Source organism: Pantoea wallisii (assembly GCF_002095485.1).
In the GTDB taxonomy this organism is placed as follows: domain Bacteria; phylum Pseudomonadota; class Gammaproteobacteria; order Enterobacterales; family Enterobacteriaceae; genus Pantoea; species Pantoea wallisii.
The window spans coordinates 1-57,671 of sequence record NZ_MLFS01000012.1 but is presented as its reverse complement, the minus strand read 5'-3'; the positions used below and the strand labels follow the sequence as shown (position 1 = coordinate 57,671).

49 protein-coding genes, 1 other RNA gene, 6 pseudogenes and 1 other annotated feature (1 of these 57 running past the window's edge) are annotated in these 57,671 nt (G+C 56.5%); of the genes and pseudogenes, 18 read left to right on the top strand and 38 right to left on the bottom strand.

Annotated features, from left to right (window positions below; all coding sequences use genetic code 11):
• Together pykF and HA48_RS06490 are read left to right on the top strand one after the other, a co-directional pair.
• Positions 1–91: the 3' end of a pyruvate kinase PykF gene (gene pykF, locus HA48_RS06495; protein WP_128600298.1), read on the top strand. Its footprint begins 1,322 nt before the window's first position; the window shows 91 of its 1,413 coding nt (coding positions 1,323–1,413); its start codon lies beyond the left edge, outside the window; its stop codon occupies positions 89–91.
• A 304-nt stretch (positions 92–395) separates the two neighbouring features.
• A complete protein-coding gene (locus tag HA48_RS06490) occupies positions 396–632 on the top strand; it encodes a major outer membrane lipoprotein (RefSeq protein WP_007374746.1) in 237 nt (78 codons plus the stop codon).
• A gap of 77 nt (positions 633–709) precedes the next feature.
• On the opposite strand, the gene HA48_RS06485 is transcribed toward HA48_RS06490, so the two are convergent.
• From HA48_RS06485 to sufA, 7 genes are all read right to left on the bottom strand, one after another.
• Entirely contained in the window at positions 710–1,735 is a 1,026-nt protein-coding gene (locus HA48_RS06485) for a L,D-transpeptidase family protein (protein ID WP_128600297.1), read from the bottom strand.
• 61 nt (positions 1,736–1,796) lie between these two features.
• Positions 1,797–2,213 carry a cysteine desulfuration protein SufE gene (sufE, locus tag HA48_RS06480; RefSeq protein WP_128600296.1) on the bottom strand — a complete coding sequence of 139 codons (417 nt, stop codon included), beginning with the start codon at positions 2,211–2,213 and terminating at the stop codon, positions 1,797–1,799.
• Positions 2,214–2,233: 20 nt separating this feature from the next.
• Entirely contained in the window at positions 2,234–3,457 is a 1,224-nt protein-coding gene (gene sufS / locus HA48_RS06475; protein WP_128600295.1) for a cysteine desulfurase SufS, read from the bottom strand.
• Positions 3,454–4,731 (bottom strand): Fe-S cluster assembly protein SufD, encoded by a 1,278-nt coding sequence (sufD, locus tag HA48_RS06470; protein ID WP_128600294.1) that lies wholly within the window; start codon positions 4,729–4,731, stop codon positions 3,454–3,456. Before sufD ends, sufS begins: the two co-directional genes overlap by 4 nt.
• Complete coding sequence (sufC, locus tag HA48_RS06465) at positions 4,706–5,452, bottom strand: Fe-S cluster assembly ATPase SufC (protein ID WP_128600293.1); 747 nt, start codon at positions 5,450–5,452, stop codon at positions 4,706–4,708. The genes sufD and sufC overlap by 26 nt, the downstream gene beginning before the upstream one ends.
• A gap of 39 nt (positions 5,453–5,491) precedes the next feature.
• Positions 5,492–6,985, bottom strand: a complete 1,494-nt coding sequence (gene sufB / locus HA48_RS06460; RefSeq protein WP_128600292.1) for a Fe-S cluster assembly protein SufB — start codon at positions 6,983–6,985, stop codon at positions 5,492–5,494.
• Between the two features lie 7 nt (positions 6,986–6,992).
• Complete coding sequence (gene sufA / locus HA48_RS06455; protein ID WP_128600291.1) at positions 6,993–7,367, bottom strand: Fe-S cluster assembly scaffold SufA; 375 nt, start codon at positions 7,365–7,367, stop codon at positions 6,993–6,995.
• Positions 7,368–7,756: 389 nt separating this feature from the next.
• Here sufA and HA48_RS06450 point away from each other — a divergent pair, with 389 nt between their 5' ends.
• Positions 7,757–8,161: a hypothetical protein gene (locus tag HA48_RS06450; protein ID WP_128600290.1), complete on the top strand. Its 405-nt coding sequence runs from the start codon at positions 7,757–7,759 to the stop codon at positions 8,159–8,161.
• A gap of 30 nt (positions 8,162–8,191) precedes the next feature.
• Here the strand turns inward: HA48_RS06450 and ydiJ are convergent, their stop codons facing one another.
• Positions 8,192–11,245, bottom strand: a complete 3,054-nt coding sequence (ydiJ, locus tag HA48_RS06445) for a D-2-hydroxyglutarate dehydrogenase YdiJ (RefSeq protein ID WP_128600289.1) — start codon at positions 11,243–11,245, stop codon at positions 8,192–8,194.
• Between the two features lie 205 nt (positions 11,246–11,450).
• Between ydiJ and ydiK the strand changes: the two are divergent.
• Together ydiK and rprA are read left to right on the top strand one after the other, a co-directional pair.
• Positions 11,451–12,562: pseudogene (gene ydiK, locus HA48_RS06440) on the top strand (AI-2E family transporter YdiK).
• Positions 12,563–12,983: 421 nt separating this feature from the next.
• Positions 12,984–13,091, top strand: an RNA gene (gene rprA / locus HA48_RS06435) — antisense sRNA RprA.
• 99 nt (positions 13,092–13,190) lie between these two features.
• On the opposite strand, the gene ppsA is transcribed toward rprA, so the two are convergent.
• Entirely contained in the window at positions 13,191–15,578 is a 2,388-nt protein-coding gene (gene ppsA, locus HA48_RS06430; RefSeq protein ID WP_128600288.1) for a phosphoenolpyruvate synthase, read from the bottom strand.
• Between the two features lie 447 nt (positions 15,579–16,025).
• Here ppsA and ppsR point away from each other — a divergent pair, with 447 nt between their 5' ends.
• Together ppsR and HA48_RS06420 are read left to right on the top strand one after the other, a co-directional pair.
• Entirely contained in the window at positions 16,026–16,853 is an 828-nt protein-coding gene (ppsR, locus tag HA48_RS06425; protein ID WP_128600287.1) for a posphoenolpyruvate synthetase regulatory kinase/phosphorylase PpsR, read from the top strand.
• 161 nt (positions 16,854–17,014) lie between these two features.
• Entirely contained in the window at positions 17,015–18,061 is a 1,047-nt protein-coding gene (locus HA48_RS06420; RefSeq protein WP_128600286.1) for a 3-deoxy-7-phosphoheptulonate synthase, read from the top strand.
• Between the two features lie 6 nt (positions 18,062–18,067).
• On the opposite strand, the gene HA48_RS06415 is transcribed toward HA48_RS06420, so the two are convergent.
• The 15 genes and pseudogenes from HA48_RS06415 to HA48_RS06345 all read right to left on the bottom strand — a co-directional run bounded on the left by HA48_RS06415 (position 18,068) and on the right by HA48_RS06345 (position 31,856).
• Positions 18,068–19,507 (bottom strand): protein adenylyltransferase SelO, encoded by a 1,440-nt coding sequence (locus tag HA48_RS06415; RefSeq protein WP_128600285.1) that lies wholly within the window; start codon positions 19,505–19,507, stop codon positions 18,068–18,070.
• A gap of 98 nt (positions 19,508–19,605) precedes the next feature.
• Positions 19,606–20,348, bottom strand: a pseudogene (locus HA48_RS06410) (EAL domain-containing protein).
• Positions 20,349–20,661: 313 nt separating this feature from the next.
• Positions 20,662–21,120, bottom strand: a complete 459-nt coding sequence (locus HA48_RS06405) for an NlpC/P60 family protein (protein ID WP_128600284.1) — start codon at positions 21,118–21,120, stop codon at positions 20,662–20,664.
• 65 nt (positions 21,121–21,185) lie between these two features.
• Positions 21,186–21,931: pseudogene (gene btuD / locus HA48_RS06400) on the bottom strand (vitamin B12 ABC transporter ATP-binding protein BtuD).
• Entirely contained in the window at positions 21,932–22,477 is a 546-nt protein-coding gene (locus HA48_RS06395) for a glutathione peroxidase (RefSeq protein ID WP_128600283.1), read from the bottom strand.
• A 39-nt stretch (positions 22,478–22,516) separates the two neighbouring features.
• On the bottom strand, positions 22,517–23,500 hold the full coding sequence (gene btuC, locus HA48_RS06390) for a vitamin B12 ABC transporter permease BtuC (protein WP_128600282.1): 984 nt from the start codon (positions 23,498–23,500) through the stop codon (positions 22,517–22,519).
• A gap of 117 nt (positions 23,501–23,617) precedes the next feature.
• Positions 23,618–23,920: an integration host factor subunit alpha gene (gene ihfA / locus HA48_RS06385; protein WP_021506246.1), complete on the bottom strand. Its 303-nt coding sequence runs from the start codon at positions 23,918–23,920 to the stop codon at positions 23,618–23,620.
• 4 nt (positions 23,921–23,924) lie between these two features.
• Positions 23,925–26,312 carry a phenylalanine--tRNA ligase subunit beta gene (gene pheT / locus HA48_RS06380; RefSeq protein ID WP_128600281.1) on the bottom strand — a complete coding sequence of 796 codons (2,388 nt, stop codon included), beginning with the start codon at positions 26,310–26,312 and terminating at the stop codon, positions 23,925–23,927.
• A gap of 14 nt (positions 26,313–26,326) precedes the next feature.
• The gene (gene pheS / locus HA48_RS06375; protein ID WP_128600280.1) at positions 26,327–27,310 is read right to left on the bottom strand and encodes a phenylalanine--tRNA ligase subunit alpha; all 984 of its coding nucleotides are present in this window, start codon (positions 27,308–27,310) and stop codon (positions 26,327–26,329) included.
• Positions 27,311–27,381: 71 nt separating this feature from the next.
• Positions 27,382–27,507 (bottom strand) — a sequence feature (Phe leader region).
• Positions 27,458–27,502: a pheST operon leader peptide PheM gene (gene pheM / locus HA48_RS06370; RefSeq protein WP_121626058.1), complete on the bottom strand. Its 45-nt coding sequence runs from the start codon at positions 27,500–27,502 to the stop codon at positions 27,458–27,460. Its footprint overlaps the feature before it by 45 nt.
• A gap of 115 nt (positions 27,508–27,622) precedes the next feature.
• Entirely contained in the window at positions 27,623–27,979 is a 357-nt protein-coding gene (gene rplT / locus HA48_RS06365; RefSeq protein WP_007892678.1) for a 50S ribosomal protein L20, read from the bottom strand.
• Between the two features lie 90 nt (positions 27,980–28,069).
• The gene (rpmI, locus tag HA48_RS06360; protein ID WP_006118955.1) at positions 28,070–28,267 is read right to left on the bottom strand and encodes a 50S ribosomal protein L35; all 198 of its coding nucleotides are present in this window, start codon (positions 28,265–28,267) and stop codon (positions 28,070–28,072) included.
• A gap of 98 nt (positions 28,268–28,365) precedes the next feature.
• The gene (gene infC / locus HA48_RS06355; protein WP_128600279.1) at positions 28,366–28,917 is read right to left on the bottom strand and encodes a translation initiation factor IF-3; all 552 of its coding nucleotides are present in this window, start codon (positions 28,915–28,917) and stop codon (positions 28,366–28,368) included.
• 4 nt (positions 28,918–28,921) lie between these two features.
• On the bottom strand, positions 28,922–30,850 hold the full coding sequence (gene thrS, locus HA48_RS06350; RefSeq protein WP_128600278.1) for a threonine--tRNA ligase: 1,929 nt from the start codon (positions 30,848–30,850) through the stop codon (positions 28,922–28,924).
• Positions 30,851–31,094: 244 nt separating this feature from the next.
• The gene (locus HA48_RS06345; RefSeq protein WP_128600277.1) at positions 31,095–31,856 is read right to left on the bottom strand and encodes a DUF481 domain-containing protein; all 762 of its coding nucleotides are present in this window, start codon (positions 31,854–31,856) and stop codon (positions 31,095–31,097) included.
• Between the two features lie 331 nt (positions 31,857–32,187).
• Between HA48_RS06345 and ghoS the strand changes: the two genes are divergently transcribed.
• Both ghoS and HA48_RS06335 read left to right on the top strand, forming a co-directional pair.
• Positions 32,188–32,478, top strand: coding sequence for a type V toxin-antitoxin system endoribonuclease antitoxin GhoS (gene ghoS / locus HA48_RS06340; RefSeq protein ID WP_128600276.1), 291 nt, complete (start codon positions 32,188–32,190; stop codon positions 32,476–32,478).
• 89 nt (positions 32,479–32,567) lie between these two features.
• Entirely contained in the window at positions 32,568–33,461 is an 894-nt protein-coding gene (locus HA48_RS06335; RefSeq protein ID WP_128600275.1) for a fructosamine kinase family protein, read from the top strand.
• A gap of 4 nt (positions 33,462–33,465) precedes the next feature.
• Here HA48_RS06335 and HA48_RS06330 read toward each other — a convergent pair whose 3' ends face one another.
• A complete protein-coding gene (locus HA48_RS06330) occupies positions 33,466–34,002 on the bottom strand; it encodes a YniB family protein (protein WP_128600274.1) in 537 nt (178 codons plus the stop codon).
• Positions 34,003–34,146: 144 nt separating this feature from the next.
• Between HA48_RS06330 and hxpB the strand changes: the two genes are divergently transcribed.
• The 6 genes and pseudogenes from hxpB to HA48_RS06300 all read left to right on the top strand — a co-directional run bounded on the left by hxpB (position 34,147) and on the right by HA48_RS06300 (position 39,528).
• On the top strand, positions 34,147–34,815 hold the full coding sequence (gene hxpB / locus HA48_RS06325; RefSeq protein ID WP_128600273.1) for a hexitol phosphatase HxpB: 669 nt from the start codon (positions 34,147–34,149) through the stop codon (positions 34,813–34,815).
• A 227-nt stretch (positions 34,816–35,042) separates the two neighbouring features.
• Positions 35,043–35,879, top strand: coding sequence for a 5-dehydro-4-deoxy-D-glucuronate isomerase (gene kduI, locus HA48_RS06320; RefSeq protein WP_128600272.1), 837 nt, complete (start codon positions 35,043–35,045; stop codon positions 35,877–35,879).
• Between the two features lie 12 nt (positions 35,880–35,891).
• Positions 35,892–36,653 (top strand): 2-dehydro-3-deoxy-D-gluconate 5-dehydrogenase KduD, encoded by a 762-nt coding sequence (kduD, locus tag HA48_RS06315; RefSeq protein ID WP_128600271.1) that lies wholly within the window; start codon positions 35,892–35,894, stop codon positions 36,651–36,653.
• Between the two features lie 143 nt (positions 36,654–36,796).
• Entirely contained in the window at positions 36,797–37,384 is a 588-nt protein-coding gene (locus HA48_RS06310; RefSeq protein WP_128600270.1) for a metal-dependent hydrolase, read from the top strand.
• Between the two features lie 157 nt (positions 37,385–37,541).
• Positions 37,542–38,933 (top strand): L-cystine transporter, encoded by a 1,392-nt coding sequence (locus tag HA48_RS06305; RefSeq protein WP_128600269.1) that lies wholly within the window; start codon positions 37,542–37,544, stop codon positions 38,931–38,933.
• A 209-nt stretch (positions 38,934–39,142) separates the two neighbouring features.
• Positions 39,143–39,528: pseudogene (locus tag HA48_RS06300) on the top strand (DUF6515 family protein).
• A gap of 54 nt (positions 39,529–39,582) precedes the next feature.
• Here HA48_RS06300 and osmE read toward each other — a convergent pair.
• Entirely contained in the window at positions 39,583–39,918 is a 336-nt protein-coding gene (osmE, locus tag HA48_RS06295) for an osmotically-inducible lipoprotein OsmE (protein ID WP_128600268.1), read from the bottom strand.
• A 191-nt stretch (positions 39,919–40,109) separates the two neighbouring features.
• Here osmE and HA48_RS06290 point away from each other — a divergent pair, with 191 nt between their 5' ends.
• The 3 genes and pseudogenes from HA48_RS06290 (at position 40,110) to cho (ending at position 43,205) form a co-directional block, all read left to right on the top strand.
• Entirely contained in the window at positions 40,110–41,300 is a 1,191-nt protein-coding gene (locus tag HA48_RS06290) for a multidrug effflux MFS transporter (RefSeq protein WP_128600267.1), read from the top strand.
• A 117-nt stretch (positions 41,301–41,417) separates the two neighbouring features.
• Positions 41,418–42,245 carry an ammonia-dependent NAD(+) synthetase gene (gene nadE / locus HA48_RS06285; protein ID WP_128600266.1) on the top strand — a complete coding sequence of 276 codons (828 nt, stop codon included), beginning with the start codon at positions 41,418–41,420 and terminating at the stop codon, positions 42,243–42,245.
• A gap of 100 nt (positions 42,246–42,345) precedes the next feature.
• Positions 42,346–43,205, top strand: a pseudogene (cho, locus tag HA48_RS06280) (excinuclease Cho).
• Positions 43,206–43,285: 80 nt separating this feature from the next.
• Here cho and spy read toward each other — a convergent pair.
• The 12 genes and pseudogenes from spy to HA48_RS06220 all read right to left on the bottom strand — a co-directional run bounded on the left by spy (position 43,286) and on the right by HA48_RS06220 (position 57,289).
• The gene (spy, locus tag HA48_RS06275; RefSeq protein ID WP_128600265.1) at positions 43,286–43,780 is read right to left on the bottom strand and encodes an ATP-independent periplasmic protein-refolding chaperone Spy; all 495 of its coding nucleotides are present in this window, start codon (positions 43,778–43,780) and stop codon (positions 43,286–43,288) included.
• Positions 43,781–44,181: 401 nt separating this feature from the next.
• Entirely contained in the window at positions 44,182–45,177 is a 996-nt protein-coding gene (astE, locus tag HA48_RS06270; protein ID WP_128600264.1) for a succinylglutamate desuccinylase, read from the bottom strand.
• Positions 45,178–45,219: 42 nt separating this feature from the next.
• Complete coding sequence (gene astB / locus HA48_RS06265; RefSeq protein ID WP_128600263.1) at positions 45,220–46,548, bottom strand: N-succinylarginine dihydrolase; 1,329 nt, start codon at positions 46,546–46,548, stop codon at positions 45,220–45,222.
• Positions 46,545–48,014 carry a succinylglutamate-semialdehyde dehydrogenase gene (gene astD, locus HA48_RS06260; protein ID WP_128600262.1) on the bottom strand — a complete coding sequence of 490 codons (1,470 nt, stop codon included), beginning with the start codon at positions 48,012–48,014 and terminating at the stop codon, positions 46,545–46,547. Before astD ends, astB begins: the two co-directional genes overlap by 4 nt.
• Before the next feature lie 2 nt (positions 48,015–48,016).
• A complete protein-coding gene (astA, locus tag HA48_RS06255) occupies positions 48,017–49,042 on the bottom strand; it encodes an arginine N-succinyltransferase (protein WP_128600261.1) in 1,026 nt (341 codons plus the stop codon).
• Positions 49,039–50,259 carry an aspartate aminotransferase family protein gene (locus tag HA48_RS06250; protein ID WP_128600260.1) on the bottom strand — a complete coding sequence of 407 codons (1,221 nt, stop codon included), beginning with the start codon at positions 50,257–50,259 and terminating at the stop codon, positions 49,039–49,041. Before HA48_RS06250 ends, astA begins: the two co-directional genes overlap by 4 nt.
• A gap of 471 nt (positions 50,260–50,730) precedes the next feature.
• Positions 50,731–52,166, bottom strand: a pseudogene (locus tag HA48_RS06245) (YchO/YchP family invasin).
• 337 nt (positions 52,167–52,503) lie between these two features.
• Positions 52,504–53,145 carry a protein phosphatase CheZ gene (gene cheZ, locus HA48_RS06240; RefSeq protein ID WP_128600259.1) on the bottom strand — a complete coding sequence of 214 codons (642 nt, stop codon included), beginning with the start codon at positions 53,143–53,145 and terminating at the stop codon, positions 52,504–52,506.
• A gap of 9 nt (positions 53,146–53,154) precedes the next feature.
• Positions 53,155–53,544, bottom strand: a complete 390-nt coding sequence (gene cheY / locus HA48_RS06235) for a chemotaxis response regulator CheY (protein ID WP_034915469.1) — start codon at positions 53,542–53,544, stop codon at positions 53,155–53,157.
• A gap of 39 nt (positions 53,545–53,583) precedes the next feature.
• A complete protein-coding gene (locus HA48_RS06230) occupies positions 53,584–54,633 on the bottom strand; it encodes a protein-glutamate methylesterase/protein-glutamine glutaminase (RefSeq protein ID WP_128600258.1) in 1,050 nt (349 codons plus the stop codon).
• Positions 54,630–55,505, bottom strand: coding sequence for a protein-glutamate O-methyltransferase CheR (gene cheR / locus HA48_RS06225; protein ID WP_128600257.1), 876 nt, complete (start codon positions 55,503–55,505; stop codon positions 54,630–54,632). The genes HA48_RS06230 and cheR overlap by 4 nt, the downstream gene beginning before the upstream one ends.
• A 104-nt stretch (positions 55,506–55,609) precedes the next feature.
• The gene (locus tag HA48_RS06220; RefSeq protein WP_128600256.1) at positions 55,610–57,289 is read right to left on the bottom strand and encodes a methyl-accepting chemotaxis protein; all 1,680 of its coding nucleotides are present in this window, start codon (positions 57,287–57,289) and stop codon (positions 55,610–55,612) included.
• Positions 57,290–57,671 lie beyond the last annotated feature (382 nt).

Here is a 57,671-nt window from a genome sequence, read left to right as displayed (position 1 = left end):
CTATGCCCAAAAAGGCGATGTTGTGGTTATGGTTTCCGGTGCCCTGGTACCAAGCGGAACGACCAATACGGCCTCCGTTCACGTACTTTGATTCGTGACACGATAATTATTTAAAAAGCGCCCTTCGGGGCGCTTTTTTTATTCCACACTTAATACATAAAGCGGAAATTTCCAATCGATAATAACTATTCAATATCCCGCAGGATTAAGGTTAATCCGATTAAATCTCTCTGTTTTAGCTAAATATTTTCATCATGTTCTGCGAAACGCTGCTTCTTTGAGCGAACGATCAAATTTAAGCATGTTCTCATCAAAAATTTATTCTCAACTCAAAAAGCTTTGTGTAATACTTGTAACGCTACATGGAGATTAACTCAATCTAGAGGGTATAAATAATGAATCGTACTAAACTGGTACTGGGCGCGGTAATCCTGGGTTCAACTCTGCTGGCTGGTTGCTCAAGCAACGCTAAAATCGACCAGCTGTCTTCAGACGTTCAGACTCTGAACGCTAAAGTTGATCAGCTGAGCAACGACGTGAACGCAATCCGTTCTGACGTTCAGGCTGCTAAAGATGACGCAGCTCGTGCTAACCAGCGTCTGGACAACCAGGCTCACTCTTACCGTAAGTAAGAGTTCTGGTTTGAAAAATGGTGCCCATGTGGCACCATTTTTTTTGTCCTGATTCTGCGCTTTTTGCTGGCCCTGAATCAGGGCGCCTGCTCTGATGCTCCCATCGCCTGTGAAATCGTTGCCTGACCGCCCTGCGCCTCCTGTAATACGGCAGGTAGTACCGTATCATCACCGACCGGTTCACCACTGCTTACCAGCACCGGCATGCCTGCACGGCGCGCTATCGCCGCCTTGATCAACGCCGTATCGCTTTCAGGGCTCTGCATGAAGCGTTTGAGTGGCCCGCTCAGCGTAATCGACATGGTTTGCGGGTCATCCTGCTCCGTATGCGAGAGCGGCTGATGTACCTCGATATAGCGCTTCCCGTCCGGTTCGATGGCATATTTGATCGGCTGGTTGATGATCTGCACCCGTGTTCCCTGCGGCACACTGTTAAACAGCGCTTCGATATCCTCCGGGCGCAGGCGAATACAGCCTGAGCTGACGCGCATGCCAATCCCAAAGTCAGCATTGGTCCCGTGGATCAAATACTGCCCGGTTCCGCGTGCCAGACGCAGTGCAAACTGCCCCATCGGGTTATCCGGCCCGGCCGGCACCACGCCTGGCAGCGTAATGCCCTCTTTGGCATAGCGTTTACGAATATTGGCGGTCGGTGTCCAGGTAGGATTGGGGATCTTCTGACTGATGCGGGTGACCATGTTCGGCGTGGCGGCGCCCAGCTGGCCAATACCAATCGGGTAGACTACCACACGATTCTCCCCTTTCGGATAGTAGTAGAGGCGTAGCTCCGCCAGATTCACCACAATGCCTTCACGCGGCGCATCCGGCAGCAGCATCTGCAGCGGCACGGTCAGTTGGGTACCGGCTTTAGGCAGCCAGGGATCCACGCCGGGATTCGCCTCCAGCATGCCAAGCATGCCTGTCTTGTAGCGTGCCGCTATGTACTCCAGCGGCCGTTTGTCGTCCGCTACGGTGGTCAGGGTATTTTCGCCAATTAAACGGCTGTTATCAGCTGGCAGAGGGTATTCCGTGGCAAACACAGGTGCAGACAGTCCGAAGCAGGACAACAGCAATGCACCGGCTAAACGTAACGCTGGTTTCATGCAATATTCTCTTTGTCGGAGGGAACAAACCCCGGTCGAGCCGGGGTCTGGAGAGTGTAACTTAGCTGAGGGACTGTGCGTTATGACGGATTGCGCGAATCATCGCTTCAAGCCCCTGCGAACGCGAGGGGGTGAGGTGCTGGGTCAGCGCCAGTTCACCGAACCAGTGGCCAACATCGAGCGCAAGAATTTCGGCGGGCTTGAGCCCCTGATACAGGCTAAAAACTACTGCAATCAAGCCTTTAACAATGGCAGCATCGCTGTCACCCTCAAAGGCGATGGTGCTGTCTGACTGCGGGGTCATCCGGATCCAGACCTGGCTCTGACAACCGGAAATCACATATTCCGGCTGGTGCAAGCTTTCAGAGGATTCTGGCAATTTTGCCCCAAGTTCAATGATGTAGAGGTACTTCTCTTCCCAGTTGGCGCAACGGTTAAAGTTGCGCACCAGTTTCTCTTTGTCTGGCAAATTTGCCATCGATAACTCCTGAAATCTGCTTAACCGCCGAGCAGACGATGAATACGCGTCAGGCCGGCAGCCAGACGGTCGGCCTCTTCTTCGGTGTTATAGAGCGCGAAAGAGGCACGGCACATCGCCGGTACCGCATAGTGGCGCATCAGCGGCATGGCACAGTGGTGCCCGGTACGAATCGCGATACCGTACTGGTCGAGGAAGCTGCCCACGTCAAATGCGTGGTGTTTCCCCAGGTTAAAGGCGATCACACCGCTGCGTGCGGCCGGGCCATAAATTTCAATATCCGGTACGGAAGCCAGTTTATCCAGCGCATAGCGCATCAGCTGACTTTCGCGCTGATGAATAGCGTCCAGACCGAGTTCGCTGATCCACGTCAGTGCCGCGCCCAGACCGATAATGCCGCCGGTGTTTGGCGTACCCGCCTCAAAGCGCCACGGTGTGGTGTTCCAGGTGGTGCCGGTGGGCAGGAGGACCTGCGCAATCATCGAACCGCCACCTTCCCACGGTGGCATGATCTCCTGCAGCGCTTTACGCGCATACAGCACGCCAGTGCCGTTGGGTCCATAGATCTTATGGCCCGAGAAGACATAGAAATCGCAGTCGATATCCTGCACGTCAACGGCGTGATGCATGACCGCCTGCGCGCCATCAATCAGCGTTAACACGCCTGCCGCTTTGGCCTGCGCCACAATCGCTTTGACCGGATTGACCGTGCCCAGCACGTTTGAGACGTGGGTAACGGCCAGCAGGCGCGTCCGGCTATCGATCAGGCCGGCCAGCTGCTCAAGCGCCAGCTCACCGTTGTCGTTTAGCGGCAGTACGCGGATTTCCGCGCCCGTACGCTCCGCCACCATCTGCCACGGCACGATGTTGGCGTGGTGCTCCATCTCGGTGATGATCAGGTTATCGCCCGGCTGCAGCTGACTGCCGCCCCAGCTATTCGCCACCAGGTTGATGCCTTCCGTCGTGCCTTTAACGAAGATAATCTCTTCTGCTGAAGGGGCATTCAGGAAACGTGCCGCCTGCGCGCGCACGTTCTCCATGTCGGTAGTAGCCTGCGCACTTAGCGAGTGGATGCCACGGTGTACGGCTGCATAGCCGTACTGATAAAAGTGACTCTCCGCATTGATCACGGCGAGCGGACGCTGCGCGCTGGCCGCGCTATCCAGGTAGGCCAGCGGGTGTCCGTTGACCTCACGACTCAGAATCGGAAAATCCGCTCTGACTCGTTCGGGATCGAAACTCATGACTCAACTCCAGGGAAACGGTCAGTGATGCGTTGCAGCACGGTCTGACGCAGCGTTTCATCATCCAGCGCTTCGGTCAGTTCAGCCGCAAACGCATGGATGATCATCTGCTGCGCGGCATCTTCGGCAATACCGCGTGAGCGCAGGTAGAACATCTGCTCGTCGTCGATACGGCCAATGGTCGCACCGTGGCTGCACTTCACGTCATCCGCGTAGATCTCCAGCTGCGGCTTAGTGTCCACTTCCGCCAGGCGACCCAGCAACAGATTGTTGTTGGTCATCTGTCCGTCGGTTTTCAGCGCATGCTGGGCCACTTTAATGTGGCCATTGAACACGGAACGCCCTTTGTCGCGAGAGATGGTTTTATGCAGCTGACGGCTCAGGCAGTAGCCCTTGTTGTGCTCCAGATAGCTGCGGGTATCCGCCACCTCTGAGCCCACCGGCAGGACCAGGCTGTTCAGTGAAAGCTGCGTATTCTCACCGTTGAGCTGCACGCTGGTATTGTGGCGTGACAAACCGGCGCCCAGCAGGAAGCTGGTGCTGCTGACCTGCGCATCACGGCCAATAACGATATCGTTATGGGCGAAGTGGTAGCTGCTGCTCTCTTCAAACGCCAGCTTGATGTGCTTCAGCTGCGCGTTGTCAGCCACGGCAAACGTAAAGCGTGCGCCGGTAAAGTGCGCCGCGCCGTTCAGCGTGACGTAGTGCTCAATCACTTCAGCTTCAGCGCTCTGCTCCAGCTCCAGATGATGGCGATGGTGCACGGTGTTCAACGCATCCGCCTGGCCGCTGGTGATGTGCAGCAAATAGAGCGGACGTGCCGCCGATTTACCGCGCGCCAGGCGCAGCGTGGTGACCTCTTCTGCCAGGCTCTCGGTCAGATGCAGAAACACTTCCGGCTGAACCGGTGACGGCAGTGGACGGCGTTCGGCGGCACGGCTGTGCTGAACCTCAAACAGTTCAGTGTCGCGCGTGCTCAACGCCGGCTGAAAGCGGCCATCAACAAACACCAGGCGAATGGCATCCAGCGGCAGCGCCAGCGCGTCAACCTGCTCAGCCGTTACGCTGCTCTCCGTCGGCAGGACAAACTGCTTCGCCAGCAGCGTATCCAGCGAGGTGTATTTCCAGTTCTCATGCTTGCGGGTAGGCAAGCCGAGGCGCATCAGCTGCTGCCAGTGCTGCTGTGCCTGCAGAGAGCGCGCTTCACCGCGCGACTCAAACAGGTGGTGCCACTGTTGCAGCGCATTATCACTCCTGGTCGGTAAGCCAGCCATAGCCTTGCTCCTCCAGCTGTTTCACCAGCGTAAAGTCGCCAGACTTCACGATTTTGCCCTGATACAGCACGTGGACGTGATCCGGCTTGATGTAATCCAGGATGCGCTGGTAGTGCGTAACAATAATGAACGAACGCTTGCCGTCGCGCAGGCTGTTAACGCCCTCGGCAACGATCTTCAGCGCATCGATATCCAGACCCGAATCGGTCTCATCCAGAATGCACAGCTCTGGCTCCAGCGCGGCCATCTGCAGGATGTCGTTACGCTTCTTCTCACCACCGGAGAAGCCAACGTTGACCGAACGAGTCAGCAAGTCTTCTGGCATCTTCAGCAGCTTAATTTTGTCTTCGATGAAGTCCTGGAAGTCAAAACGGTCCAGCTCCTCCTGCGCACGGTATTTACGTACCGCGTTCACAGAGGTTTGCAGGAAGAACTGATTGCTGACGCCCGGAATCTCCACCGGATACTGGAACGCCATGAAGATGCCTTCACCGGCACGCTCTTCCGGCTCCAGCTCCAGCAGATCTTTGCCTTTGAAAGATACAGAACCGCCGGTGATCTCATAATCTTCACGGCCGGCCAGCGTGGCAGACAGCGTACTTTTGCCAGAACCGTTCGGTCCCATAATGGCATGCACTTCGCCCGGCTTCACTTCGAGGTTCAGACCGCGCAAAATCTCTTTGTCTTCAACGCTAACCTGTAAATCTTTAATGCTTAACATACTCTTTCCTTCACATTGCTTCCGGCAACGCGTGTGGCATCAGCCGACACTGTGCTCAAGGCTGATAGCTAACAGTTTTTGCGCTTCCACGGCGAATTCCAGTGGCAGCTCGGAGAAAACGTCTTTACAGAAGCCGTTCACGATCATTGAGATCGCATCTTCTTCGCTAATGCCGCGCTGCAGGCAGTAGAACATCTGATCTTCGCCAATACGTGAGGTGGTGGCTTCGTGCTCCAGCTGTGCGCTGTTATTACGCGTTTCCACATACGGGAACGTGTGCGCACCGCAATCCGGGCCAATCAGCATCGAGTCACACTGGGTGAAGTTACGCGCGTTGGTCGCCGTCGGCATGATCTTCACCAGACCACGATAGGTGTTCTGGCTCTTACCGGCTGAAATACCTTTAGAGATGATGGTCGACTTGGTGTTTTTACCAATGTGGATCATCTTGGTGCCGGTATCAGCCTGCTGGCGTCCGCTGGTAAGTGCCACCGAGTAGAATTCACCTACTGAGTAGTCACCGCGCAGGATACAGCTCGGGTATTTCCAGGTGATCGCTGAACCGGTCTCAGACTGGGTCCACGACATTTTACTGTGGTCGCCTTCGCACAGGGCACGCTTGGTTACGAAGTTGAGGATACCGCCCTCGCCTTCGCCACCCGGGAACCAGTTCTGTACGGTGGAGTATTTCACTTCGGCGTTTTTGTGAATAATGACTTCCACCACCGCCGCGTGCAGCTGATAGGTGTCGCGCACAGGCGCTGAGCAACCTTCGATATAGCTTACGTAGCTGTCTTCATCGGCGATCAGGATGGTGCGTTCGAACTGGCCGGTTTTTGCCGCGTTGATGCGGAAATATGTGGACAGCTCCATAGGGCAGTGCACCCCTTTCGGGATGTAAACGAAGGTGCCATCAGAAGCCACCGCTGAGTTGAGCGCAGCGAAGAAGTTGTCGTTGTGCGGCACAACCGTACCGAGATACTTCTGCACCAGCTCCGGGTGATCGTGAATCGCCTCACCAAAGGAGCAGAAGATGATGCCCTGCTCGGCCAGCTTGTCACGATAGGTTGTGGAGACTGAAACGGAGTCAAAGATAGCATCAACGGCAACTTCCCGGCCTTCACGTACCGGTACACCCAACTGATTGAAGGCGTCTTCCACTTCTTTGGTCAGATAGTCGCTGGAGGCCACGCTGCCTGAGGTTTGTGTAGCACCTGGCTCGGAAGCGCAGCTGTCATCACAGTTGCCGCAGGAGGGCGCGGAGTAGTAGCTGTAATCCTGATAGTCCAGCTTGTCATAGTGCGCTTTCAGCCAGTGCGGCTCTTCCATCTCTAACCAGGCCCGGAAAGCCTTGAGACGGAACTCCAGCATCCACTCAGGTTCGTTACGTTTGGCCGAGATCGCGCGCACCACATCTTCATTGATGCCATGCGCCAGTTCGTCGGTTTGCAACTGGGTAAAGAAGCCCTCTTTGTAGTTCAGGCTGCCTTCCCACGTTTGTACATCATCAGATGCTTCGCTGTGTCGTGACATATTTCACTTACTCGACGCCAAAGCTTTCACCGCACCCGCAGGCGTGCTGAGCTTTAGGGTTGTTGAATTTAAAAATCTGGTTCAGGCCTTCGCGGACATAATCCAGCTCGGTACCGTCAACAAACGGCATGGCCTGAAGCGGCACAAAGAGTTTTGCGCCAAACTGCTCGAACTGCAGGTCGTCATCGGCAGGCTCTTTCACCAGGTCCATGACGTAGCCAAAACCGGCACAGCCGGACTGCTTCACACCCAGTTTCAGCCCCTTTACTTCCGGGTCCTGCTCAACCAGGCTAAGAATCTGTTTCGCCGCTGACTCGGTCAGCGTGAGCCCTTTCCAGACGAAATCATCGGGTGAAAAAGACGCTGCATTTACTGATGACATAGTGTTACCTCGTAAGTCTGGGCCTTTTCAGGCTATCCCCCTATGGTAGTGATATCAGATATCACTTCAACCTCTTGTTTTGCAGGGATAATCATCGCGTGCTATTTTTTACTGCTGCTTTCTTAAGCATAGTCCCTTATCTTCTCTCTGCGCGGGCGATTCCCTGCCGCATCTGCCCTGCGTAACCTGTTCAAAAACAGTAAAATTTTATAAATTCATTTTACGTTTTCATCCTGATTGATAGGTTACGCCTTTTCAGGATGTAAAGAGATTGTTATTGCCGATTTTAGTAACAGGTGAAGAAAATCAATAAAATTTCACCGCGGGAATTGCATTCCTGACGCGGTTTAATATGATAATGATTATCATTAACCTATTAAGGTGGCGATATGACGCTTACCGTCTCAGCCTGGTTACAACATAAAATCGATGAATATAAGTTTTCGGTGCGCGATATCACCGTTGACTTCTATATGGCTCAGGCAAAGCTCAACCGCACCGATTGTACCCTCGAACAGCTGCGCCGCTTTAACGACACCTGCCTCGATATGGCAGAAATCTGCGAACTGAACGGAGACGATCAGAGCTACCTGCACGCCATGGGCAAGCTCCATCACCGCCTCGTGCAGGAGATGGGTAATGCCGATCGCGATCGTCTGTTTCGCATTCAGGCCTACCAGCTGGCGCGCCTGTCGCTGACCCGTTTATGTCATCAACTGGCGCTCAGCGGCGACTGGGACCAGGCAACCCGCCTGCAAAGTGATTTCGTCCGCCACGCAGGCTGGATATTCTAATCCAGCTTTGTGACGGCTCCTACAATTTGTTTACATCAATTCAAGTAACGCCTGCAGCGGATGGCGCATGCCATTGCCCTCTGCGCGTTTCACCTGGCTGCGACAGGAGAAACCGGTCGCCAGACAGCGTTGACGCGGCAACTTCTGCAGCTGTGGATGCCACGACAGCGCGTAAATTCCCAGCGAGTTCTCCAGGTTTTTACTCTCGTGCCCGTAGGTTCCGGCCATACCACAGCAGCCCACGTTAATGTTCTCCAGCTTCGCCCCGAAGCGTGCAAAGATCGCCCGCCACTGATCGGGCGTCGACGGCAGCGCCGTCACTTCGGTACAGTGCGCAAACAGATACCAGGCTTCACCGCCGGGGGTCTGTTCACTTCTGTCAGCCAGCACGCTCTGAAGCCACTCATGCACCAGCTGTACGTTAAACTCGCCGCGCTGCTCGCCCAACACCTGCTGGTATTCGTCGCGATAACAGAGCACGGTGGCCGGATCGATCCCTACCAGCGGCATGCCCAGTTTCGCCACGCGGTTCAGCATCTCTGCAGTTTTACTGGCGGTGCGGGCAAAGCGCTGCAGGAAACCTTTTACATGCTGAGCCTTGCCATTGGGTGAGAACGGCAGCAGCACGGGCCGATAGCCAAGTTTTTCAATCAATCTGACGAAGTCGGTCACCAGTTGCGCTTCGTAATAGCTGGTAAACGGATCCTGTACCACCAGCACACACTGCTGACGCTGCGTACTCTCCATGGCTTCCAGCTGCTCCAGTGTCAGGCTCATGGCCGGATGCCCGCTGAGCTGCTGCTTCAGACCTGGCGAGGAGAGCAGCGGCAGATCGACCATGCCAATGTACTTTTTACTGAGATCGCGCATCCACGGCTGCTTCAGGAAGAAGTTGAAAACTTTCGGCGCTTTTGCCATCAGCGGCGCATAGCTCTCCACCGTTGCCACCAGGTGATCGCTCACCGGGCGCAGATAGCGCGTGTGGTACAGCTGCAGAAAGCGCGAACGGAAGTTAGGCACATCAATCTTGATCGGACACTGCGTTGAGCAGGCCTTGCACGCCAGGCAGCCGGACATCGCCTCTTTAACTTCATGCGAGAAGTCATATTCGCCCTGTCTGGCGTGCCAGGAGTTACGCGTACGCTGGATCAGCGCACGCAGGCTGGTGCCCTGCGCGGGAAGCGCCTGCTCCAGCTGCACCGGATCAACGCCCTGCTCCGACAGCAAACGCAGCCATTCACGCGTCAGCGTCGCGCGCCCTTTTGGTGAGTGGATACGGTCGCCGGTAATCTTCATCGAGGGGCACATCGGACTGCGCACATCAAAGTTAAAGCACAGACCGTTGCCGTTACACTCCATTGCGCCACGCCAGGCGTTGCGCACCGTGAGCGGAATCTGGCGATCCCAGGTGCCGCGTTTCACCGCATCAACCTGCATCATCGGCTCATTGCTGCCTGATGGCGTACAGATTTTGCCCGGGTTCAGGCGGTTATCCGGATCGAAAGCCGCTTTAATACGACGCAGCTCATTGAACAGCGTTTCGCCAAAGAATGCCGGGCTGTACTGCGCGCGGAAGCCTTTGCCATGCTCGCCCCACAGCAATCCGCCATAGCGGGCCGTCAGCGCCACCACTTCGTCGGAGATCTGCTTCATCAGCAGCTCCTGCTGCGGATCGCACATATCCAGCGCCGGCCGTACATGCAGCACGCCCGCATCAACGTGGCCAAACATGCCGTAGCTCAGGCCGTGACTGTCGAGCAGCGCGCGAAAATCGACGATGTAGTCCGCCAGCTGCTCGGGCGGCACGGCGGTATCTTCCACAAAGGGGATTGGTTTGGCGCGCCCTTTGGCGTTGCCGAGTAGCCCCACCGCTTTCTTACGCATGTTGTAGATGCGCTCAATGCCGGCCAGATCGTTACACAGCTGGTAGCCGATGACGCCACCGGCGTGCTGCGCCATTAACTCATCAAGACGCGCGCACAGGCTGCTGACCTGCTGTTCAATAAGCGCAGCATCATCGCCGGCAAATTCAACAATATTCAGGCCGAGCATCTCTTTGTCCGGTACGTCCGTTATCAGCGCCTTAACCGAGTGCCAGACAATATCTTCGCGTGCCAGGTTAAGGACTTTGGAATCCACGGTCTCCACCGACAGCGCCCGCGCTTCCACCATAAAGGGTGCATTGCGCAGCGCGGAGTCAAAAGAGTCATATTTAATGTTAACCAGACGGCGCACTTTAGGGATCGGCGTAATATCCAGCCGCGCCTCCGTGATAAAGGCCAGCGTCCCTTCAGCGCCACACAACAGGCGCGTCAGATCGAAGGTTTGCAGATCGTCGCTGAACACATGTCGCAGGTCATAACCCGTCAGGAAGCGGTTAAGTTTGGGAAACTTCTCCAGAATCAGCGCGCGCCGGTCGCGGCAGCAATTAAGCACCGTTTTATAGATGCGGCCCTCAGGCGTTGGCGTGCCGGCCAGCTGTTCGGCCAGCGCGGTCGGCATCGCGCGGGTATCCAGAATATCACCGCCCAGCAGAACCGCGCGCAACCCTTCGACGTGATCGGAGGTTTTGCCGTAAACCAGCGAGCCCTGCCCGGAGGCGTCCGTATTAATCATACCGCCCAGCGTGGCGCGGTTGCTGGTGGAGAGCTCCGGTGAAAAGAAGAAGCCATACGGCTTGAGCCAGGCGTTCAGCTGATCTTTTACCACGCCCGCTTCAACCCGCACCCAGCCCTGCTCGGTATTGATCTCCAGGATACGGTTCATGTAACGCGACATATCCACCACGATACCCTGGTTGAGCGACTGCCCGTTGGTGCCCGTACCGCCGCCGCGCGGGGTAAACACCAGGCTATTAAAGCGCGCTTCTCCGGCCAGTCGGGCAATCAGCGCCACATCGGCCGTGGAGCGTGGAAACAGGGCAGCATCCGGCAGCAGCTGATAGATACTGTTATCGGTGGAGAGCGAAAGACGATCGGCATAGCTGGTGGCGGTATCGCCGGTAAAACCTTGTGCTTTCAATGACTGCAGGAATGTCAGCACCAGCTGAACGAGGCCGGGTGCCTGGGAAATCTGTGGGATCATTATTTCGTGACCGGGATGTTGTAAACGTTTGCGTCGTTAATTTTTTCAGCCTCTGGTTTTATCATATTTTTCTTTCACACGCTGTTTTTTCCAGGAAAGCCATCGGCTGCGCTGCTTTTTCTGTTTAATCGTCAGGAAATAGATCATCATTGTGACGGCGTTTCGCGCCGCTTCATGAAGGATTACTCGAGGTTACTACGCCGTTATGAAAAGCCTGCATCGTGGTATGGATTTACCGCAAATGTTGTTCTCGCTGATGTTCATCCTGCTGATGATTATCGCCTGCCTGTGGGTTGTGCAGCCCTTTATCCTGGGCTTTGCCTGGGCCAGCATGGTGGTGATCGCAACCTGGCCACTGATGATTCGTTTGCAGCACCTGTTGTGGGGACGACGCTCGCTGGCGGTTATCGCCATGACCTTTTTACTGCTGCTGCTGTTTATTATTCCGATTGCGCTGCTGGTAAGCAGTTTGATCGATAACAGCGCCCCGGTGATCGCTTGGGCTACTCAGCGCCATCTGATTCTGCCAGACCTGCTCTGGCTGCGTGAGATTCCGTTTGCCGGTCACAAGCTCTATAGCAGTTATCACAAGCTGGTTGACGGTGGCGGTTCAGCATTATGCGTCAGGTGCAGCCCTACATCGGGCGCACGACCGGCTTCTTTGTCGCGCAGGCCGGCCACTTTGGCCGCTTTATGCTGCATCTCGGTTTGATGCTGCTGTTTAGCGTGCTGCTCTACTGGCGCGGTGAGCAGGTGGGCCACGGCATTCGACACTTCGCCTACCGCATGGGTGGTCGGCGTGGTGATGCCGCAGTACTGCTGGCCGGCCAGGCTATTCGTGCCGTGGCGCTTGGCGTGGTGGTGACCGCGCTGGTTCAGGGTGTGCTGGGGGGGATTGGGCTGGCGATCTCCGGTATTCCCTATGCAACCCTGTTAACCGTGTTGATGATTCTGACCTGCCTGGTACAGCTGGGGCCGCTGGTGGTGCTGGTACCGGCCATTATCTGGCTCTACTGGAGCGGCGACACCACCTGGGGAACGGTGTTGCTCGTCTGGAGCTGCGTAGTCGGTACGCTGGACAATGTGCTGCGCCCGATGCTGATCCGCATGGGCGCGGATTTACCGATGATTCTGATTCTTTCCGGTGTTATCGGCGGATTGATTGCGTTTGGCATGATTGGCCTGTTTATTGGCCCGGTGGTCCTCGCTGTCTCCTATCGCCTGGTTTCCGTGTGGATGCATGAAGCACCGGCACCGGATGACGATCCGGAGATCGCGATTGAAGCATTAGCCGAGCACGAAGAGGAGTTGCCCTAAGCCGCGCGGAGCGCCACGACGGCACCGCTTCTTACGCATAAGCATCACTGTTGTCTCTGTAGTGGCGGCCCGCAGGGCCGCCAGAAAACCGCCGGGCACAACAAACAGAGCAGATTTCTGGCAACGGCACTTCTGCCACCGACCTCAACACCCTCTCTGAACCGCCTGTTTTTTAACCATCCGTTCAGGCCGGTTAACCAGCGCCACTTAATTCCACAGGCAAACAGTTTTTTTTCATTAGTGATTTTTAAGAAAAAACGCACTTTTTCCCGCTTCCGGCCCGTTCCATGGTTCTAATGATTATTTTTCATACTGAATTGTCGGGTGGAGCGGTAAAAAAAGCCTGGAAAAGATTATCAGCTTTAAACTAATAAGAGGATTCTTAAAGACGCCAGCGGCGGCGGTGAATAACATGTTCCCTATGTTTGAGATCAAGCTACTGATTTTTAAACAACCTTTTTCCCCTGAGTAAAGTGAAGAATTGCTGTGTGTAGTCTTTGCCCATCCCCTGTGATGGGCTTTTTTTTGCCTGAAATTCAGATAAAACAAAGGCCAGCAGCGCTGGCCTTGATGATTTTGCCCGGTCACGCGACCGATCTTCACCGAACGCGTTATTACCGTTGCTTACTTATGCTTTTGCACTATTCAGCTCAGCCAGACTTAACCAGGTCTCAACAACCGTATCCGGGTTAAGAGAGAGGCTATCAATACCCTGCTCCATCAGCCAGGCAGCGAAGTCCTGATGGTCCGACGGACCCTGACCGCAGATACCGACATATTTACCCTGCTTTTTCGCCGCCTGAATTGACATCGACAGCAGCGCTTTCACGGCTTCGTTGCGCTCATCAAACAGTGCAGAAACAACGCCGGAGTCGCGGTCCAGACCTAACGCCAGCTGCGTCATGTCATTAGAGCCGATAGAGAAGCCGTCGAAGTGCTCCAGGAACTGCTCGGCCAGCAGGGCATTAGAAGGGATCTCGCACATCATGATCACCTTCAGCCCATTTTCACCACGCTTCAGTCCATGCTTCGCCAGCTCAGCGACCACTGCCTGCGCCTGGTCAACCGTCCGGACGAAAGGAATCATGATCTCAACGTTGGTCAGGCCCATCTCATTACGGACACGCTTCACCGCCTCACACTCCAGAGCGAAGCAGTCACGGAAGCTATCCGCAACATAACGACCGGCGCCACGGAATCCCAGCATCGGGTTCTCCTCTTCTGGCTCATACCGCTCGCCGCCAACCAGGTTGGCGTACTCATTGGATTTAAAGTCAGATAAACGCACAATCACCCGTTTCGGCGCAAAGGCTGCGCCAAGAGTGGCAATCCCTTCCGTCAGACGTGCGATATAGAACTCAACCGGGTCATCAAACCCTTTCATCATCTGACGAATCTGCGCCTGCAGCTCAGGCGTCTGCTGATCAAACTCCAGCAGCGCTTTCGGGTGTACGCCAATCATGCGGTTGATGATGAACTCAAGGCGCGCCAGGCCCACGCCCTCATTGGGCAGGCAGGCAAAATCAAAAGCGCGGTCCGGATTCCCGACGTTCATCATAATCTTCAGCGGCAGGTCCGGCATGGTATCCACCTGCGAACTGGTCACTTCAAAGTCCAGCAGGTCGTCGTACACGTAACCGGTATCGCCTTCAGAGCAAGAGACCGTAACCTTATGACCATCTTTCAGGTGATCGGTAGCGTCACCACAGCCGACAACCGCCGGAATACCCAGCTCACGCGCGATAATCGCCGCGTGGCAGGTACGGCCGCCGCGGTTGGTCACGATGGCAGAGGCCTTCTTCATGATCGGTTCCCAGTCCGGGTCGGTCATGTCAGTTACCAGCACATCGCCCTTTTCAATGCGGTGCATTTCGCTGATGTCGTGAATAACTTTCACTTCACCTGCGCCGATACGGTGGCCAATCGCGCGCCCCTCGACCAGTACTTTGCCTTTGCCCTGCAGGTTATAGCGCTCCATCACCTGACCGTTTGAGCGCACTGTTTCCGGACGCGCCTGCACAATAAACAGTTTGCCGGTATGACCATCTTTGGCCCACTCGATATCCATCGGACGCTTATAGTGCTGCTCAATCAGTACCGCCTGGCGCGCCAGATCCTGCACTTCCTCGTCGGTCAGGCTGAAGCGGTCACGCTCTGCCTGGTCAACATCTTCAATGCGTACCTGCTCGCCGTGCTCCTGCGAATCGGCGTAAACCATGCGGATTTTCTTCGAGCCCATGGTCCGGCGAACAATCGCCGGGCGGTTAGCCGCCAGCGTCGGTTTGTGCACGTAAAACTCATCAGGGTTAACGGCACCCTGAACCACCATCTCACCCAGACCGAACGCCGAGGTGATAAAGACCACCTGGTCGAAACCGGACTCGGTATCAATGGTAAACATCACGCCTGATGAAGCGAGATCCGATCGCACCATGCGCTGAATCCCGGCAGACAGGGCAACACCGCGGTGATCGTAGCCCTGATGCACGCGGTAGGAGATGGCGCGATCGTTAAATAAGGAAGCGTAAACGTGCTTAACGGCAACCAGTACCGCATCGAAGCCCTGCACGTTCAGGAAGGTTTCCTGCTGACCGGCAAAGGAGGCATCGGGCATGTCCTCGGCGGTAGCCGATGAACGCACCGCGAAAGAGGCCTCGGCGTCATCAGAAGAGAGCTGCTCATAAGCAGTGCGAATCGCCTCTTCCAGCTCCGGCTGGAATGGCGTGTCCACGACCCATTGACGAATTTGTTTACCGGCCTGCGCCAGCTCAGCAACATCATCAATATCCGTTTTGTCCAGCAAATCATAAATACGCTGGTTCAGTCCGCTTTGATCGAGAAACAGATTAAAGGCGTAAGATGTCGTGGCATAGCCGTTAGGCACGGAAACGCCCAGCGACGACAAATTCGTAATCATTTCTCCCAGGGAAGCATTCTTGCCCCCTACCCGATCAACATCATGCATGCCAAGCTGGTTGTACCAGAGCACTAAGGACTGTTGGTCTTGATTGGACATTGAGATAATCCTTTTAAATGATTAAAGCACATGGAACATTTTGCTATTCGCCAAAACAGCCTGGCACAATCGATTAATAAACACTAAGTGTTGAATCGTTAAAGCAAAAAAACAGCGACAAAATAGGACTACTCCGCGAAATAAAACGTGTTGCGCAACGATGCTATTTACCGCTAACAGATTGCTATAGTGATATTTTTCCCCTTTTCAGAGAGTTAGCTCTTGTATTTTGTTGCGCAACGCCCTTAGGCGCTATTTTGTGCGCGGCATGGAAAAAGCGAAAAATTAGCGATTTTCAAAACACTATTTCATCTAATATGAATAAATTGCACTGCAGATAAAGGGCGCAGGACAGGAGCCTCATGGATAATTAATTTTATAATGAATTAAAATGAAATACTGGCAATGGTAATGTTACACAAAAGTAAAAAAGAGGATGTGTCATTTATGAGTTCAGAACGTAGCGTGTTCTACATCTCAGATGGGACCGCCATCACCGCCGAAGTGCTGGGCCATGCGGTGCTGTCCCAATTTCCGGTGAACACCAATAGCGTTACGCTGCCCTTTGTAGAAAATGTCCAACGTGCGCAGGCCGTGAAGGCGCAGATCAACGCACTCTTTCAGCAGAGTGGCGTGCGTCCTCTGGTGTTTTTCTCGATTGTGACGCCCGATGTGCGCGAAATCATTCTGGAGAGCGAGGGTTTTTGTCAGGATATTGTGCAGGCACTGGTTGCTCCTCTGCAGAGTGAGCTGGGCGTCTCCTCCATGCCGGTGGCGCACCGCACGCACGGTTTGACGGCCAGTAACCTGGGCAAATATGACGCCCGTATTGCCGCGATTGATTATACGCTGGCGCACGATGATGGCATCTCCCTGCGCGGGCTTGAGGATGCTCAGGTCATTCTGCTGGGCGTCTCCCGCTGCGGTAAAACGCCCACCAGCCTCTATCTGGCTATGCAGTTTGGCGTGCGCGCCGCGAACTACCCTTTTATTGCTGATGATATGGATAACCTTAAGCTGCCGCCCGCGCTGCGTGAACATCAGCACAAGCTGTTTGGCCTGACGATTGATCCGGAGCGTCTGGCCGCGATTCGCCAGGAGCGCGCCGAAAATACCCGTTATGCCTCAATGCGCCAGTGCCGCCTGGAGGTGGGCGAAGTGGAAGCGCTGTTCCGTCAGCATCAGATTCGCTATTTGAACAGCACCAACTACTCGGTTGAGGAGATTGCGACGAAAATTCTCGACATTATGGGTCTGCGTCGCAGCATGTACTAATGCAGATCGGCAGACGCGAAGCGGGTAAAAAAACCTGGCTTCCGTCTGTTTTTGCATACCCTTTTGATTTGGCTGGTTGAATTCACGAGCTAATGGTTTATTGTGACCATCATCACTTCCCGGTATTTCACCGTTGCGAAGAAAAGATTTTGAGAATCCCAATGAACAAAACTGATGAACTGCGTACCGCGCGCATCGGCAGCCTGCTGACGCCGGCGAGCCTCGCGCAACAATACCCTCTCTCAGCGGATATCGCCGCCAGCGTAACGGCGGCGCGCCAGCGGATCGCCCGCATTCTCACCGGTGAGGATCCGCGCCTGCTGGTGATTATCGGCCCCTGCTCACTGCACGATCCTAAAGCGGCGCTCGACTACGCTGAACGACTCAATGTACTGCGTGAGCAGTATCAAGATCGCCTCGAAATTGTTATGCGCGCCTATTTTGAAAAACCGCGTACGGTGGTGGGCTGGAAAGGCTTGATCTCCGATCCGGATCTCGACGGCAGTTTTGATGTCAACCGTGGGATTGCTATTGCCCGTAAGCTGCTGCTGGATATCAACGCAATCGGCATGCCGACCGCTACCGAGTTCCTGGATATGGTGATCGGCCAGTTTATCGCTGACCTGATTAGCTGGGGCGCTATTGGTGCACGCACTACCGAAAGCCAGATCCATCGCGAAATGGCATCTGCCCTCTCTTGCCCGGTGGGCTTCAAAAACGGCACGGACGGTAACGTGCAGATCGCCGTGGACGCGATCCGCGCCTCACGCGTCAGTCATATGTTTCTCTCGCCGGACAAAAATGGCCAGATGACAATCTACCAGACCAGCGGTAATCCGCATGGCCATGTGATTTTGCGCGGTGGACGCCAGCCCAACTATCATGCCGAAGATGTGGCAGCCGCTGCCGCTAACCTGCGTGAGTTCAATTTACCGCAGCAGCTGGTGATTGATTTCAGCCACGGCAACTGCCTGAAGCAGCATCGCCGCCAGCGTGATGTCGCCGATGACGTTGCCGCCCAGATTCGTGCCGGCTCACGTGCGGTTGCCGGCGTGATGATTGAGAGTTTCCTGCAGGAGGGCAATCAGAAAGTGGTGAGCGGAGAAGCGCTAACTTACGGCCAGTCCATTACCGATCCGTGCCTCGGATGGGAAGAGAGCGCCGACGTGCTGGCAAAACTGGCTGCCGCAGTGGACAGCCGTTTCTGATCGTTATTAGCTGGAACAGCTCACTTCCAGCGTTTTGCCCCATTCAGGTGGCCGCTGGCGCAGCTCTGCGCTGATGGTCGCCTCATTAAAGGGCTGCTGCAGCGCCAGATGCAACGTCGTCAACGCCGCCTTCTCGCCCTTTTCAACTTCATCAATCACCTGCTGCGCCAGATAGTTGCGTAAAACCAGCGCCGGATTCGCCGCTTTCATAACGGCCTGACGCGCGTCGTCACTGACACTCTCCTGCAGCAGACGCTGTCGGTAATCCGCATACCAGCGATCAAAAGCGTCGCGATCGATAAATTCGTCACGCAGCGGCGACCGGGTCTCCTGCTGCTGCGTGTCGCTCAGCTGGCGGAAGGTAAACGTATAATCGCTGCGCTCCTGCGTCATCAGTCCCAGTAAGCGGGTCAGGAGCGCATTGTCATGTTCATCAGCGGTCAGCAAGCCCAGTTTAGCCCGCATCTTCTCGCCCCAGACGCGCATTAGCTCGCCTTCATACAGGCTCAATGCCTGTTTCAGCTGTTCCGTGCTCAGCAAACCAGATAGCGCATGGGCCAGTCGGTTGAGGTTCCACAAGCCGACGGCTGGCTGGTTTTGAAACGCGTAGCGCCCCTGATAGTCGCTATGGTTGCAGATAAAATCAGGCTGATAGTCATCAAGGAACCCGTACGGTCCGTAATCCAGCGTCAGGCCAAGAATCGACATATTATCGGTGTTCATGACGCCATGCGCGAACCCCACGCTCTGCCACAGAGCGATAAGACGCGCGGTGCGAAGCACTACGTCGCTGAACCACAGCAGATAGCGATCTGCCTCATCCTGCAGATGCGGCCAGTGGTGGCGAATGGCGTAATCGGCCAGCTGGCGCACCTTCTCCTGCTCGCCGCCATAATAGAAGTGTTCAAAATGGCCGAAGCGCAGATGGCTCTCCGCGATGCGCATCAGCATCGCACCGCGCTCGCGGGTCTCACGCAGCACCGGTTCATCACCAATTGCCAGTGCCAGCGCGCGCGTGGTGGGAATGCCCAGATGGTGCAGCGCCTCGGAAGCGAGGAACTCACGCACGCTGGAGCGGATCACCGCGCGGCCGTCGCCCATACGTGAATAGGGCGTCAGGCCAGCGCCTTTAAGATGCCAGTCCAGTTTGCGTCCGTCCGGCAGCTGCTGCTCGCCCAGAAGAATACCGCGTCCGTCACCAAGCTGGCCCGCCCAGACGCCAAACTGATGGCCGCTATACACCTGCGCCAGCGGCGACATGCCGGACAGCAGGTCACGTCCGCTCCATACGCCGTGTCCTTCATCCGCAAACAGCGCCTCATCAACGCCCATCTCTGCTGCCAGCGGCACATTAGAGTAAAACAGCCGGCCACCGGCGAGCGGTGTTGGTTTCAGCGCCGTATAAAATCCTGGCAACTCTTGCTGCCAGCTATTAACAAATTGCATTACGACTCCCGAAGGTGCGCCCGGGGCGGCACCTGCATTGCGTGTCAAACGTTAAGGGTAGTCTACCGCCGTGATGGCGCAGAGAACAGGTGGAGGGTTTACTGCTGCGAAGGCGTAGTGAGCGTGACGTGAGGATAGATGAGATCGCCTAACCGATCGGCTTTAACTACCGGGAACAGCGCGCCCTGCATCTGCGCACCGTTCAGCGTAGTGACTTTTTCCAGCAGCGCATTATCGTCCACGCCACAAATTATTATTTGCGGCGTGCTGGTGGAAAGTTATCGATAACAGCCTGAATGAAGGGCGTAAAAGAGGCACGTTTTGCCAGCCCCTGAATAAATGTTTTATCCAGCTTTAACACGCTAAACAGATTATCGTAAACAGCAGTTGCTGGTGCTTTTCCTGCCCCAAATTGTGAAAGCGATAAGCGAAATTCCTGATGCAGGCGCGCTAATAGCGGCTGATTTTTTCCCTCTGACAATGCGCGAAACGTTTCGCTAATATCCAGCACAATAAAAGGGAGCTGTTTAAATTTTCTTAACAGAAACTCACTCGCTAATAGCGTCATCGCCATTGATTCATCAATACGAACCAGCGCGATAATTTGATGCAACTCAAAAAAGTCCCGGTATTTTTCCAGCAGTGATAACTGGCTCTGCAGTAAACGTAATTGTTGTGCATCATCTAACTGCGGCAAGAGCAGATCCTGCGGCAGCGTAATGGGCGCGCTGTCGTGCACAAATTGTGTGACCAGCTCAACGGCCGTCAGCTGGCCTGTCAGAGTATAGGCTGGATAAAACCAGGTTTCCGACTGATAGTCGGCAGATAAATGGACTTTCATTTCTACAGCCAGAAGAAGTGGCAATTGGCGCATCGTATATCAATGAAAACGGTCAGGCAATAGGACCAAACGTGAGAAGAGACGCCGTTTTTTGTCTAATTGCCCCGTTTCAGGCATTTAATAACACATAAGCCAAATGACCGGGGTTGATGTCCTTACTGCTTAAATGTATTGCGTACTCTTTTTAGTATTAAATGCGCTGAGGGTAAAGTGCCATTTTAAATGAGAGTTATATTTTCCATAAAAATGGAATTAACACTGAAGTTAAAACCATTGGCTTTTTGCGTCTTTTTCCGACAATAAAGTCAGCAGATTAGATTCTGCGAGCCTGCCAGAAAACTTTCCGCCAATAGACATTATCCAGCGATGAGCGAATCACGCCCTGGCTGGTTGAGGCGTGAATGAAGCTGTTATCGGTATCATAAATACCCACGTGCAAGCCATTTTCGCCGCTCCCGGTTTTAAAGAAGAGTAAGTCTCCGGGCAGCAGATCGCGCTTATCGATGCGCGTGCCGATATCGGTTTGCGCCAGGGTCGAACGCGGCAGCTGCATGGCGAATTGATCGCGAAAAGTGAGGTAAACAAAACCGGAGCAATCCACGCCGCCCCGGCTTAAGCCGCCATAACGGTAAGGTGTGCCGTGCCAGCGGTTGAGTTGATCGTTGAGCTGGGCGATGACGGTGATGGAATCGGACAGTCGCCCGTTGGGGGGTGGCGCGTGGTGGCTACAACCGGCCAGCAGGAGTGCAATAACCAAAAGAGTCAGCCGCATCAGAGAAGTCCTTACATACCGTCGTCCGGCCAATACTGTAGCGGTAAAGCGGTACGGCCTGCAAGCTAAGGAATAATCAGCAGTGGCCCGTGCGGCGTATCAATCTGTTCGAAGCGGGTTTGGTATAGCGGTGCCAGCCGTGCCGCCGTCAAGACCTCGTCCGCCCTGCCCTGGCTGACTACCGCGCCTGATGCATTAGCCATACGCGATCGGCATGGCGCAGGCTATGGTTGAGATCGTGCCCACTGGCAATAATAGCGATGCCCGCCTGACACAGCTGCGCCAGCAATCTATCCACTGCATGCTGCTGCGCCACGTCAAGCGCCGTCATCGGTTCATCCAGCACCAGCAGGCGCCCGCGCGGATTGATTGCCGGATGAATCTGCAGTACTACCGCCGCTAAACGTACCCGCTGCCACTCGCCGCCCGAAAGCTGCCTCAGGTTGCGTGTTAGCTTATCCTGCAGGCTGAGCTGGGTCAGAATGTCAGCCAGCACGCTATCAGTGACAGGCGCGGCTTGTGTCATGTGCATACGCAGATAGTGCCACACCGGCAGCGTGCCTGGCACGGCGTGCTGCTGGGGTAGCCAGGCGCGCAGCTGTGCCAGCGTCGCACCGGGCAGGCTTGTCAGCGCTTCTCCCGCCAGTTGAATGCCTCCCCGCGCAGGCAGTAACCCTGCCAGTACGCTGAGCAGCGTGCTCTTGCCGGCACCGTTCGGGCCGACAAGGTGCACCCGTTCACCTTGGTTCAGCGTGAGGTCAGCGGGCGTCAGCCGCCCTGCAACGCTGACGCCCTGGCACTGCAATAGCACTCAGGCCGCCAGCGCCTGTTCAATGCGCTTGAGGATGATCGGATCGTCCGGCGTCATATCGGGCGAGAAGCGGGCAATCACGTTGCCCTGCTTATCGATCAGGAACTTTTCAAAATTCCACAGGATATCGCCAGGCGCTTTAGGCGCGCGCCCTTTGCTCTCCATACGTTCAAGGAAACCGCTGCCGGCCGGACGCTCGGCTTCCGGTTGCGCCGCCACCAGCTGGCGGTAGAGCGGATGACGCTGCTCACCGTTGACCTCTGTTTTATCAAACAGCGGGAAGGTCACACCGTAGGTGGTGCTGCAAAAAGTTTTGATCTCTTCATTGCTGCCAGGCTCCTGCTCCAGGAACTGGTTGCACGGGAAGCCAATCACGCTGAAATCTTTCGCCTGCCAGGCCTTCTGTAGCGCTTCCAGCTGCTCATATTGCGGCGTCAGGCCACATTTGGAGGCTACGTTTACCACCAGCAGTACTTTGCCCTGCCAGGCGGCCAGCGTCGTTTTGTCACCATCCAGCGTCACCAGTTCGGTTTCATAAATGCTCATCGTCGATTCCTGTCGTTAATTGCACACAGCCAGCCGCAGCTAGCGCGAGGACTTTACTAATAACATGATAAACAGCGGTGCGCCGAGCGTGGCCGTGACCACGCCAATCGGCAGCTCAGCGGAGGTCAGCACCAGGCGTGCGATAATATCCGCCGCCAGCAGCACGGCGGCGCCCGCCAGCGCGGCCGCCGGTAACAGATAGCGATGATCGCTGATTCCGCTCAGTCGCAGCAGATGGGGGATCACCAGCCCGACAAACCCGATCGCCCCGGCCATCGCCACGCTCACACCCACCAGCCAGCCCATCGCCAGCACCAGCAGGTTTCGCCACAGTAACAGCGGTAAACCAAGCTGGCGCGCTGAGGTCTCGCCCAGCGCCAGTAAGTTCAGGGTGCGCGCACTGCCCAGCAGGCCAAGCATGACCGGCAGCAGTGCCAGCATCATCCAGCCATAACGCCAGTCGATGCCGCTAAAGCCGCCCATCATCCAGTACATTAACTGGCGCAGATCGAGGCTGGTACTAAAGTACACGGCCCAGGTCATGATGGCGCTACAGATAATGCCCAGCGCCACGCCCGTCAGGAGTAGCCGGCTTGCGGAGAGCTGTCGGTGGGCGAAGTGCAGCAGAAGCAGCGTAATCAGCAGCGCGCCGGCCATCGCGGCCAGCGCCAGGCTCCACAGCGCACCATTGCCAAGCAGCACCCCCAGCACCAGGCCAATACCTGCCCCATTGGATACGCCCAGCAGACCCGGCTCCGCCAGCGGATTATTAAACAGCGCCTGCATCACCACACCGCATACCGCCAGCGCCGCCCCTACCAGCAGCACGGCCAGCGTGCGCGGCAGACGCAGCTGCCAGACGAACAGGTCGCCGCTTGCAGAGAACCACGCGGTTGGGGAGATCCAGCTATCACCGGCGCACAGGCTAATGACCAGCAGCAGTGCCAGTAAGGTGGCGAGCACAAGAATCCAGCGCTGGCTGCGCCGATTGGCGTGATGAGCGAGCTGATCCAGCAGAGTCATAGATAAGATTGACTGAGAAAACAGAGATTTGATTGTAGAGAGATTACAGCAAAAAGAAAGCCAGCGGATCGCGGCCAATAAAAAAGGCCGCTACGCGGCCTTTTTGTCATACTGAAATCAGTCAGCATCCTTGGGTGACGCGTTCTCAACGCGACTTTTCAACTTCTGCCCAGGACGGAATGTCACCACGCGGCGGGCGGTGATTGGAATATCTTCCCCCGTCTTAGGGTTACGGCCTGGACGCTGGTTTTTGTCACGCAGATCAAAATTACCAAATCCAGACAGTTTTACCTGTTCTCCGTTTTCCAACGCACGGCGAACCTCTTCAAAAAAAAGCTCCACCAACTCTTTGGCATCGCGTTTGCTCAACCCGAGTTTTTCAAACAGGTACTCTGACATTTCAGCTTTTGTAAGCGCCATAGGTTCAATCCCTCAAGGTTGCCTGGAATCGCTCTTTTAATGCTGCAACGCATTTGGCAACGGTCGCAGCAATCTCCTCTTCTTCGAGTGTCCGGCTGGTATCCTGCAAAATCAGGCTAATCGCGAGGCTCTTTTCACCCTCGTTTACGCCCTTACCACGGTACACGTCAAACAAGTTTACGCCAACTATCTGATTTACGCCAACTTTCTTACACTCCGCGATGATATCTGCTGCTGGCACGTTTTCCGCCACCACTACAGCAATATCACGACGGTTTGCCGGGAAGCGTGAAATCTCGCGCGCGTCAGGCAGTACGCGGTCTGCAACCTTATTCCAAAGCAGTTCAAACACTAAGGTGCGGCCGTTAAGATCCAGCTTACGTTCCAGCTCCGGATGAACCACCCCGATAAATCCGATTCGTTCATCACGCAGATAAATTGCGGCACTCTGTCCCGGGTGCAGCGCCGGATTGGCTTCAGCACGGAACGAAATTTCATCCAGCTTACCGGTTAACTCCAGCAAAGACTCTAAATCGCCTTTCAAATCATAGAAGTCAACCGTCTGGCGCGCCAGATCCCAGTGCTCTTCGAAGCGGTTACCGCTTAATACGCCCGCCAGCATAAGATCCTGGCGGATACCGAGATCGGCCTGCGTATCAGGAACAAAGCGCAAACCGCTCTCAAACAGACGCACACGACCCTGCTGACGGTTTTGGTTATAGACCACGGCGCCCAGCAGACCGGTCCACAGTGACAGGCGCATGGCCGACATATCGCTGGAGATCGGGCTGGGTAAAATCAGGGCCTCTTCGCCCGGGTGCAGCAGCTGCTGAACCTTGGGATCAACAAAGCTGTAGGTGATGGCTTCCTGGTAGCCTTTATCCACCAGCAGATTTTTTGCCCGCTTCAGCGAGAGCGCAGCTTCACGGTGCTGCGTCATGATCAGGCTGGCTTTGACCGGTACGTCCGGAATGTTGTTGTAGCCGTAAACGCGCGCCACCTCTTCCACCAGATCTTCTTCAATCGCCATATCAAAACGCCAGCTCGGGGCCACCGCCTGCCACTCACCGTTGCCGGCGGTCACTTCACACCCCAGGCGCGTCAGGATATCAGTCACCTGTTCATCGGCAATAACGTGACCAATCAGGCGGTCCAGCTTTTCGCGACGCAGCGTGATTTTTGCGCGCGGCGGCAGTTTACTGGCATCGGTCCGATCAATGATCGGGCCGGCTTCGCCACCGCAGATCGCCAGCAGTAGCTGGGTTGCGCGCTCAAGGGCTTTAAACTGCAGCGCCGGATCAACACCGCGCTCGTAGCGATGGGATGCATCGGTGTGCAGGCCGTGACGACGCGCGCGGCCGGTAATGGCCAGCGGATCAAAGAAGGCGCACTCGAACAGGACATTCTGCGTCTCTTCATTCACGCCCGAGTGCTCGCCACCGAAAATGCCACCCATCGCCAGTGCTTTGTGGTGATCAGCAATCACCAGCGTATCGCTGTTGAGTTTTGCTTCGCTGCCATCCAGCAGCGTCAGGGTTTCGCCCTCTTTCGCCATGCGCACCACGATGCCGCCATCAATGCGGTCCAGATCGAAGGCGTGCATAGGCTGGCCGAGCTCCAGCAGCACATAGTTGGTGATATCAACCACCGGATCGATTGAGCGAATGCCACAGCGACGCAGCTTTTCACGCATCCACAGCGGGGTAGCGGCCTTGACGTTGATGCCTTTCACGACGCGACCGAGGTAGCGCGGACAGGCATCCGTAGCATCAACGCGAATCGGGAAGGTATCGGTGATGGTCGGCGCGACCGGCTCAATAACCGGTTCGGTCAGCGGCAGGCCGTTTACCACAGCCACGTCACGGGCCACACCAATGATACCGAGGCAGTCAGCACGGTTAGGCGTAACGCTGATTTCAATGGTGTTATCGTCCAGCTGCAGATAAGCACGGATATCGGTGCCGACCGGCGCATCGGCAGGCAGCTCGATAATACCGTCATGATCCTCGGAAATACCCAGCTCAGAGAAGGAGCACAGCATGCCTTCAGAGGGTTCGCCGCGCAGTTTCGCGGCTTTGATTTTGAAATCACCCGGCAGTACCGCGCCCACGGTTGCGACAGCCACTTTCAGGCCCTGACGGCAGTTAGGTGCGCCGCAGACGATATCCAGCAGGCGATCGCCGCCCACGTTAATTTTGGTCACGCGCAGTTTGTCGGCATTCGGGTGCTGGCCGCACTCCACCACTTCCCCTACGACCACGCCGTGGAACGCACCGGCAACAGCCTCCACGCCATCCACTTCCAGACCGGCCATGGTGATTTGCTCAGACAGCGCTGCGCTGTCCAGGGCTGGATTTACCCATTCGCGTAACCAGAGTTCACTGAATTTCATTGGATAACCTGCCCTTATTTAAATTGTTTGAGGAAACGTAAATCATTTTCGAAGAAGGCGCGCAGATCGGTCACGCCATAGCGCAGCATAGTGAGACGCTCCATGCCCATACCGAAGGCGAAGCCGGAGTAGATCTCCGGATCGATGCCGACGTTGCGCAGAACGTTCGGGTGCACCATGCCGCAGCCCAGCACTTCCAGCCACTTGCCATTTTTGCCCATCACGTCCACTTCCGCTGATGGTTCAGTAAACGGGAAGTAGGACGGACGGAAGCGAATCTGCAGATTCTCTTCGAAGAAGTTGTTCAGGAAGTCATGTAGCGTGCCCTTCAGGTTGGTAAAGCTGATGTCTTTATCAACAATCAGCCCCTCCATCTGATGGAACATCGGCGTGTGCGTCTGATCGTAGTCATTACGGTACACGCGACCCGGCGCGATGACGCGAATCGGTGGCTGCTGGGTCTTCATGGTGCGGATCTGCACGCCGGAGGTCTGCGTACGCAGCAGACGCGTAGCGTCAAACCAGAAGGTGTCGTGATCGGCACGCGCCGGGTGATGACCTGGAATATTCAGGGCATCAAAGTTGTGATAGTCGTCCTCAATTTCCGGACCGGTGGCGACGGCAAAACCCAGCTCGCCGAAGAAGGTCTCAATACGATCGATGGTGCGCGTGACCGGATGCAGACCGCCATTCTCAACGCGACGGCCCGGCAGGGAGACATCAATGGTTTCTGCTGCCAGACGGGCGTTCAGCTCTGCGCTTTCCAGCGTCTGTTTGCGCGCGTTAAGGCGATCCTGAACCTGCTGTTTCGCTTCATTGATAACGGCACCGGCGGCCGGTCGCTCCTCTGCAGGCAGTTCACGCAGAGTCGTCATCTGCAGCGTCAGGTGCCCTTTTTTACCTAAAAATTCGACGCGCACGGCGTCCAGGGCGGCGATATCCGACGCCTCGTCGATGGCGGCCGTGGCACGAGCCACCAGGTCTGCGAGTTGGGACATGATTTCCTCTTCTTCCAGCCGGGCTGGTCAGTTCTTGTTGGGATCGTGCGATCCGATTAAGTGTCGCCAGAAACAAAAAAGCCTCCACGAGGGAGGCTTTCAGCGCGATTTTTCGTTTCTTTTCTTATGCGCAAAAGCCCCTGATGTTCAGGCGCTAAAGTAAAAAAAGAAACGGAAAATAGCAGCGTGCATGCTTGCGTTACCTTGTCATGATCGAAACCGCACTATTGAAATGCCAGGCGGCTAAAATGTCAATCTTTTGCGTGAGTTGCAGGCAATAAAAAAGGGAGCAAGCTCCCTTTTCTAACTGACTTACGCCAGAGCTGATTTCGCTTTTTCAACCAGTGCAGTAAATGTCACTTTGTCGAATACAGCGATGTCGGCCAGGATTTTACGGTCAATTTCAATGGACGCTTTTTTCAGGCCATTGATGAAACGGCTGTAAGAGATGCCGTTCTGACGCGCCGCAGCGTTAATACGTGCGATCCACAGCTGACGGAACTGACGCTTACGTTGACGACGGTCACGGTAAGCATACTGACCAGCTTTGATAACAGCCTGGAAGGCAACGCGGTAAACACGTGAACGTGCACCATAGTAGCCTTTAGCTTGTTTTAAGATTTTCTTGTGACGTGCGCGAGCAATTACACCACGTTTTACGCGAGCCATGAGCTCTCCTTAATCATATTCTGTTGTGCCTTACCGTGCTGGCCAGCGGCCTTAACGCAACGTTTCAGGCAAATTAATAAAAAAATAAACTTATGCGTACGGCAGGCAGGCAACAACCAGACCCAGATCGCCTTTAGACACCATGCCTTTCGGACGCAGGTGACGTTTACGCTTAGTTGATTTCTTAGTCAGAATATGACGCAGGTTTGCGTGCTTACGCTTGAAGCCGCCAGAAGCGGTCTTCTTGAAGCGCTTGGCCGCGCCACGTACAGTTTTAATCTTTGGCATTTTTACAAATATCCACTTCGCATTGTTAATAAAATGAACCAGACAGGCGAATAAAAACCGCACAGCGCGAACGCTGCGCGGCATTATTACTTGAAGGCCTACTGCTTCTTCTTAGGAGCGAGCACCATGATCATCTGGCGGCCTTCGATCTTCGAAGGGAAGGATTCGACAATGGCCAGATCCAGATCTTCACACAGGTCTTTACGGACGCGGTTAAGCACTTCCATACCGATCTGCTGGTGCGCCATCTCACGACCACGGAAACGCAGCGTGATTTTGGCTTTATCGCCTTCTTCGAGAAAGCGAATCAGGTTGCGTAGTTTGACCTGATAGTCGCCATCATCGGTACCAGGACGGAATTTGATCTCCTTAACCTGGATAACTTTTTGCTTCTTCTTCTGTTCCTTAGAAGACTTACTCTTTTCATAAAGGAACTTGCCGTAATCCATAATACGGCAAACCGGCGGTTCGGCGTTCGGGCTGATTTCAACTAAATCTACGCCAGCTTCTTCAGCTTTCTCAATCGCTTCGCGCAGTGAGACAATGCCAAGTTGCTCGCCGTCTACGCCTGTTAAGCGCACTTCGGTAGCACGGATTTCGCCGTTAATACGGTTCGGACGCGTCGGTTGTACTCGTTTTCCGCCTTTAATAACCTTATTCCTCTAATTGGTGAAGATGTCGGCTGCGAATCTCTTGTTGCAGCTTCTCAACAAACACATCTACGTCCATGCTCCCGAGGTCTTTACCACGGCGGGTGCGCACGGCAACTTTGCCTGCTTCCACCTCTTTCTCACCGCAGACCAGCATATAAGGGACGCGACGTAATGTGTGCTCGCGGATTTTAAAGCCTATCTTCTCGTTTCTCAAGTCTGCTTTGACACGAATGCCCGCATTTTGCAATTTCTTTGTCAATTCACTGACATATTCTGCCTGACCATCGGTGATATTCATCACCACAGCCTGAACCGGTGCCAGCCAGCTCGGGAAGAAACCGGCGAACTCTTCAGTCAGAATTCCGATGAAGCGCTCCATTGAACCCAGAATCGCACGGTGAATCATCACTGGCGTCTGACGATCGTTGGTTTCACCCACGTAGGTGGCATCCAGACGTTTTGGCAGGGAGAAGTCTAGCTGAACGGTGCCACACTGCCAGGCGCGGTCGAGACAATCGTACAGGGTAAACTCAATTTTCGGGCCGTAGAACGCCCCTTCTCCCGGCTGATACTCGAACGGGATATCGTTCTCTTTCAGCGCTTCGGCCAGATCCACTTCAGCACGGTCCCACATGTCGTCGGTACCGATACGTTTTTCCGGACGGGTCGACAGCTTCACCACGATTTTTTCAAAACCGAAGGTGCTGTACATGTCGTACACCATACGGATGCAGCTGTTAACTTCATCACGCACCTGATCTTCCGTACAGAAGATGTGTGCATCATCCTGCGTGAAGCCGCGCACGCGCATCAAACCGTGCAGCGCGCCAGATGGCTCGTTACGGTGGCAGCTGCCAAACTCGGCCATACGCAGCGGCAGATCGCGGTAGGACTTCAGACCCTGATTAAAGATCTGAACGTGCCCCGGGCAGTTCATCGGCTTGATGCAATACTCACGGTTCTCAGAAGAGGTCGTGAACATCGCTTCTTTGTAGTTTTCCCAGTGGCCGGTTTTTTCCCACAGCACGCGGTCCATCATAAACGGACCTTTCACTTCCTGGTAGTCGTACTCTTTCAGCTTGGTACGCACAAACACTTCCAGCTCGCGGAAGATGGTCCAGCCGTCATTGTGCCAGAACACCATGCCCGGCGCCTCTTCCTGCATGTGGTAGAGATCAAGCTGTTTACCGATTTTACGGTGATCGCGCTTCGCGGCCTCTTCCAGACGCTGCAGGTACGCAGCCAGCTGCTTTTTGTCTCCCCAGGCGGTACCGTAAATACGCTGCAGCATCTTGTTATCGCTGTTGCCGCGCCAGTACGCCCCGGAGATCTTCTGCAGCTTGAAGTGGTGGCAGAAACGCATATTCGGTACGTGCGGACCGCGGCACATATCGATGTATTCTTCATGATGATACAAGCCAGGATGGTCGTCATGGCTGATATTTTCGTCAAGAATGGTGGTTTTATAGCTCTCACCGCGTGCTGCAAATACGTCACGCGCCTCCTGCCAGCTCACCTTCTTCTTCACGACGTCGTAATTGGTCTCTGCCAGCTGGTGCATACGCTTTTCCAGCTGCTCAAGATCTTCCTGGGTCAGCGTGTGGTCAAGATCAACGTCGTAGTAAAAACCGTTATCAATAACCGGGCCAATTGCCATTTTGGTATTCGGCCACAGCTGCTTGATCGCATGCCCTAACAGGTGCGCACAGGAGTGACGAATAATTTCCAGACCGGCTTCATCTTTGGCCGTAATGATTGCGACCTGCGCATCTTCAGTGATGGGATCAACCGCATCCACCAGCTCGCCGTTAACGCGACCGGCGATACAGGCTTTCGCCAGACCCGGGCCGATATCCAACGCAATATCCATCACGCTGACCGGACGGTCAAAGACGCGCTGGCTGCCGTCAGGAAGAGTAATTACTGGCATTTCATATCCTTAATCGCAGTGGTAAGCCACACGAAAGCCTACATGCAACATTGAGTTTTGTTTGTTTTACCCGGCGCGATGTCAGACCCACACTGTCGGAATGACGCCAGGCGCGTAAAGCGGCAACGATGATAGCAGCTTTCACCGCTGAGCAAAACCCATAGGCCAAGGCGCTAACCCAAAGAGAGATAAAAAAAAACCGCCGCACGGCGCAGGCCGGACGGCGGTTTTTTTGGTGCATCGCTTACATCGCGTAAGAGAGCTGGACCGTGGTTTTGGTATCGGTACGATCGGGTGCAGATTCTGGCGGATTGTTGTTCCAGGTTACGTTGTAGCCCAGTTTCAGTGCGAAGTGATCGTTGATCGCCACCTGCAACGCGGTCTCGGAGTTCAGCGTGGTGTCTTCACCGAAGCTGCTCAACACCGATACACCCTGAATGAATTTCGTGGTGTCGGTCAGCTGCCACTGGTAGCTCAGCGCGCCGTAACCCAGGGCCTTGGTCTCGTGGCCACCGTCATGGTAGTCGTCGTAACGCACACCCGGACCAAATTCAGCACGCAGCGAGTGCACCGGGCCGTTGAGAATCTGGCGACCGTAACCGGCGGTCAGAACATCACGGGAGTCGTAACCGTTTAAGCGATCGCTCAGCCAGCTGGCCTGACCAAACAGGTAGTCAGCGCTGTTGAGGTTATAACGGCTACGACCACCGATGTTATAGGTCTCGGAAGAGCGCTCATCGTTGGAAGAGGTGTTAGCCGCGTTGCCCCACAGGCTGTACGCCATGGACGTCTGATACCAGGTCATGCTGGTAGAGGCGGTCAGTGAAGAGCTGGTGGTGTTACCGGTCTGCGCGAGATAGCCGGCTGACGCAGTGCCTTCAAACGGTTTTTTTGCCGTAGAAGGGTCATCCATTGAGGTAAATACAGCGTTATCTGCAAATGCCTGGTGGCAAAATGCTCCGGCGGAGAGCAATAAAACAGCGGACAGCTTATTGAAGGCTTTCATTAAAAGGTAACCCGTACGGCAGTTTAAAAAACGATGAGTCTGAAGTTTTTTGCCGGGCGATCAATGCAATTTACGGTAAGTTTTGTAAAAAAATATGAAAGCACCGGAAAAGCCAGGTTTCGCGCTGGCAGCGCGCGGTGAATGGGATTTCTCCCATTTACGCGGCGCATTATAAGAGGCAATGACTGAAATAGCAGCCAGATTGCTACAAGAATTTTTTTAAACCTTCCTTGCCTTTTATCTGATACAGCCCCCGGTAAATTGCACAGAATTCGCTCTATACGGTGCGCTGGTCTACGCTGAAATCTGTTCCATAACAATGAGGTGAAAGATGAGCGATCATGGCGTTAATCGTTACGTTGTCACATTCAGCTATCAGGAAAAAGGTCTGGGCGATCTGCAATCGCTTAACAGTGCCATGGTTAACGGCGGTTACACGACCACGCTGCATGATGATGACGGCCATCCACATGAGTTAGGGTCTAATAGCTTTGGCATTGTCAGCGCACTGGAAGAGCAGGATCTGGCCGATCACGCAGCGGCTCTTGCAGAGGTTGCGCTGCATCAGCGCCCGGAAGTCTCGGTGACAACGTTGGATGCATTTTTAAAAGCACAACCCTGACACGAGGCAAAAACAGGTCACCGCGCTGGTTTTGCTTAAGTTCTGAGCGTTACAATCGTTCTTACGCAGCGAATAAAGAGGATTACCCAATGTGGTCAGCCATTAATCGACTGTTAAGCGAATACGCCGGCGAGGCAGAAATAACGGAACGCCACGCCCTGCCCGGTGGCGATGTACATCCTGCCTGGCGCATCCGCTACGGCGAGCTGGATGTGTTCGTGAAGTGTAATACGCGCGATATGATCACGCTGTTCAGCTGGGAAGCGGACCAGCTTGATCTGCTGGCGCGTACGGGCACGGTACGCGTGCCAAAGGTTTACGGCGTAGGTAACGATCGCGACACCAGCTTTCTGCTGCTGGAGTACATTCAGCCGGAACCGCTGCAACCCCATACGGCATTCCAGCTGGGACAACAACTGGCGCGTCTGCACCAGTGGAGCGAGCAGCCGCAGTTTGGCCTCGACTTCGATAACAACATTACCACCACACCGCAACCGAACAGCTGGCTACGTCGCTGGTCGGTGTTCTTTGCCGAGCAGCGTATCGGCTGGCAGTTACAGCTGGCCGCAGAAAAAGGCGTCCACTACGGCCCTATGGAGACGATTGTGGATTGCGTACAGCGCAGCCTGGCAAACCACCATCCTCAGCCCTCTTTACTCCACGGCGATTTGTGGCCTGCCAACTGCGCAGGCAGCGCCGCAGGGCCCTGGCTGTTTGATCCCGCCTGTTACTGGGGCGATCGCGAGTGCGATTTAGCCATGCTGAGCTACTACGCCGATCTGCCACGGCAGATATACGAAGGCTACCACGCCGTATGGCCACTGCCAGAGGGCTTCTCCCAGCGCCAGCCGGTCTATCAGCTCTATTACCTGCTGAACCGGGCCAATGTATTTGGTGGCAGCTGGAGTGACGAAGCGCAGTTCGCCATTGGCCAGCTACTGGCTGATGATGCGCTGAGTCAGCATCAGGCCAGACCGGCCTGATCGTTTACAGCATGCCAAGCAGACGCAGCACGAAGTAGCCTGCAAGCGCGATAACCACCGGCAGGATATAGAGCGGGAAGATTTGCAGCAGGATGGTGTGGCGCGGCACGTGGATCTTCTCCTCCAGCTGTGCGCGCGTGCGCCCTTCGCTGCCTTTCGCCTGCTCCAGAATCAGCTGGTCTTCAATGCCCTCTTTTACATGGCGCGATTGACGCCACATACGCGCGCCCGACGCCTGCAGCGCCATGCCAACAAAGATCAAAATATAGATAAGCCAGAAACCAACGTTGGCCGCGCCGTTAAACGCCGGCACGGGCGAGTTGTTCCAGAACACGTTCAGGAATGGCGTATTAAATTTAATCATATCCACCATGACATGGACAAAATCGAGCATGACAGCATCAATGCCGGGCTGCTTTTCGCTGTGCTTAAACAGGAAGCCCAGCATGGAGATGAGGGTGGACAGCAGCGCCGGAATAAAAATCACCCAGCCAGCCACTCGCTTGAGGATGGCGATGCGGCCAGCCTGTTGATACGTCATAGTGTCGTCCCTTCACGAACAGTAGTTTTGCCCTAAGTCTACCTGTACTACCGCAATTTTTCCTGAAAAATGCGTAACCTGCCGTAAGTCGGCTTTAGGCGGCGCACATGATATGGTAAGGAAAATTGCAAACGGAGCTGTTGTATGACCTATCGTCGCCCTGTGCTGGCCGCTATTTTTGATATGGATGGCTTGCTGATTGATTCGGAACCGCTGTGGGATCAGGCTGAGCTGGATATTTTTTCCAGCCTCAATGTGGACATTAGCCGCCGGCATGAGCTGCCGGATACGCTGGGGTTGCGTATCGATCAGACTGTCAGAATGTGGTACGAAGCGCTGCCGTGGCGCGGGCCGGATCAGGCAGAGGTGACGCAGCGTATCATTGCGCGGGCGCTGGCGCTGGTCGAAGCGCAGCGTCCGCTGCTGCCTGGCGTAGAGCAGGCGCTGCAGTTGTGTCAGCAGCAGGGATTGAAGATTGCGCTGGCGTCGGCTTCCCCGCTGCACATGCTGGAGCGGGTGCTGGAGATGTTCAATTTGCGTCACTACTTTTCAGCTCTTGCCTCCGCCGAATCGCTGCCGTACAGCAAACCGCATCCGCAGGTCTATCTGGATGCCGCTGCCGCACTGGGCGTGGATCCCCTGAACTGCGTGGCGCTGGAGGATTCATTCAATGGCATGATTGCCTGTAAAGCGGCACGCATGCGCTCCATTGTGGTGCCGGCGGCTGAGCATCGCGACGATGCGCGCTGGGCGCTGGCGAACGTGAAGCTGGACGATCTGACCCAGCTACGCGCGGCGCATCTGTTTAACTGATATATCACTCTTTATTGCAGCCTGCCGGCTTGCCTCCGCCGGCAGGCTGGCGCCTCTCTGCTCACCCGATCATCCACCGTCGTTCAGCGGAAGCCGCCGCACAGATTTGATCGTCCACGCAAATAAATAAAACGATGTTTCATTTTTATTGAATTCGTATCTCATCCTGCCTAAGATGCCCCAAGACCCGCATCGGGACACTTCCTTTGACTCTTGAGAGGCCTGAGATGGACATTCGTCAAAGCATTCACAGCGATCACGCCAAAACCCTGGACACCGACGCGCTGCGCCGCGAATTCCTCATCGAAAAGATTTTCGCTGCGGATACCTACACCATGACCTACAGCCACATCGACCGCATTATCGTCGGCGGCGTCATGCCCCTGCAGCAGGCGGTGACAATTGGCAGTGAGGTGGGCAAGCAGCTTGGCGTCAGCTACTTTCTCGAACGGCGTGAGCTGGGCGTGATCAATATCGGCGGGCCGGGCGTGATTGAGGTGGACGGCAAAACCTGGGAGATAGGCAATCAGGAGGCGCTGTACGTTGGCCAGGGCGCAAACAGCGTGATATTCCGCAGCAACAGCGCCAGCCAGCCGGCGAAGTTTTACTACAACAGCGCTCCGGCCCATACCCGCTACCCTGATAAAAAAATCACGCTGAATGAGGCTGTCAAAGCCACGCTGGGCGATCCGGCGACCTCTAACCGCCGCACCATCAATAAATTTATCGTGCCGGATGTGCTGCCGACCTGTCAGCTCACCATGGGCCTGACACGGCTGGATGAGGGCAATCTGTGGAATACCATGCCTTGCCACACCCATGAGCGCCGCATGGAGGTCTACTTCTATTTTGATATGGCCGACGACAGCGCCGTGTTCCATATGATGGGCCAGCCTCAGGAGACGCGCCATCTGCTGGTACACAATGAGCAGGCTGTGATCTCGCCCAGCTGGTCGATTCACGCCGGCGTGGGGACGCAGCGCTATACCTTTATCTGGGGCATGGTGGGTGAAAACCAGGTGTTCGATGATATGGATCACGTCAGCATCAGCGCACTGCGCTAACGGGAGCGAAGTATGATTCTTAATGCGTTTAATCTGGAAGGCAAAATCGCGCTGGTAACCGGCTGCAACACCGGCCTGGGTCAGGGCATGGCGCTGGGGCTGGCGGAAGCGGGCTGCGATATCATTGGCGTCAACCGGGCCGGGCCGGCGGATACGCAGGCAAAGGTGGAGGCGCTCGGGCGGCGCTTCTGGTCAATTCAGGCCGACCTCACGCAGTCGTCAGTTGTGCCGCAGGTGGTAGAACAGGCGGTCGCGCTGGCCGGACGGATCAATATCCTCGTTAATAATGCAGGCATTATCCGCCGCGAAGATGCGCTGAACTTTAGCGAGCAGGATTGGGATGATGTCATGAACATCAACAGCAAAAGCCTGTTCTTCCTGTCGCAACAGGTGGCGCGCCACTTTATTGCTCAGGGCAACGGCGGCAAGATCATCAACATCGCCTCAATGCTCTCGTTCCAGGGCGGTATTCGCGTGCCCTCTTATACGGCCTCGAAAAGCGCGGTGATGGGGTTGACCCGGCTGATGGCTAACGAGTGGGCAGCGCACGGTATTAATGTGAACGCAATTGCCCCGGGCTATATGGCCACCAACAACACGGAACAGTTGCGTAACGACGCCTCGCGTAACGAGGAGATTCTGGGCCGTATTCCTGCTGCGCGCTGGGGTAAACCGGATGACATGATGGGCCCGGTTGTCTTTCTGGCGTCAGCCGCTTCCGATTATGTGCACGGCTATACGCTGGCCGTGGATGGCGGCTGGCTGGCCCGCTAAGCCAGGTGGTGAATTTCCCGCGCGATCTCTGCGCGGGAAAGGAAAAATATTCACGCTTCGTTACAGCGTCACCATTCTCATTTACTGGATAAATCCCTATACTGGATGTATTGACAGCTTTTTCTTTGCAGCCAGGTTCTATCATGACGGCCGAAGGCCACATCATTTTTGCCATTGCCAGCGCGATTTTTGCTAAACGTGCCGAACTGACACCGGTCCTGGCCAGCGCCGACTGGTGGCATTTGGTGCCGGCTACGCTGCTGACCTGCCTGCTGCCCGACATCGATCACCCCAAATCCCTGCTGGGCCAGCGGTTAAAATGGCTTTCGCATCCGATAGCCCGGGCATTTGGCCACCGCGGTTTTACCCACAGCCTGCTGGCCGTGGCCGTAAGCCTGTGGCTCTTTAAGATCAATATCCCTGCCGACGGGTTCCTGCCGGCCGATGTGCTGCAGGGAATGACGCTGGGCTACCTGAGTCACATTGTGGCAGATATGCTGACGCCCGCTGGCGTGCCGCTGCTGTGGCCATGCCGCTGGCGTTTTCGTCTGCCTATTCTGAAAAGTCAGAAAGGTAACCAGTTGGAGCGCGCCCTCTGTCTTGCGCTGGTCGGTTATGCGCTCTGGTTCCCGGCCGGCATGCCCTCTTTTGGTGCTAATGGCTGGCCGGAACAGCTGTTCAGTACGCTACAAAATGGCGTCAGCCGGCTGGTAAATGGACAAAGTGACTAATATCCGGACAAATTCAAACGAAAAGTTATAACCAATGCTTTTTGGGTATAAGCCTGCCCTTTCATCAACTGCTAACATCCCTGACATTCCTTTAAGGAAACTGACTGTGTTACATGCCACGGCGAACCGCCGTGGCGGTCTATCTCTGGAGTTAAGCATGGATTTTCCTCTGATTATTAATATCGTGGCGTTTGTCGCGCTGCTGGTGCTGCTGAATCGTATTGGCAACCAGAGCTGGAGCCTGTCGAAGCGCGTGCTCACTGGCCTGGTGTTTGGCGTACTTTTTGGCCTGGCGCTGCAAGCTATCTACGGTGAAAACAACCCGGTGGTAAAAGATTCGATCGGTTGGTTCAACATTGTCGGCAACGGCTATGTTCAGCTGTTACAGATGATCGTTATGCCGCTGGTGTTCGCCTCAATTCTGAGCGCGGTCGCGCGTCTGCATAATGCCTCCTCGCTGGGTAAAATCAGCGTGCTGACCATTGGTGTTCTGCTGTTCACCACCGCCATCTCGGCGCTGGTGGGCGTGCTGGTTACCGGCCTGTTCCACCTGAGCGCGGAAGGTCTGGTGCAGGGTGCGCAGGAGACCGCCCGCCTGAGCGCAATTCAGAGCAACTACGCGGGGAAAGTCGCGGATCTGAGTACGCCGCAGCTGCTGCTGTCGTTTATCCCGAAAAATCCGTTTGCCGATCTGGCTGGCGCCAACCCTACTTCGATTATCAGCGTGGTCATTTTTGCCGCCTTCCTCGGCGTCGCTGCACTGCAGCTGCTGAAAGATGACACAGCAAAAGGCGAACGCGTGCTGGTGGCGATCGATACCCTGCAGTCGTGGGTGATGAAGCTGGTCCGCCTGATCATGAAGCTGACGCCCTATGGCGTGCTGGCGCTGATGACTAAAGTGGTCGCCGGTTCTAACCTGCAGGACATTATCAAGCTGGGCGGTTTTGTGGTTGCGTCTTATCTTGGTCTGGCCATCATGTTTGGCGTGCATGCGCTGCTGCTGTCGGTGAACGGCATCAACCCGATGCGTTTCTTCCGCAAAGTGTGGCCGGTGATCACCTTCGCCTTTACCAGCCGCTCCAGCGCAGCCAGTATTCCGCTGAACGTTGAGACGCAAACGCGTCGTCTGGGCGTGCCGGAATCCATTGCCAGCTTCTCCGCCTCGTTCGGGGCCACCATTGGCCAGAACGGTTGTGCCGGTCTTTATCCGACCATGCTGGCCGTAATGGTTGCGCCCACCATGGGCATCAACCCGTTTGATCCGATGTGGATTGCTACGCTGGTAGGCATCGTGACCCTCAGCTCTGCGGGTGTTGCCGGTGTCGGCGGCGGTGCGACCTTTGCCGCGCTGATTGTGCTGCCGGCCATGGGTCTGCCGGTCACGCTGGTTGCGCTGCTGATCTCCATCGAGCCGCTGATTGATATGGGCCGTACCGCACTGAACGTCAACGGTTCAATGACTGCCGGTTCCCTCACCAGCCGCTGGTTGGGGATGACCGATAAAAAAGTGCTGGAGAGCGACGAGCACGCCGAACTGGCACACCGTTAATCATCTCCCGCCTCATCCACGGCAGGCCTGATAAGCCTGCCGTTTTTTTATCTTTTTTACACCGCGCCCTCTGCACATTTTCCGCCAATTGTGGCGCCTACGTCAGGAAAGCGTTAAGCGTGGTAAACAGAGGAAAAAACGCCGGGTTTCCGCTTGTCTTTGCCTGCTGAAAGGCTAATTCTGCTGCTCATCACTGCAGGAGAACCTCTATGAAAAACGTTATCGCACCGCTGCTGGCGTTAACCTTATTAGCCCCTACCCTGAGCGTCGCCCATCCGTATGGCTGGGGTCCGGGCCCCGGTCCACACTGGGCGGGCCGGGGCCACGCTGGGGTCATCCGGGTCCGTTGCGTTTTCTGCCGGAAGCGGCGACGGCGGTCCTGATCGGGGGCCTGACCTACTATCTGCTGAACGGCAGCTATTATCAGCGCCAGGGCGAAACCTATGTCGTCGTGCAGCCTCCGGAACGCTCACCGGCTGAGGGCATGCGCGTGCTGGATTACAATGGCAAGCGCTACTATGTGCAGGAAGGTCACTACTATCAGCGCGAGATCGGCGGCGACTATATCGAAGTACCGCGGCCGTACGGTTTATAAGCGCACAACGAAAAACGGCCCGTCAGTGACGGGCCGTTTATCATTCTGCTGCCGTTACTGCGCGGCTTGCGGATCGGTATCGTAATCTTTACAGCTCTGGAAGCCGTAGTTCATTACGCGACCGGTGTCGTTATAGCTCACGAAGTAGGTCTGCTGTTTGCCGTCACGCTCGCCAATGACATAAGTCTGGCAAGTGCCACGTGCGTGTACCATGGTAATTTCCGTCGAGGCCGGTCCGGCAATCTGACGAACCTGGTCACGCGTCATCCCTTTTTTCACATCCTTCACCACCGGCTTAGTCACATAGCTTTCAGCGCGGTCGTAAGTTGTACAACCAGACAGGGCTGCCAGCGTCAGCGCGGCAGCGATACATCCCAGCACTTTTTTCATCTTGTTGTTCCTCATACTTTGTCCATGTCGCAATAAGCCTGGAACATAAATCCAGATTTATCAACTCAATGGCAGGTGTTTCGGTAATTTCTGAAGCGTCAGGTTTTCGTAAAGATGCTGTGCTAACGCCCTTCACCCCGTATAATCCGGCCGAAAATACATCTTAGAACGTGAAATGACACTGAGGATCAATGACACCTGCACACTCTAACCGGCTGGTTTATGCCATTACGCTGGGCCTGCTGGCAGCGCTCGGGCCGCTCTGTATCGATCTCTATCTGCCAGCCCTGCCTGAGCTGGCCCGCGATCTGCACACCGAAACCGCAACGGCGCAGCTCAGCCTGACCGCTGGCCTGCTCGGTCTGGGTGCCGGACAGCTACTGTTTGGACCGATGAGCGATAAATTTGGTCGCATCCGCCCGCTGCTGCTGTCGCTGGTGCTGCTGTTTATCGCCTCAATTGGCTGTGCGCTGGCAAAAGATATTCACGCGCTGCTGGTAGCGCGCCTGTTTGAAGGGTTAGCCGGAGCCGGCGGCGCGGTATTGTCGCGTGCGATTGCGCGCGACATGTACAGCGGGCATGAACTGACGCGCTTCTTCGCCCTGCTGATGCTGGTAAATGGCCTCGCGCCGATTGGTGCCCCGGTATTGGGCGGGGTTCTGATGACGATGCTCAACTGGCGGGGCATTTTTGTTGTACTGGGCGTCATCGCCATTCTGCTGATCTTCCTGGCGCGCTGGAAGCTACACGAGACGCTACCGGCCGAACGGCGCAGTCAGGGCTCGCTGTGGTCCGCCTGGGCGGCGCTCGGCCAGGTGATCGCACACCGGCCATTTATGGGCTTCTGCCTGACGCAGGGTTTTATGATGTCCGGCATGTTTGCCTACATTGGCGCGTCACCGTTTGTCTTGCAGCAGATTTACGGCCTGTCGCCGCAGGCATTCAGCTTCTGCTTCGCCGCCAACGGTTTCGGTCTGATAATTGCATCACAAACCAGCGCGCGCCTCTGCCCGCTCTGGGGCGAGTATCGGGTGCTGAAAGGCGGCCTGACGCTGGCATTTGTCGCTTCCAGCTGTCTGTTGCTGGCTGGTATTACCGGCGCATCACTGCCGATTGTGCTGGTGGCGCTGTTCTTCACTATTGCCAGTAATGGCGTGATCGCGACCACCGCATCGTCGCTGGCGATGCAGAGCCAGGGTCATCGCGCCGGCAGCGCGTCGGCGGTAATTGGGGTGACGATGTTCACGCTGGGTGCGATCAGCGTGCCAATCAGCGGCCTCGGCGGTACATCACTGCTCAGTATGACCGCGACCATCTTCGGCTGCTTCATGCTGGCGATCCTGATGTTCCTGCTGCTGGCACGGAAACCGAAAAGCGCCTGATTCGCCAGCAGCTGAACCGGACAACAAGCCGTTCGGCTTGTTGTTTTGCCGCAGAGACGTTAGCTTTAGCAACAGGTCCGCATTGTGCCGTCAGGCGACTGATTTGAGGAGAGGTTCATGTCATTGCAGCAGGAAATCATTGAAGCCCTTGGAGTTAAACCGGTTATCGACCCGCAACAGGAGATCCGCGTCAGCGTCGATTTTCTCAAGTCCTACCTGAAAGCGCATCCGTTTTTGAAGACGCTGGTGCTGGGTATCAGCGGCGGTCAGGACTCAACCCTGACCGGCAAGCTGTCGCAGATGGCCATCAGCGAGTTGCGCGAAGAGAGCGGCGATCGGGATTACGCATTTATCGCCGTGCGTCTGCCGTATGGCGTACAGGCGGATGAGCAGGATTGTCAGGATGCACTGGCCTTTATTCAGCCAGACCGCACGCTGGTGGTGAATATCAAAGAGGCGGTGCTGGCCAGCGAGCGTGCCCTCAAGGATGCCGGTATTACCCTGTCCGATTTTGTACGCGGTAATGAAAAAGCTCGCGAACGCATGAAAGCGCAGTACAGCATCGCCGGTATGAGCAAAGGTGTGGTCGTAGGTACGGATCATGCGGCCGAGGCCGTTACCGGTTTCTATACCAAGTACGGCGACGGCGGCAGCGACATTAACCCGATTTTCCGCCTGAACAAAGGCCAGGGAAAACAGCTGCTCAAGACGCTGGGCTGTCCGGAGCATCTCTACCTCAAGCACCCAACGGCAGATCTGGAAGACGATCGTCCGGGGCTGCAGGATGAGGTGGCGCTGGGCGTAACCTATCAGCAGATTGATGATTTTCTTGAAGGCAAAACCATTGATGCCGACGCAGCGAAAACCATTGAAGGCTGGTATCTGAAAACCGAGCACAAGCGTCGTCCGCCTGTGACCGTGTTTGACGACTTCTGGAAGCGATAAACCCTGCCGGTTTCCCGTGCTCTGCGGGAAACCCTCTCTCACTGGCGAGAAAATGTTCGCGCTGATATACTGTATGCACAACCAGTAAGCGGAGCGTTCTTTGGTCAGACGAGCAACCAGCCATCGCCTCGAATTCGATGCGGCGGCAATCTATCAATATCCCGAGCATTTACGTCAATGGCTGGAGGGGTTACCCAAAGTGCCTGGCGTATATACCTTCCATGGCGAGAGTGAAAATCTGCCGCTCTATATCGGCAAGAGCATCAATCTGCGCAGCCGGGTGATGGCCCATTTCCGTACGCCGGATGAAGCCAGCATGCTGCGCCAGGCGCGGCGCGTGAGCTGGATCCCGACCGCAGGGGATGTCGGCGCCCAACTGCTGGAAGCGCAGATGATTAAAACGCAGCAGCCGTTATTCAATAAACGCCTGCGTAAAAATCGTCAGCTCTGTTCGCTTCAGCTGGGCGAAGGCGCGCCGCAGGTGGTCTACGCGCGCGACGTCGATTTCTCCTGTTCACCTAATCTCTATGGCCTGTTTCGCAGCCGCTTTGCCGCGCTGGAGAAGCTGAAGAGCCTCGCCGACGAGCTGCGCCTGTGTCACGGTCTGCTGGGGCTGGAGAGCTTGCGCCCTGGCCGCGGCTGTTTCCGTGCGGCGCTGAAGCGCTGTGCCGGCGCTGTTGCGGTCAGGAGCCGGTCGCCGATCATCAGCAGCGGCTGCGCGAAGGTCTGGAGCAGCTGCGCGTGGTGTGCTGGCCATGGCAGGGACCAGTAGGGATGGTGGAGACCGGTGTCGAAATGACGCAGATTCACGTTATCGATCACTGGTTCTGGCTGGGCTCGGTGAGTACCGAAGCGGAAGCGCGTCAGCTGCAGCGTGCGCGTCAGGGATTTGACCACGACGGTTATAAAATTCTCTGCCGGCCTCTGCTCTCTGGCGTCTTCCCGCTGATTGAGCTGTAACGCAAAACCGCCGACGCTGCCCATAGCTTACTTTTGCCATGGACAACGTCGGCGGTCTCAAACCGATTTAACTAAACGGCTTATTCGCCCTCAGCCGGTGGTGGTGGCATTTTACCGTCATGCGGGCCTTTCTCTGTCAGACGTTTCTCAAAGTTAGCGTTGTACTGCTTTTTCTGCTCTGGCGTCAGCACGTTGTAGATCTTGTTTTGCGTCTCCATCATCTGCAGCGCGTTCTCTTTGGCATTTGCCGTCATCTTCTCAGCCTGCGCCTCTGCTTTTGCACGGTCAAAGGTATCGGCAGCGATGATGCTATGATTGGCGCGGCGCTCTTCCAGCGACGGACGCTTCATCTCTTTATGGCTGTCACGCAGGATAGTGTGGATTTGGGTTTTCTGCGCGTCGGTTAAGTTAACGCCTTTGAACATCATCTCCATACCGTGATGACGCATCGGCTTGTGCATCGGCTTTTCGCTACCTGCCGGCGGCGGTGTCAGGTTATCTGCCGCAGCGTGGACGATATTGGCTGCACCAAAAGCCATTGCGGTAGCCAGGAAGAGGGAAGTCAGTTTACGCATAATATTGTCCTTACTTTTCAGTTTTATGACGACAGCCTGTGTCGCGTCTTCGGAAACAAGCATACGACGCTGAACGTCAACTACTCAGAGGCTGAGTAAAGCCCTGCAAGCATAAAAGACAGAAATCGGGCAATCATGAAGAGATTGCGAAGAAATGCGTGAGGAATTGCAAAAGAGTATGACGATTAAGGGAAAAACGCAGGAATTGCGGAGGAGTGTAATGGCTTTGTCGGGATTCAGGAAGGGAAATGTGTGCTGAAAACGGTGCTGATCTCTGGCACACCTGCCGCGTGATGTCCGGGCTTGCCTCACCCTCTCTTCTGCTTTTGCCTGTCGGGGTGGCGACCCGTCCGGGCCGCCAGATGCGCCGCTGCCGGCGCACTACAATAGTGATACGTCGCTTACAGCGCCAGCGCCCCGGTCTGCGGCGTCTCTTCCACCAGCATCAAGCCGGCGCGCAGGCCGGGCGCCACGTTGGGGTTGGGAAACAGCACATACTCGCGTGCCTGCTGCACGTAGTAGCGCGTATCGCCCTCCTCTGCCAGCAAGGTGCCCTGCGGAAAGGCGGTAAAATTCAGCGTCTCCGGCCCCATATGCAGAATAAAGTCATCGCTGTGGCGGGTGATCTGCTGCGCGACGCGGTAGTGCCGCGGCGTTTCATGCACCGCGGGCAGAGCCTCGCCATACAGCAGAGCCGCCAGCGCCTGCTGCACGCCGCTGAACTGGTTTAAATCATTCTCCCCAAACGGCAGCGCTCTCCCCAGCTCCAGCGTACAGCTCGCGGCATCATAGTGTTCACAGCTAAAGTGCGTGAAGGTGCCGCCCGGCGTGCGATGAAACACCAGCGCGTCCAGATTCGCTGCCGCCAGCCAGTGGAGAAAATCGTCCGGCCACGGATGCGTATTCAGCGGCATAACGCCGAAACGTGCATGATACGACCCGCGAATCGCCGTATGTAAATCGAGGTGCCAGCGGATCTCGTGATCGCGGCATTCGCGCCAGAAGTTCTCCAGCGCGCGCTCCAGCTGTAGTGCGCGCCGCGCCTCTGGCACATCAGATACCTGCTGCCAGCGCCCGCCAAACAGGCGATTGATATCATGCTGCTGATAGCGCTTGCCGCTGCGCAGCGCCGCCGGATTCCCGAGCAGCACCAACAGCCGCACTGCCAGCGGTCTCTCGCCGCTCAGCAGCGGCTCCAGTAGCAGATTAAGAATCTCAACCGGCGCCGTTTCATTGCCATGGATACCGGCCGACAGCACCAGCGCCTGACGCGAAGGATTGACCGGCGTCAGGGATAAAATGCCCTCATCGTGCCACTGCCAGTGCAGATGGGCATTACTGCCCTGCCGCTGCGCAGGCGGCGTCCCCGACAGGGTTTGTTGTAAAAAGTCCTGCATGTGCACTCCTTTCTGCTCAGGGGCGGATTTACCGCCCCGGCGTTAACGCTGAAATGCGTAGACACTGCCTAAGTCTAGCAGCTGTGTCAGTTCATCCAGCGCCTGGCGCCCTTCGCTTAGCAGTTGCGGATCGGCGAGATCGGTCTGGGTCAGGCGATCGCGGTAGTGGCGATCCACCCACGCATTCAGCGTGGCAAACAGGCGATCGTTCATCAGCACCGCCGGATTGATCGCCTGCCGTTCCGCCTCTGTCAACACCACGCGCAGCCGCAGACACGCAGGCCCGCCGCCGTTGCACATACTCTCACGCAGATCGAACACCTTAAGCTCGCGAATCGGTCCACCGCTCTCCACCTGCTCGCACAGATAGCGCCAGACGCCGGCATGCTGGCGGGACTCCTCCGGCAGCACCAGCAGCATCCCGCCCGCCGGGCGCTGCAGCAGCTGGCTGTTGAACAGATAGGTCTGCACCGCATCCGCCACGGAGACGCGATCGCGCGGCACGACGATGGGCTGGAATCCCGGCACCTTCGTCGCCAGCTGCTGCAACAGCTGCGGCTGATCGACAAACGCCTCTTCGTGACAGAAGAGCACCTGCTGATTACTTACCGCGATCACATCATTATGAAACACACCCTGATCGATCACCGCCGGACTCTGCTGCGCAAACAGCGTGCGTTCACTGTGCAACTGATGCAAACGCGCCACCGCCTCGCTGGCTTCACGCGTCTGCCGCGCCGGATAACGTACCGGTGCGGCCCCGTGCTGCTGCCCTTCGCGACCATAAATAAACAGCTGTACGCCAGGCGCGCCATAGTCCGCCCCGAAGCGGTTGTGGTTAGCGGCCCCCTCATCGCCGAACAGCGCAACCTGAGGCAGCGCGTCATGCACGCTGAAGTGGCGCGAATCGCGAAAGATGGCGCGCAGCAGATCGGCCGTCTCCGGCGCTTCAATCGCACGATGAAATTTATTGTTGAGGTTAGCGACGGTGAGATGGACGCGGCCATCGGCACTGTCAGCCGAAGGTGACACCGTGGCCGCGTTGGCCACCCACATCGCCGAGGCCGAGCTGGCCGCAGACAGCAGCTGCGGAGCCTGCTGCGCCGCGCGTACCAGCACCTGCTCATCGCTGCCGCTGAAACCCAGCTGGCGCAGCAGCGGCAGATTCGGGCGCTCATGCGGCGGGATAACGCCCTGCACATAGCCCATATCCGCCAGCGTTTTCATCTTTTGCAGCCCCTGCTTTGCCGCCAGACGCGGATTAGAGGGCTGCAGCTGGTTGCGGGTGGAGGCCTCATTGCCGAACGAGAGCCCGGCATAGTGGTGCGTCAGGCCAACCAGACCATCGAAATTGGCTTCGAATGCCTTCATGGGGTCGTCCCCTGCGCAGAGAAATCGAGCCCGGGCGAGAGGCTATCCGGCAGCGCCAGGTGCGGGCTCTCCAGCGAGGCCATCGGCCAGGCGCAGTAATCCGCTGCATACCAGGCGCTGGCGCGGTGGTTACCGGATGCTCCGATGCCGCCAAACGGCGCTGAACTGGCGGCGCCGGTCAGCGGTTTATTCCAGTTAACGATACCGGCACGCGCCTCCAGCAGCAGTTGATCAAACTGTTCACGCACCGGTGAGATGAGCCCGCATGACAAACCGTAGCGCGTATTATTCGCGATGCCGATGGCCTGCGCGTAGCTGTCGTAGCGGATCACCTGCAAGAGCGGACCAAACACCTCTTCGTCGGGCAGATCGGCCACGCCGGTCATCTCAATGATGCCCGGGGTAATAATGGCGCTGTCGCGATCCGGCCAGCGCATGGCGAGCAGCACCTTGCCGCCGAGGTCAACACGCTGCTGCCAGGCGCTAAAGATCTGCCCGGCGGCGGCTGGCGAAATGACGCTACCCATAAACGGCTGTGGCTCTGCGTTCCACGCTGCCGGCTGCAGACGTGCGCTCACCGCCACCAGCCGCTGCAGAAACGCATCGCCCGCCGCGCCGCGCTTCACCAGCAGGCGACGCGCACAGGTGCAGCGCTGGCCGGCGGTGATAAACGCCGATTGAATCGCGATGTGCACGGCGCCGTCGATATCCGCGGGATCTTCAACGATCAAAGCGTTGTTGCCACCCATCTCCAGCGCCAGCATTTTTTCCGGCTGCCCGGCAAACTGCCGGTGCAGGTGATAGCCGGTGGCGGCGCTGCCGGTAAACAGCACCCCATCAATCTGGGTCTCCTGCGCCAGCGCCTGGCCGGTTTCACGGCCGCCCTGCACCAGCGCCATGACGCCCGCCGGTAAACCCGCCTGCTGCCACAGCTGCACCGTTTTCTCGGCGGTGAGCGGCGTCAGCTCGCTGGGCTTGAACACCACACAGTTGCCGGCCAGCAGAGCGGGCACGATGTGTCCGTTCGGCAGATGGCCCGGGAAGTTGTAGGGCCCGAACACGGCCAGCACGCCGTGCGGCCGGTGGCGCAGCGAGCTTTCGCCCTCTGCCTGCTCCCCGGTGCGCTCATGGTACGCCTTGATCGAAATGGCGATTTTATTGATCATCGCCTGCACTTCGGTCAGCGTCTCCCAGCGCGGTTTGCCGGTCTCCTGCGCAATGGTCTCTGCCAGTTCGTTTTTGTGGCTCTCCAGTAAGCGGCCAAAGCTCTCTGCTAACGCTTGCCGTTCGGCAAAGGGCCGACGTGCCCAGGCGGGAAACGCGGCGCGCGCGGCTTCACAGGCGGCCGCGACCTGGTCTGGCGCTGCTGCTTTACCCTGCCATAACGTTTCGCCACTGACCGGATTCTGTTTATTAAAGCCCTCAGCGCCACCGGCCAGCCATTGTCCATTAATAAAATGCGTCATGCTTATTTCTCCTCGCGACAAAGCGTGACCACACGCAGTGCGTCGCCATACTGACAGCACAGCGCTGCGCGCTGGCTGGCGTTAATCCGGACTTCACCTGACTGCATATCCACCGGCAGCAGCGCGACGCGGAACTGGTGATAATCACTGTTCGCCACCAGACAGAGCGGCCAGTTGTGATCGGCTTCACCCGCCACGGCCTGCAACACCTTGCTTTTACGGATCGCGCGGATGCGGTCGATTTCACACTCCAGCGTTGGGCCGCCATCGAAAATATCGACGTAATTGAGGTAGCGGAAGCCTTCCGCTTCCAGCACGGCTCGCGCCGGGGCGGTTTTAGGGTGCACTTCGCCAATCACCTTTTGCGCCGCCTCGGACAGATAGTCGATATAGAGCGGGTGCTTTGGCATCAGCTCGGCGATAAAGGCTTTTTGTCCGGTGCCGCTCAGGAAGTCCGCCTTGCGGAACTCCATTGAAAAGAAGCGGCTGCCGACGCTATCCCAAAACGGCGAGTGCCCCGCATCGTCGCTGACGCCGCGCATCTCTGCCACCACGTGCTGCATGAAGCGGTCGCGAAAATTGGCCATAAACAGAAAGCGCGATTTCGATAGCAGATAGCCGTTCTTGCCATCGCGATAGTCGGGATCGAGGAATAGCGTACAGAGCTCGCTGCTGCCGGTGTGATCGTTGCTGAGAGAGAGTGTCGGCAAGCTGGCGTAAACGTTGAGCTCTTTCGAGGCGTGTACCTGCGTCCCCACGCGAAAGTTGTACCACGGCTCTTGCAGGCCAACGGCGACCTCAATGGCACAGATGCCTACTGCACGGTTATCTTCGCTGTCTGCCAGCACAAACACATAGCCCTGTTCGCCACGCGGCAGCGCATCCTGCCAGGTCAGCAGTGAGCGCTCAATACGGGCTTTTAGCGTATCGCTATCCACCGGCAGCGAGGTGAGCCCGCCGCCGGTTTTGCCCGCCAGCGACAGCAGCTGCGCCAGATCGTCATGTTCGACGGGGCGAATCACCATCATGATGTGGCTCCTTTGAGTATGCGGGCGCAAGCGCGTTCAAAGCGTGCCAGCCCCTCCTGCACTTCACGTTCGCTGATATTCAGCGCCGGTGCGAAGCGCACCACATTGGCACCGGCAATCAGCACCATCACGCCCTCTTCAGCCGCCGTGAGGTTGAACTGTTTGGCTTTACCGGCGAAATCTTCATTCAGCACGGCGCCAATCAGCAGCCCCAGGCCGCGGATCTCTTTAAAGACCGGCAGACGCTGATTGAGCTGGTGCAGCGCATCAACGAACCACTGATGCCGCTCCGCGACGCCGCTGAGGAAGGCGGGCTGGTTAACCACATCCATGACTTTACCGGCAACGGCGCCCGCCAGCGGGTTGCCGCCGTAAGTGGTGCCGTGCGTGCCCACGCCCATCACCAGCGCCAGATCTTCACGCGTCAGCATGGCGCCAATCGGGAAGCCGCCGCCCAGCGCTTTCGCCGTGCTCAGCACATCTGGCGTCACGCCATAGTGCATGTAAGCGTAGAGCGAACCGGTACGGCCGACCCCGCTCTGCACCTCATCGAAAATCAGCAGCGCCTGATGCTTGTCGCACAGCTCACGCAGGCCACGCAGGAAAGCCGGATCGGCGGGCAGTACACCGCCTTCGCCCTGGATGGGCTCCACGATCACCGCACAGGTGTTGTCATCAATCAGCGCCGCCGCTGAAGCAAGATCGTTGTATGTGGCGTGCTGAATAGCGGGCGGCAGCGGTGCGAAATCACGTGAATAGGCCGGCTGGCCGCCTGCCGAAACGGTGAACAGCGTACGGCCATGGAAAGCGTTGTTGAAGGCGACGATGCCGTTTTTCTCTGCACTGAAACGGTCATGCGCCACTTTGCGCGCCAGTTTAAGTGCGGCTTCGTTGGCTTCTGCGCCAGAGTTACAGAAGAAAACGCGATCGGCGAAGGTGGCATCAATCAGCTGTTTTGCCAGGCGGAGGATGGGTTCATTGGTGTAGCCATTGCCGGTGTGCCACAGTTTGCCCGCCTGCTCTGTCAGCGCCTGTTGTAAATCAGGATGCGCATGGCCCAGCGCGTTAACGGCGATACCGCCGGCAAAGTCGATGTAATCTTTGCCCTGCTGGTCCCACAGCGTTGAGCCCTCGGCACGTACCGGCACAAAAGCCGCAGGGGCGTAAACCGGCATCATCCATTGATCAAAATCGTGACGTGAAACCTGCAGTGACATAGCCATCTCTCCTGCCTCACAACGGTGAAGCCTTTGTTTTAAAATTGTTAAATAAGGTAAGTTGCCGCTCGACTATAAAGTGCAGTAAGCGTGCCAGCCAGAGGGGGAAATGCATAAAATGAGTTCAGTAACAGAATATCAATGACTTACAGCCAAGCGATATGCATAATTAATGCATAAAAAGTGAATAATTATCTGAAGAGAGCCTGCTGGCAGAGAATTATTTAGCAGAGTTATGCAGTGGCGAAACGAAATGTTGCTTTTGTGATCGCACAGCAAATATTTCGCCAAAATGAGGCGAAATTTGCTCCCAATCAGAGCAGCTGGCACTGGTCTGGTGCAGCCCCGGCGCGATCATCGCGTCAGTGACTGGTTAAAATAACCGCAATCTTTCACAAATAAGTAACCAGTCAGCCAGGTGAGTGTCCGTGAGTAGTGGCGGCCCGCAGGACCGCCAGCCGGACCGGCGGGCTATGGCGCCATCAGATCGAACTGATTTCTGCTGCCCTGATCGAGCGCAACGGGCGCCTGCAGTTGCAGGGTAATCCAGTTCGAGGTCACACGATTTTGCTTACTGTCTTCCAGCGTAACCGACAGCCGATAGCTGTTGCTGGCGCCAGGCGTGCTATCCCAGGCGGGCATAATGATACTCCAGCCCTGAGGGTCGTTGGGGTTGGCGCCGGGCGTCAGGCTCAGCGCCTGCGTATCACCCTGCCAGCTCACTTTACTGATCGGGTTGGCGCTGCGAATTTGCAGCTTCAGCGGCAGGCTCTCACCCGCATCCAGCTGCCACGGCGGCGTGGCGAGAAACACCGATAGCGTTTTACGCTGGCGGAACGCCAGCACCGGCGAACTGCTGCGCGTTACCGTATCGTACCGGCTACCGCGCAGTGAACGTGCAGCATCCACGTTATCCGGACTAAGCTGCTGGCTGAGCGCCACGCCAAACCGGTAGTTGAGGCGCAAACCCAGCTGATCCTGACTTTCACCTTCACTGCTGGTTTTATGGCTGGCTGAAACCGTCACCAGCGGAACCGGCGTGTAGGAGAGGCCCAGCGTGAGCGCGGATGGATTGTGATAACGGTTGCCGGAATTAAACAGATCGACATTTTCGCCCAGGTACTGCTGCCAGCTGACGGATACGCCCAGCTGGCGGTAGAACGGCAGGTAACCCTGGGTGGTTAAATCGTAACCGCGCGCCAGGCGCTGCTGCTGGAAAGGATTGCGATTTTGCCAGCCGGAGAGCGGCGTATAGTAGTTGGCGGAGAAGCGCAGATAATCGCTCCAGGCTTCCGTCCCCAGTGAGGCGCGCTGCAAACCGCTGCTGAACAGCCGGTCCACAAATCCGTTGTAGCCCAGCAGCCAGCTCCCGGCCACCCAGCGCTGCCCTAACCCGAAATTGCCCACCATGCCGTCATCGGTCTGATGCACACCAAGCTGGCTAAAGGTGAGGTATTGGTAGCGATCTGCCCACGGCGTCAGCAGAGATGCGCCGCTCCCCGTGAAGTTGCCTTCCATATCCACGTTGAAATCGATCTGTGCCTGCCATAGGGTGACAGCAGCGACTGCCCCTCATCGACCACCCGGTCCGCCACCTCATCGCGCAGGTGATTGAACGCCCAGATGCCGGCTTGCTGGCCCAGCGTAGTGTCATCGCTGCTGTTCTGGCTGGCTTCACCGATGCTCTTCGCAATGGTAGCCAGCCTCTTGCTGAAGGCGGCGCTGTCATCCTGATAACCCAGCGCCGGCAGATCATCCGCCATTTTCTGGAAGCGTGCCGGATCGGCAAAGGGAGCCGCCGGGACGCGGGTCTCATCAGTAAGCGCCCGGGCAGGCGCGACGGCAAGCAGTGCCGGAACGGCACACAGAAGCGATAATTTTTTGCGATTCAGGACCAGTGACAACATAGCAAATAGGGGTTCATTTAGCTCAGAATTAGAGGTGGCTCACAAAACTGCACTAACTTACCTTAACACATCCTCACAATACCGTAGGACATGTCTTGCTCTGTTTAAGATTTCGCACCAATGGGTTAGCGCGAAATTTCCCGGTGCGCATGAATGCGCACCCTACAATGGGCGTGCGTGATATTGAGATGATATGTCGCGGTGCGCATGAATGCGCACCCTACAAAGGGCGCATGTGATGTTGGGATGATATGTCGCGGTGCGCATGAATGCGCACCCGACGGGCAGGGCTGAAAGAGACGTAGGGTCGGCATTTATGCCGACCGCTACCATCACATCAAAAACCTAAGCTATCCAGCAGGTCATCGACCTGATCCTGGCTGGATACCACGCCAGGGGCGTTCGCATGAATCTGCGGGCCGTTCAGCAGGCTATTGCCCTCTTTACGCGCCGCCGCGTTGGCTTCCGGCATGTTCTCCAGCAGCACCATCAGCAACTGACGCTCGATCTCCTGGATCACATCCATCATGCGCTTGATCACCTGACCGGTCAGATCCTGGAAATCCTGCGCCATCATGATCTCGAGCAGTTGCTTGTTGGTGTACGACGTGTGCCCCGGAACATCGGTCAGGAACTGGCGCGTATCCGAAACCAACTCGCGGGCATCTGCCAGCTCAATCGGGTTTTCAAACCATGCGTCCCAGCGGCCTTTCAGCTGATTAGCACTGGCTTCCATTTGGTCCTGGTGCGGCTGCGCCGCTTCAACGCAGTTCAGTGCACGTTCTGCTGCCTGCGCGGTCATCTGCACCACATAATCCAGACGATCGCGCGCGTCCGGAATCGCTTCTGCCGCTTCGGCAATCGCCTGATCTAACCCCAGCTCACGCAGGCTGTCGCGCAGCATGCGCGTAAGCGAGCCGATGCGGGTGATAATGTCGTGTGCCGAGGCTTCTTCGGTTGGTTTCGGAAGGTCGCTCATCACATCTCCTTACATACCCAGTTTTTCGAAGATTTTGCCCAACTTCTCTTCCAGCGTGGCCGCAGTGAAAGGCTTCACCACATAGCCGCTGGCACCGGCCTGCGCGGCCGCGATGATGTTCTCTTTCTTCGCTTCAGCGGTCACCATCAGCACCGGCAGTTTGCCCAGCGTGGCATCGGCACGAATGGTCTGCAGCAGTTGCAGTCCATCCATGTTTGGCATGTTCCAGTCGGAGATCACGAAGTCAAACCCACCGGCACGCAGTTTGGTCAGTGCGTCCACACCGTCCTCTGCCTCTTCGACGTTATTGAAACCCAGCTCTTTCAGCAGGTTGCGGACAATACGACGCATCGTATTGAAATCGTCCACCACCAAAAAGCGCATGTTTTTATCAGCCATATTTACTCCTGTGTTGTCTTGTCCGGCAGGACCGGCTCGTTAAATTCGCAATGCCTGTCCGGCGCTAATTTTCGCCAGCATGTGCTGGCTGATGTGGCCTAAATCCACGACTTCACTGGCGCCGCCCATCGCTATCGCTTCGCGCGGCATGCCAAATACGACGCAGCTGGCTTCGTCCTGCGCAATGGTCCAGGCACCCGCGCGATGCATCTCCAGCATCCCCGCGGCACCGTCATTCCCCATCCCGGTCAGGATCACGCCGACTGCATTTCGCCCTGCGTTGACCGCAACCGAGCGAAACAGCACATCCACGGAGGGTTTGTGCCGGTTTACCGGTGGGCCATCGTTGAGCTTCACAACATAGTTCGCCCCGCTACGCGCCAGCTCCATGTGCATCGCGCCCGGCGCGATGTAGGCGTGGCCGGGCAGAATACGCTCGCCATCTTCCGCCTCTTTCACGGTAATCTGGCACAGCTTGTTCAGACGCTCAGCGAACGAACGGGTAAACCCTGGCGGCATGTGCTGGGTAATCAGCAGCGCCGGGCTGGTGGCCGGTAACGGCTGCAGTACATGACGAATCGCTTCGGTACCGCCGGTTGACGAACCAATAGCGATCAGCTTTTCACTGCTCAGCAGCGGACCCGCTTTCAGCATCGCCGGCGCTGGCGTAGCCGCACGCGCATGCAGTTTGGCGCGCGCCGCCGCACGGATCTTGTCCGCAATCATCTGGCTATAAGCCAGCATGCCTTCACGGATCCCCAGCTGCGGCTTGGTGACAAAATCCACAGCGCCCAGCTCCAGCGCGCGCAGCGTCACTTCCGATCCCTTGCCGGTCAGCGATGACACCATCACTACCGGCATCGGACGCAGACGCATCAGCTTCTCCAGAAAGTCGAGGCCATCCATACGGGGCATTTCGACATCCAGCGTCAGCACCTGCGGGTTATACTGTTTGATTAAATCCCGCGCCACCAGCGGGTCTGGCGCCGTCGCAACCATCTCCATATCGGGATGGCTATTGATGATCTCGGTCATCAATTGACGCATTAGCGCAGAGTCATCCACGCACATCACGGTGATTTTGCTCATCGTCTTTCCTTGGTCAGTCCGTAGACAGTCTGTCCGCGCAGCCAGAACTCTTTGCTGATCTGGCTAAAGTTCTCCGAGTGACCGGCGAACAGCAGGCCGCCTGGCTTTAACAGCGGTACAAAACGGCGCAGGATCTGCTCCTGAGTCTCTTTATCGAAGTAGATCATCACATTACGGCAGAAGATGGCGTCGAACGGTCCCGGTAACGCCCACTCATTTGCCAGCAAATTCAGCTGCGCATAGCTCACCATATTGGCCAGCTCAGAGCGCACACGGACCATGCCCTCATGCGGGCCGGTGCCGCGCAGGAAGAAGCGCTGCAGCTGTGATTGCGAAAGCGTACGCAGCTCCTCCTGGCGATAGACGCCCGCCACAGCTTTTTCCAGCACCTGCGTATCAATATCGCTGGCGTGAACCGTAAATTTCCCCGGTCCCGCACCCAGCGTCTCTGCCAGCGTCATGGCGATGGAGTACGGCTCTTCGCCAGTTGAGGCGGCGGTACTCCAGACGCTGTAACTGCCACTGCGCTTGCGCGCATGCTCCGCCAGAATCGGGAAGTGGTGCGCCTCGCGGAAAAATGAGGTCAGGTTGGTGGTCAGCGCATTAATAAACGCCTGCCACTCAGCACTGTTCTGATCCTGCTCCAGCAGCGCCAGATAGCGTCCAAAATCATCAATATTCAGCGTGCGCAGACGACGCACCAGGCGGTTATAAACCATCTCGCGCTTGTGATCGGCCAGCACGATGCCCGCGCGCTGGTAGATCAGCTGGCTGATACGACGAAAGTGTGCATCGGAAAGCGGCAGACGCTGCACCATCTGCGAGAGCAGCGTTGTCGTTTCATTTTGATCCAATAACGTCGATTTCTTCATTTCGGGTCACCCGGCAACAGACTGATTAATTTGTGATACTGCGGTTGCTACTGTGCTGCCAGTGCACACCATTCACACGGGCCGCCCTGCAGCGGCCACAAGGGTTAAAAGGTTTCCCAGTTATCGTCAGCGCCACGTGCTCCTGCCGGTTGCGCCAGCGCCTGTGGCGCTTTCTGACGCGCAATTTTCGGCGCTGTAGTTACGTTAACGGCCTGGGCGACAAATTCTTTACCAATATTGAACACTGCAACTGACTGCTTCAGTCGGCTAGCCTGATCTTCCAGCGCTGCCGCGGCTGTTGCAGACTCTTCCACCAGTGCGGCGTTCTGCTGCGTCACGCGATCCATCTCGTTAACGGCAAGGCCAACCTGGTCGATACCGCGGCTCTGCTCATCAGACGCCGAGGCAATTTCACCCATGATGTCCGTCACGCGCGTGACCGCACTGACGATTTCACTCATGGTCTCTCCGGCGCTCTCCACCAGCACTGAACCGGTATTAACGCGGCTTACCGAATCCTCAATCAGGCCCTTGATCTCTTTTGCGGCCTGCGCGCTACGCTGGGCCAGACTGCGCACTTCGCCCGCGACCACTGCAAAACCGCGCCCCTGCTCACCGGCACGCGCCGCTTCTACGGCCGCGTTCAGCGCCAGGATGTTGGTCTGGAAGGCGATGCCATCAATCACGCTGGTAATATCGGCAATTTTCTTCGAGCTGCCTGCAATGTCTTTCATGGTGGTGACCACGCCATCCACCACTTTTCCGCCCTGCTGCGCGGTCTCAGAGGCCGTCAGCGCCAGTTTGGATGCCTGACGGGCGTTCTCGGCGTTCTGTTTCACCGTGGCGGTCAGCTGCTCCATGCTGGCTGCGGTCTGCTCCAGCGAGGCGGCCTGCTGTTCAGTACGCGAGGAGAGATCGTTGTTGCCCATGGCAATTTCGCTGGCGCCGGTATAAATGGCGTCAGAACCGTCGCGCACGGTCCGGACGGTGCGCGCCAGCTCCTGCTGCATGTGCTGCAGCGAGCTGAGCAGATCGCCCATCTCATTACGCACGCTGACATCCACCGCCTGTGTGAGATCGCCGCGTGCGATATGGCGAATATGTTCGATGCTCTGCTTCAGTGGACGAATCAGGGCAGTACGCATGCCGCTCCACACCAGCGCAATCACCAGCAGCGTCACCAGCAGGGTGCCGAGCACCAGCAGAATGGAGCGCTGATAAGCGCTTTCATTCGCATCAATGCCCTGCTTTGCCAGCACAATGTTGTTGCTCAGCCAGGCGTTGTAATCGGTTTCAAATTTATTTTGAAAACCCTGGGTTGGCTGATCCACGAAGCCTTTAAAGTTGCCGGCGCCGAGGAAGTCAATCAGCTCCGCCAGCGCGCCGCGGAAGGCGTTGTAGTTTGCCTGCAGCGTCAGCACGTTCTCCGCGCTTTTGCCCTGCTCAGACAGGTTGGCATTGAACTCGGCAAAGCCCTGATCGGCCCTTGTTAACTCCTCGTTGGCCAGCGCCACCAGCTCTTTGACGGTGGCGCCTGAGCCTGCCTGCTGACCATCCAGCAGATAGCGGATACCGGCACGGTTCAGCGTATTACGCGCCTGTACCAGCGAGACCCATGAGGTGCCCATCGCCCGTTGCAGCGTACTGAGACGCTGGTTATAAGCGAAATTCTCTTTGTCGGCTTTCACCGTCGAAAAAAACATTCCTCCGGAAAACAGCTGCAGTAAGGCAAACAGCGCCAGCACGCACAGCAGGCCGGATACAACACGAACACGACTAAACATACACACCTCATTGGTTGGCGAATCGCTGGAGTTATCGGCGCGGGCGCGGGGATCTTTACGGATGTTGCAAGGGGTTTGACCAGCTGAAATCAGGGAGGAGTCGGCACAATTTCACATGGCCAGGCGGTACGCACTTTGCAGGGTCGGCATTTATGCTGACCCTGCATTCAGGTGCGCACGCATGCGCACCCTACAAAGGCGCTGTGTGACGTTTAATCTGATTAAAACGTTTCCCAATTGCCGTCACCTGCCGGCGCGGCGATCGCCTTGCGCGGCGTGCTGACCGGCTTCGCAGAGGGCTGACGTACTGCCATCGCAGACGGTGCCGCACGCGGAATGCGGAACACCGCCACCGCCTGGCTCAGACGGCTGGCCTGCTCCT

Coding starts and splice junctions, on each gene's coding strand:
- sufC (WP_128600293.1), bottom strand. CDS start 5,452: ATGTTAAGCATTAAAGATTTACAGGTTAGCGTTGAAGACAAAGAGATT.
- HA48_RS06395 (WP_128600283.1), bottom strand. CDS start 22,477: ATGAGCATTTATGAAACCGAACTGGTGACGCTGGATGGTGACAAAACG.
- astA (WP_128600261.1), bottom strand. CDS start 49,042: ATGATGGTGATTCGCCCCGTCGAACATGACGATCTGGCGCAGCTGCTG.
- spy (WP_128600265.1), bottom strand. CDS start 43,780: ATGCGTAAACTGACTTCCCTCTTCCTGGCTACCGCAATGGCTTTTGGT.
- nadE (WP_128600266.1), top strand. CDS start 41,418: ATGTCATTGCAGCAGGAAATCATTGAAGCCCTTGGAGTTAAACCGGTT.
- HA48_RS06290 (WP_128600267.1), top strand. CDS start 40,110: ATGACACCTGCACACTCTAACCGGCTGGTTTATGCCATTACGCTGGGC.
- HA48_RS06330 (WP_128600274.1), bottom strand. CDS start 34,002: ATGACGTATCAACAGGCTGGCCGCATCGCCATCCTCAAGCGAGTGGCT.
- HA48_RS06450 (WP_128600290.1), top strand. CDS start 7,757: ATGACGCTTACCGTCTCAGCCTGGTTACAACATAAAATCGATGAATAT.
- rpmI (WP_006118955.1), bottom strand. CDS start 28,267: ATGCCAAAGATTAAAACTGTACGTGGCGCGGCCAAGCGCTTCAAGAAG.
- cheY (WP_034915469.1), bottom strand. CDS start 53,544: ATGGCTGATAAAAACATGCGCTTTTTGGTGGTGGACGATTTCAATACG.
- HA48_RS06250 (WP_128600260.1), bottom strand. CDS start 50,259: ATGTCACTGCAGGTTTCACGTCACGATTTTGATCAATGGATGATGCCG.
- ihfA (WP_021506246.1), bottom strand. CDS start 23,920: ATGGCGCTTACAAAAGCTGAAATGTCAGAGTACCTGTTTGAAAAACTC.
- hxpB (WP_128600273.1), top strand. CDS start 34,147: ATGACCTATCGTCGCCCTGTGCTGGCCGCTATTTTTGATATGGATGGC.
- sufA (WP_128600291.1), bottom strand. CDS start 7,367: ATGTCATCAGTAAATGCAGCGTCTTTTTCACCCGATGATTTCGTCTGG.
- astB (WP_128600263.1), bottom strand. CDS start 46,548: ATGAAGGCATTCGAAGCCAATTTCGATGGTCTGGTTGGCCTGACGCAC.
- kduI (WP_128600272.1), top strand. CDS start 35,043: ATGGACATTCGTCAAAGCATTCACAGCGATCACGCCAAAACCCTGGAC.
- HA48_RS06310 (WP_128600270.1), top strand. CDS start 36,797: ATGACGGCCGAAGGCCACATCATTTTTGCCATTGCCAGCGCGATTTTT.
- cheZ (WP_128600259.1), bottom strand. CDS start 53,145: ATGAGCGACCTTCCGAAACCAACCGAAGAAGCCTCGGCACACGACATT.
- HA48_RS06305 (WP_128600269.1), top strand. CDS start 37,542: ATGGATTTTCCTCTGATTATTAATATCGTGGCGTTTGTCGCGCTGCTG.
- sufE (WP_128600296.1), bottom strand. CDS start 2,213: ATGGCAAATTTGCCAGACAAAGAGAAACTGGTGCGCAACTTTAACCGT.
- HA48_RS06335 (WP_128600275.1), top strand. CDS start 32,568: ATGTGGTCAGCCATTAATCGACTGTTAAGCGAATACGCCGGCGAGGCA.
- thrS (WP_128600278.1), bottom strand. CDS start 30,850: ATGCCAGTAATTACTCTTCCTGACGGCAGCCAGCGCGTCTTTGACCGT.
- HA48_RS06405 (WP_128600284.1), bottom strand. CDS start 21,120: ATGCGGCTGACTCTTTTGGTTATTGCACTCCTGCTGGCCGGTTGTAGC.
- osmE (WP_128600268.1), bottom strand. CDS start 39,918: ATGAAAAAAGTGCTGGGATGTATCGCTGCCGCGCTGACGCTGGCAGCC.
- ppsA (WP_128600288.1), bottom strand. CDS start 15,578: ATGTCCAATCAAGACCAACAGTCCTTAGTGCTCTGGTACAACCAGCTT.
- HA48_RS06420 (WP_128600286.1), top strand. CDS start 17,015: ATGAACAAAACTGATGAACTGCGTACCGCGCGCATCGGCAGCCTGCTG.
- HA48_RS06490 (WP_007374746.1), top strand. CDS start 396: ATGAATCGTACTAAACTGGTACTGGGCGCGGTAATCCTGGGTTCAACT.
- HA48_RS06230 (WP_128600258.1), bottom strand. CDS start 54,633: ATGAGCAAAATCACCGTGATGTGCGTGGATGACTCTGCGCTAATGCGT.
- sufB (WP_128600292.1), bottom strand. CDS start 6,985: ATGTCACGACACAGCGAAGCATCTGATGATGTACAAACGTGGGAAGGC.
- pheS (WP_128600280.1), bottom strand. CDS start 27,310: ATGTCCCAACTCGCAGACCTGGTGGCTCGTGCCACGGCCGCCATCGAC.
- sufD (WP_128600294.1), bottom strand. CDS start 4,731: ATGGCTGGCTTACCGACCAGGAGTGATAATGCGCTGCAACAGTGGCAC.
- kduD (WP_128600271.1), top strand. CDS start 35,892: ATGATTCTTAATGCGTTTAATCTGGAAGGCAAAATCGCGCTGGTAACC.
- astD (WP_128600262.1), bottom strand. CDS start 48,014: ATGACGCATTTTATTAATGGACAATGGCTGGCCGGTGGCGCTGAGGGC.
- HA48_RS06345 (WP_128600277.1), bottom strand. CDS start 31,856: ATGAAAGCCTTCAATAAGCTGTCCGCTGTTTTATTGCTCTCCGCCGGA.
- ghoS (WP_128600276.1), top strand. CDS start 32,188: ATGAGCGATCATGGCGTTAATCGTTACGTTGTCACATTCAGCTATCAG.
- astE (WP_128600264.1), bottom strand. CDS start 45,177: ATGCAGGACTTTTTACAACAAACCCTGTCGGGGACGCCGCCTGCGCAG.
- ydiJ (WP_128600289.1), bottom strand. CDS start 11,245: ATGATCCCACAGATTTCCCAGGCACCCGGCCTCGTTCAGCTGGTGCTG.
- cheR (WP_128600257.1), bottom strand. CDS start 55,505: ATGAAGAAATCGACGTTATTGGATCAAAATGAAACGACAACGCTGCTC.
- sufS (WP_128600295.1), bottom strand. CDS start 3,457: ATGAGTTTCGATCCCGAACGAGTCAGAGCGGATTTTCCGATTCTGAGT.
- ppsR (WP_128600287.1), top strand. CDS start 16,026: ATGAGTTCAGAACGTAGCGTGTTCTACATCTCAGATGGGACCGCCATC.
- HA48_RS06485 (WP_128600297.1), bottom strand. CDS start 1,735: ATGAAACCAGCGTTACGTTTAGCCGGTGCATTGCTGTTGTCCTGCTTC.
- HA48_RS06415 (WP_128600285.1), bottom strand. CDS start 19,507: ATGCAATTTGTTAATAGCTGGCAGCAAGAGTTGCCAGGATTTTATACG.
- HA48_RS06220 (WP_128600256.1), bottom strand. CDS start 57,289: ATGTTTAGTCGTGTTCGTGTTGTATCCGGCCTGCTGTGCGTGCTGGCG.
- btuC (WP_128600282.1), bottom strand. CDS start 23,500: ATGACTCTGCTGGATCAGCTCGCTCATCACGCCAATCGGCGCAGCCAG.
- pheT (WP_128600281.1), bottom strand. CDS start 26,312: ATGAAATTCAGTGAACTCTGGTTACGCGAATGGGTAAATCCAGCCCTG.
- rplT (WP_007892678.1), bottom strand. CDS start 27,979: ATGGCTCGCGTAAAACGTGGTGTAATTGCTCGCGCACGTCACAAGAAA.